This window comes from Streptosporangium sp. NPDC004379 (assembly GCF_042873875.1).
Taxonomy (GTDB): domain Bacteria; phylum Actinomycetota; class Actinomycetes; order Streptosporangiales; family Streptosporangiaceae; genus Streptosporangium.
The window spans coordinates 166449-218174 of the sequence record NZ_JBIAMC010000014.1; the positions used below are offsets into that span (position 1 = coordinate 166449).

At 72.6% G+C, this 51726-nt stretch carries 39 protein-coding genes and 1 pseudogene; 26 read left to right on the top strand and 14 right to left on the bottom strand.

Annotated elements, in window-relative coordinates; genetic code table 11:
• Positions 1-203 precede the first annotated feature (203 nt).
• Positions 204-1985 (bottom strand): family 43 glycosylhydrolase, encoded by a 1782-nt coding sequence (locus ACFYSC_RS27560; RefSeq protein ID WP_389967499.1) that lies wholly within the window; start codon positions 1983-1985, stop codon positions 204-206.
• 765 nt (positions 1986-2750) lie between these two features.
• On the opposite strand from ACFYSC_RS27560, the gene ACFYSC_RS27565 reads away from it, so the two are divergent.
• Both ACFYSC_RS27565 and ACFYSC_RS27570 read left to right on the top strand, forming a co-directional pair.
• Entirely contained in the window at positions 2751-4724 is a 1974-nt protein-coding gene (locus tag ACFYSC_RS27565) for an alpha-L-fucosidase (RefSeq protein WP_389967501.1), read from the top strand.
• A gap of 68 nt (positions 4725-4792) precedes the next feature.
• Positions 4793-7117, top strand: coding sequence for a beta-L-arabinofuranosidase domain-containing protein (locus ACFYSC_RS27570; protein ID WP_389967502.1), 2325 nt, complete (start codon positions 4793-4795; stop codon positions 7115-7117).
• 166 nt (positions 7118-7283) lie between these two features.
• Here ACFYSC_RS27570 and ACFYSC_RS27575 read toward each other — a convergent pair whose 3' ends face one another.
• Positions 7284-8873, bottom strand: a complete 1590-nt coding sequence (locus tag ACFYSC_RS27575) for a cellulose binding domain-containing protein (RefSeq protein ID WP_389967562.1) — start codon at positions 8871-8873, stop codon at positions 7284-7286.
• 123 nt (positions 8874-8996) lie between these two features.
• Positions 8997-10292: a cellulose binding domain-containing protein gene (locus ACFYSC_RS27580; protein WP_389967504.1), complete on the bottom strand. Its 1296-nt coding sequence runs from the start codon at positions 10290-10292 to the stop codon at positions 8997-8999.
• Between the two features lie 928 nt (positions 10293-11220).
• Between ACFYSC_RS27580 and ACFYSC_RS27585 the strand changes: the two genes are divergently transcribed.
• From ACFYSC_RS27585 to ACFYSC_RS27625, 9 genes are all read left to right on the top strand, one after another.
• The gene (locus tag ACFYSC_RS27585) at positions 11221-12294 is read left to right on the top strand and encodes a sugar ABC transporter substrate-binding protein (protein WP_389967506.1); all 1074 of its coding nucleotides are present in this window, start codon (positions 11221-11223) and stop codon (positions 12292-12294) included.
• Positions 12295-12380: 86 nt separating this feature from the next.
• The gene (locus ACFYSC_RS27590) at positions 12381-13871 is read left to right on the top strand and encodes a sugar ABC transporter ATP-binding protein (protein ID WP_389967508.1); all 1491 of its coding nucleotides are present in this window, start codon (positions 12381-12383) and stop codon (positions 13869-13871) included.
• Positions 13864-14913: an ABC transporter permease gene (locus tag ACFYSC_RS27595; protein WP_389967510.1), complete on the top strand. Its 1050-nt coding sequence runs from the start codon at positions 13864-13866 to the stop codon at positions 14911-14913. The genes ACFYSC_RS27590 and ACFYSC_RS27595 overlap by 8 nt, the downstream gene beginning before the upstream one ends.
• A 548-nt stretch (positions 14914-15461) precedes the next feature.
• The gene (locus tag ACFYSC_RS27600; RefSeq protein ID WP_389967512.1) at positions 15462-17177 is read left to right on the top strand and encodes a flavin-containing monooxygenase; all 1716 of its coding nucleotides are present in this window, start codon (positions 15462-15464) and stop codon (positions 17175-17177) included.
• 181 nt (positions 17178-17358) lie between these two features.
• Entirely contained in the window at positions 17359-18399 is a 1041-nt protein-coding gene (locus ACFYSC_RS27605; RefSeq protein WP_389967564.1) for a zinc-binding dehydrogenase, read from the top strand.
• Between the two features lie 257 nt (positions 18400-18656).
• Positions 18657-19610 (top strand): NADP-dependent oxidoreductase, encoded by a 954-nt coding sequence (locus ACFYSC_RS27610; protein ID WP_362946759.1) that lies wholly within the window; start codon positions 18657-18659, stop codon positions 19608-19610.
• Positions 19611-20324: 714 nt separating this feature from the next.
• Positions 20325-22238, top strand: coding sequence for a hypothetical protein (locus ACFYSC_RS27615; protein ID WP_389967514.1), 1914 nt, complete (start codon positions 20325-20327; stop codon positions 22236-22238).
• 110 nt (positions 22239-22348) lie between these two features.
• The gene (locus ACFYSC_RS27620) at positions 22349-22870 is read left to right on the top strand and encodes a hypothetical protein (protein WP_389967516.1); all 522 of its coding nucleotides are present in this window, start codon (positions 22349-22351) and stop codon (positions 22868-22870) included.
• 7 nt (positions 22871-22877) lie between these two features.
• Positions 22878-23180 carry a hypothetical protein gene (locus tag ACFYSC_RS27625; RefSeq protein ID WP_389967518.1) on the top strand — a complete coding sequence of 101 codons (303 nt, stop codon included), beginning with the start codon at positions 22878-22880 and terminating at the stop codon, positions 23178-23180.
• Positions 23181-23222: 42 nt separating this feature from the next.
• On the opposite strand, the gene ACFYSC_RS27630 is transcribed toward ACFYSC_RS27625, so the two are convergent.
• Positions 23223-24281, bottom strand: a complete 1059-nt coding sequence (locus ACFYSC_RS27630; protein ID WP_389967520.1) for a ferritin family protein — start codon at positions 24279-24281, stop codon at positions 23223-23225.
• 250 nt (positions 24282-24531) lie between these two features.
• On the opposite strand from ACFYSC_RS27630, the gene ACFYSC_RS27635 reads away from it, so the two are divergent.
• Both ACFYSC_RS27635 and ACFYSC_RS27640 read left to right on the top strand, forming a co-directional pair.
• Positions 24532-25047, top strand: a complete 516-nt coding sequence (locus tag ACFYSC_RS27635; RefSeq protein WP_389967522.1) for a MaoC family dehydratase — start codon at positions 24532-24534, stop codon at positions 25045-25047.
• A gap of 20 nt (positions 25048-25067) precedes the next feature.
• On the top strand, positions 25068-26231 hold the full coding sequence (locus tag ACFYSC_RS27640; RefSeq protein ID WP_389967524.1) for an acyl-CoA dehydrogenase family protein: 1164 nt from the start codon (positions 25068-25070) through the stop codon (positions 26229-26231).
• A gap of 179 nt (positions 26232-26410) precedes the next feature.
• Here ACFYSC_RS27640 and ACFYSC_RS27645 read toward each other — a convergent pair whose 3' ends face one another.
• A complete protein-coding gene (locus ACFYSC_RS27645; protein ID WP_362938347.1) occupies positions 26411-27562 on the bottom strand; it encodes a polysaccharide pyruvyl transferase family protein in 1152 nt (383 codons plus the stop codon).
• A 135-nt stretch (positions 27563-27697) separates the two neighbouring features.
• Here ACFYSC_RS27645 and ACFYSC_RS27650 point away from each other — a divergent pair, with 135 nt between their 5' ends.
• From ACFYSC_RS27650 to ACFYSC_RS27660, 3 genes are all read left to right on the top strand, one after another.
• Positions 27698-28630 (top strand): Ppx/GppA phosphatase family protein, encoded by a 933-nt coding sequence (locus ACFYSC_RS27650; protein WP_362938344.1) that lies wholly within the window; start codon positions 27698-27700, stop codon positions 28628-28630.
• A gap of 103 nt (positions 28631-28733) precedes the next feature.
• Positions 28734-29492, top strand: coding sequence for a DUF1206 domain-containing protein (locus ACFYSC_RS27655; protein WP_362938341.1), 759 nt, complete (start codon positions 28734-28736; stop codon positions 29490-29492).
• Between the two features lie 231 nt (positions 29493-29723).
• Positions 29724-30167: an ATP-binding protein gene (locus ACFYSC_RS27660; protein WP_389967527.1), complete on the top strand. Its 444-nt coding sequence runs from the start codon at positions 29724-29726 to the stop codon at positions 30165-30167.
• Between the two features lie 143 nt (positions 30168-30310).
• Here the strand turns inward: ACFYSC_RS27660 and ACFYSC_RS27665 are convergent, their stop codons facing one another.
• The 4 genes from ACFYSC_RS27665 to ACFYSC_RS27680 all read right to left on the bottom strand — a co-directional run bounded on the left by ACFYSC_RS27665 (position 30311) and on the right by ACFYSC_RS27680 (position 35964).
• Entirely contained in the window at positions 30311-31300 is a 990-nt protein-coding gene (locus ACFYSC_RS27665) for a response regulator transcription factor (RefSeq protein WP_389967529.1), read from the bottom strand.
• A 128-nt stretch (positions 31301-31428) separates the two neighbouring features.
• Positions 31429-32697, bottom strand: a complete 1269-nt coding sequence (locus tag ACFYSC_RS27670; RefSeq protein ID WP_362938332.1) for a M20/M25/M40 family metallo-hydrolase — start codon at positions 32695-32697, stop codon at positions 31429-31431.
• A gap of 25 nt (positions 32698-32722) precedes the next feature.
• Positions 32723-34708 (bottom strand): prolyl oligopeptidase family serine peptidase, encoded by a 1986-nt coding sequence (locus tag ACFYSC_RS27675; protein WP_389967531.1) that lies wholly within the window; start codon positions 34706-34708, stop codon positions 32723-32725.
• 2 nt (positions 34709-34710) lie between these two features.
• Positions 34711-35964: a C39 family peptidase gene (locus ACFYSC_RS27680; protein ID WP_389967566.1), complete on the bottom strand. Its 1254-nt coding sequence runs from the start codon at positions 35962-35964 to the stop codon at positions 34711-34713.
• Between the two features lie 335 nt (positions 35965-36299).
• Between ACFYSC_RS27680 and ACFYSC_RS27685 the strand changes: the two genes are divergently transcribed.
• The 10 genes from ACFYSC_RS27685 (at position 36300) to ACFYSC_RS27730 (ending at position 46214) form a co-directional block, all read left to right on the top strand.
• A complete protein-coding gene (locus ACFYSC_RS27685; RefSeq protein ID WP_389967533.1) occupies positions 36300-37319 on the top strand; it encodes a substrate-binding domain-containing protein in 1020 nt (339 codons plus the stop codon).
• A gap of 34 nt (positions 37320-37353) precedes the next feature.
• Positions 37354-38892 (top strand): sugar ABC transporter ATP-binding protein, encoded by a 1539-nt coding sequence (locus ACFYSC_RS27690; RefSeq protein WP_389967535.1) that lies wholly within the window; start codon positions 37354-37356, stop codon positions 38890-38892.
• Entirely contained in the window at positions 38889-39914 is a 1026-nt protein-coding gene (locus ACFYSC_RS27695) for an ABC transporter permease (protein WP_389967537.1), read from the top strand. Before ACFYSC_RS27690 ends, ACFYSC_RS27695 begins: the two co-directional genes overlap by 4 nt.
• 98 nt (positions 39915-40012) lie before the next feature.
• Positions 40013-40777 (top strand): SDR family NAD(P)-dependent oxidoreductase, encoded by a 765-nt coding sequence (locus ACFYSC_RS27700; protein WP_389967539.1) that lies wholly within the window; start codon positions 40013-40015, stop codon positions 40775-40777.
• A gap of 11 nt (positions 40778-40788) precedes the next feature.
• Positions 40789-41934, top strand: a complete 1146-nt coding sequence (gene dgoD, locus ACFYSC_RS27705) for a galactonate dehydratase (protein WP_389967540.1) — start codon at positions 40789-40791, stop codon at positions 41932-41934.
• Positions 41928-42734 carry a hypothetical protein gene (locus tag ACFYSC_RS27710; RefSeq protein ID WP_389967542.1) on the top strand — a complete coding sequence of 269 codons (807 nt, stop codon included), beginning with the start codon at positions 41928-41930 and terminating at the stop codon, positions 42732-42734. Before dgoD ends, ACFYSC_RS27710 begins: the two co-directional genes overlap by 7 nt.
• A 33-nt stretch (positions 42735-42767) precedes the next feature.
• Positions 42768-43598 (top strand): FadR/GntR family transcriptional regulator, encoded by an 831-nt coding sequence (locus ACFYSC_RS27715; RefSeq protein WP_389967543.1) that lies wholly within the window; start codon positions 42768-42770, stop codon positions 43596-43598.
• Complete coding sequence (locus ACFYSC_RS27720) at positions 43595-44473, top strand: SMP-30/gluconolactonase/LRE family protein (RefSeq protein ID WP_389967545.1); 879 nt, start codon at positions 43595-43597, stop codon at positions 44471-44473. Before ACFYSC_RS27715 ends, ACFYSC_RS27720 begins: the two co-directional genes overlap by 4 nt.
• 109 nt (positions 44474-44582) lie before the next feature.
• A complete protein-coding gene (locus ACFYSC_RS27725; RefSeq protein ID WP_389967547.1) occupies positions 44583-45539 on the top strand; it encodes a sugar kinase in 957 nt (318 codons plus the stop codon).
• A gap of 36 nt (positions 45540-45575) precedes the next feature.
• Positions 45576-46214 carry a bifunctional 4-hydroxy-2-oxoglutarate aldolase/2-dehydro-3-deoxy-phosphogluconate aldolase gene (locus ACFYSC_RS27730; protein WP_389967549.1) on the top strand — a complete coding sequence of 213 codons (639 nt, stop codon included), beginning with the start codon at positions 45576-45578 and terminating at the stop codon, positions 46212-46214.
• 145 nt (positions 46215-46359) lie between these two features.
• On the opposite strand, the gene ACFYSC_RS27735 is transcribed toward ACFYSC_RS27730, so the two are convergent.
• The 5 genes and pseudogenes from ACFYSC_RS27735 to ACFYSC_RS27755 form a co-directional block, all read right to left on the bottom strand.
• The gene (locus ACFYSC_RS27735) at positions 46360-47562 is read right to left on the bottom strand and encodes a M20 family metallopeptidase (RefSeq protein ID WP_389967551.1); all 1203 of its coding nucleotides are present in this window, start codon (positions 47560-47562) and stop codon (positions 46360-46362) included.
• A gap of 275 nt (positions 47563-47837) precedes the next feature.
• Positions 47838-49934, bottom strand: coding sequence for a WD40 repeat domain-containing serine/threonine protein kinase (locus tag ACFYSC_RS27740; RefSeq protein WP_389967553.1), 2097 nt, complete (start codon positions 49932-49934; stop codon positions 47838-47840).
• Positions 49935-50062: 128 nt separating this feature from the next.
• Entirely contained in the window at positions 50063-50470 is a 408-nt protein-coding gene (locus tag ACFYSC_RS27745) for a RidA family protein (RefSeq protein WP_389967555.1), read from the bottom strand.
• 52 nt (positions 50471-50522) lie between these two features.
• Entirely contained in the window at positions 50523-51083 is a 561-nt protein-coding gene (locus tag ACFYSC_RS27750) for an AAA family ATPase (RefSeq protein ID WP_389967557.1), read from the bottom strand.
• A gap of 228 nt (positions 51084-51311) precedes the next feature.
• A pseudogene (locus ACFYSC_RS27755) lies at positions 51312-51726 on the bottom strand (hypothetical protein); the annotation flags it as partial.

The window sequence follows — 51726 nt, forward strand, 5'->3', positions numbered from 1 at the left end:
AGCCGCGGCCCCCCCCCCCGGGGGGGGGGGGGGGGGGGGGGGGGGGGGGGGGGGGGGGGCCGCGGGGGGGGGGGGGGCGCGGCCCCCCCCCCCCCCCCCCCCCGCCGCCGTCCTCGGGAGGCGGCGCACGCCTTCCGGAGGCTTCAGGAGGCGGCGCACTCCTTCGGGGGGCGGCGCACGCCTTCAGGGGTCGGTGCGCGTTCTCAGGAGGCGGTGCACGTGAGGGACGGCGCCGACGGCGTGCCGTCGGCGAGGAAGCCGAACGTCGTCGAGGCGGACGGCTGGAGCGAGCCGTTGTACGGGGCGTTGCCCACCGACACGGCCGAACCGGAGGTGCTCAGCGTGCCGCCCCAGACCTGGCTGACGGCCTGGCCGGCGCCCAGGTTCCACCTGACGGTCCAGCCGCCGATCGCCGAGGCGCCGGCCGTCACCGTGACCTCGCCCTGGTAGCCGCCGGACCACGAGTTGGTGGTGCGGTAGGTCGCGACGCAGGCGCCGCCGGGGGTGGGCGTGACCGTCGGGGTGACCGTCGGCGTCGGGGTGGCCGTGGGCGTGACCGTCGGGGTGGGGGTGGGCTCCGCCGTCGGCCCGCCGCCGAAGCCGAACTGCCACCAGTCCACGTTGAACAGGTAGCCGCTCCCGCCGGTGTACCTGAAGTACAGGTCGTGGGTGCCCGTCGCGCCGTTCACCCCGCAGGACACGGTCGTCCATGCCTGCCAGCCGCCGGTACCCGGGACGGTGCACGTACCGGCCAGGGTGCCGTTGACGCCGTCCAGGCGGAGCTCGATCCTCCCGCCACCGGACCCCGAGGCGACGCGCGTGGTGAAGGTCTTCGCTCCGGTCCCGAAGGCGACGCCCTTGACCTTGACGTAGTCGCCGTTCTCGATGAACCCGATGTTCATCCCGCCTCCGTCGGCGGGTTCCGTCTCCACGCCGGACTCCCAGGCGATCGTCTCGGCCTCCTGCCGGACGTAGGGGTTCAGCGTGCCCACCTGGGGCGCCCCGGTCGTGGTCATGTTGATCGTCGGGATCGTGCCGTCGGCGTTGTAGGCGAACCTCTCCACGGCGACCGAGCGGGTGTAGCCGCCGCCGCCCGGCAGTGCGCCGTTGTGGTAGAAGAAGTACGAGTTCCCGGCGAAGTCGATGATGCCGGGATGGTTGGTGAAGCTGCCGCCCTGGGTGGGCATGATCGTGCCGCGGTAGGTCCACGGCCCGGTGGCGCTCGGGGCCGTCGAGTAGGCGATGAACTCGGAGCAGCACTTGGCGGCGAACACGTTGTAGTACAGGCCGCCCCGCTTGTAGACCCAGGGTCCCTCTTCGTACAGGGTCGGGCGGTTCGCGTCACCGGTGCGCGTGCCGAAGCCCGCGGTGGTCAGGGCGACCTTCGTCGGGCTGCCGGAGTACGAGGTCATGTCGGCGTTCAGCTTCACGTACCACAGGTTGGGGTTGCCCCAGTAGAGGTAGGCCTGGCCGTTGTCGTCGACGAAGACGGTGGGGTCGATCTCGCCGTTCTCCACCAGCGGGCGTCCGATGGCGTCCTTGAAGGGCCCGGTGGGGCTGTCGGACACCGCCACGCCGATGGCCATCCTGCCGGTCGCCCGGTTCTTGGTGGGCACGTACCAGTAGAACCTGCCGTTCCGGTGGATCGCCTGGCCCGCCCACGCGTCCGCGCTCGCCCAGCTGAAGGTCGCCAGGCTCAGCGGGGAGCCGTGGTCGGTCCAGTTGACCATGTCCGCCGAGGACCAGACCCGCCACTCCTTCATCGTGAAGTATGTCGAGCCGTCCTCGTCGTGGCCGGTGTAGAGGTAGACCCGGCCGTTGTGCACCAGCGGGGCCGGGTCGGCGGTGTAGATGGTCTGGACGATCGGGTTGTCCGCCCTGGCCGCGGCGGCCGGAAGCAGCATCATGACGGAGAGCAGGCTCATGATCCAGGCGAGTCCGCGCCTGGACGGGATCCCGCTCGGACCCGGACGTGCGATTCGCATGGATCTCCTCTTCGGGGGGTGGCCGCTCACGGGGACCGGTCCGTCCTACGGGGGCGGCTTATGTTAGCGCTAACATAATTGTCGGGGTCAGCCCTTCTTCGATTGCCGTCGGATGGTGGCGGTGGTGTCGCGGAGCAAATATGACACCGCGGGGCCTGTCAAGCGCCGTCCCCGCCCCTCGACGCGCCGCCGGCCGTGGCCCGGGTCTCCTGGCTGGGCACAAGCCGAGCCGGGACGCTCCCGCGGGGAGTGAAACTTTCACAGGCGGGCGACCCGCACGGTGAGGGCGGAGCCGGGAGAAGGCCCGCCCGCCGGACCGGCCCGGAAGCGCCCCTCCCGGCGAGGTCGTGCCCCGAGTCCGAAAAGAAGTCTTGACAAGTTCGGTAATGATTTCGAAACTGACTCTCCAGTCGGCCTCCTGCCGGGTCGGTGGTGGAACGGCAGGAGCGCTTCGGCGCGCGGCTCCCTTCCGGCCGGATCGGTGTGATCCGGCCGCTTCCCGACCCGTGACGATCCCGCGCGCCGCGGACCGCCGGTGATGATCCCGTACGCCGTGGACCGCCGGGCCCACGCCGGGACCACGGACGGAGCGCACCTCGCGCCCGCCCCGGGACGGCGGAGACGCCCGCTCGCCGGACCAGGACGACCTGTCGCCTCACCCGTCACGACCCGCGCCGGTGGACGCGGGTCAGGCGTGCCGCCGGGTCCGTTCCGCGCGCTCCAAGTGACCGAGAAGAACGTCCCCCTTACGAAAGGGCTCTTCCGATGTCCTCGTTCCGGTTCAGCCGCCGCCGACTACTCGCCACGGCCGCGCTCACCACGGCCGCCGGCCTGCTGAAGGCGGGCCCCGCCTGGGCCACCGAAGGCCCCCAGAGCTACACCCCGAGCTGGTCGTCGGTCGACCAGCACCCGCCGGCCGCCGAGTGGTTCCAGGACGCGAAGTTCGGCGTCTACTTCCACTGGGGCGTCTTCAGCGTCCCGGCGTTCGCGAACGAGTGGTACCCGCGCAACATGTACAACAACGGCTCGGGCGAGAACAACCACCACAGGAGCGTCTACGGCGACCCCTCGGCCTGGCCGTACCACAACTTCATCAACGGCGCGCGTGACAGGGCCGGCAACTGGGTGCAGTTCGCACCGAAGCTGAAGTCGGCCGGCGGCGCCTTCGACCCGGACGAGTGGGCGCAGCTGTTCGCCGACGCCGGCGCCCGGTTCGCCGGACCGGTGGCCGAGCACCACGACGGCTACTCGATGTGGAACAGCAGGGTGAACGAGTGGAACTCGGTCGCCACCGGTCCCAGACTCGACCTGCTGCGCCTGCACGCCGACGCCATCCGCGCCAAAGGCCTCAAACTCCTGGTGGCCATGCACCACGCCTACAACTTCACCGGCTTCTACCAGTGGGCGCCCGCGCAGTCCACGGCCTCACTGAAGAAGCTCTACGGCCAGCTGTCCTTCGCCGAGGAACAGCAGCTGTGGTACGACAAACTCAAAGAGGTCATCGACGGCTACCGGCCCGACATCATCTGGCAGGACTTCAACCTCAGCCGGCTGGACGAGTCGCGGCGGCTGAACTTCCTGGCGTACTACTACAACCAGGCCGTCGCCTGGAACGAGGACGTCGTCGCCACCTACAAGGACGGGTTCAACACCAGGGGCGAGGTCTTCGACTACGAGCGCGGCGGCCCCGCCGCCATCCAGACCCCCTACTGGCTCACCGACGACAGCATCTCCAGCTCCAGCTGGTGCTACACCGACGGCATCGGCTACTACTCGCTCAACGCGATGCTGCACTCGCTGATCGACCGGGTCAGCAAGAACGGCACCATGCTGCTGAACATCGCCCCGACGGCCGACGGCACCATCCCCTCGGGGCAGCGGTCGATCCTGCTGGGCATCGGGGACTACCTCCGGCGTTTCGGCGAGTCCGTCTACTCGACCCGGGCCTGGACCGTCCACGGCGAGGGGCCCACCCAGATGGGCGGCGGCTCCTTCACCACGCCGCGGGCGGGGACCGCCACCGACATCCGCTTCACCCGCAGCAAGGACGACACGGTGCTGTACGCCACCGTGCTGGGCTGGCCGGGCGGCACGCTGCACATCACGACCCTGGGCTCGAACCGGATCAACCTCGGCAACCTGGTCTCGGTGCGGCTCCTGGGCTCCTCGGCCGGCCAGTACGTCGACCTGCCCGGCCGCACCCAGGACGGCTCCGGCCTGCACGTCTCGATGCCCTCGTCCACCGCCCCGTTCAGCGCGCCGGCGTACGTGGTCAAGCTGACCTTCAACGGCCGGATCCCCGCCCTGGGATCCGGTCCCGCGCCGACCGGCTGGGTGCGGATCGCCAACGTCGCCACCGGTCTGGTGCTGGACGGCGGCGGCAGCGTGGCGTCGGGGGCGAACCTCAAGCAGTGGAACTGGGACGGCAGCACGAATCTGCAGTGGCAGCTCATCGACCTGGGCGGCGGCTGGTTCCGGATCGTCAACCGTACCAACGGCCTGGTGGCCGACAGCTGGGGCAATGCGGCCAACGGCGCGGTGTGCCGGCAGGGCACCTGGAACGGCGGCGACAACCAGCAGTGGAAGCTCACCGGCCTGGGCAACGGCCGCTACCAGATCGTCAACCGCGGCACCGGCACCGCCCTGGACGGCATGGGCAACACCACCGCCGGATCCACCGCAGGGATGTGGACCCCCAACGGCAGCACCAACAACCAGTGGACCATCACCGCGAGCTGACCGTAACCACCGCGCGGCCGCCTCCGGCCCGTGCGCCCGTCCGACCCCCCACTCTCCAGGAGGCTCACGTGTCATCCACCCCCCTCAGCCGCCGCCGGCTGCTCCAGGCCGCAGGCGTCGCCGTCGTCGCCTCCACCGCCGGCCAGATCGGCGGCACCGGCACGGCCCGCGCCGCGGTCGCCCCGGCGCGGCCCGACATCGGCGTGTCGGCGTACCCGTTCGACTTCGGGCAGGTACGGCTGACGGCCGGCCGCCTGATGGACAACCAGAACCGGACGCTGTCGTACCTGCGGTTCGTCGACGTCGAACGGCTGCTGTACAACTTCCGCGCCAACCACCGGCTGTCCACCGAGGGCGCCGCCGCCAACGGCGGCTGGGACGCTCCCTCGTTCCCGTTCCGCACCCACGCGCAGGGGCACTTCCTCACCGCGTGGGCCCAGGCCTACGCCGTGCTCGGCGACACCGTCTGCCGGGACAAGGCCACCCGCATGGTGGCCGAGATGGCCAGGTGCCAGGCGAACAACGGCGCCGCCGGGTTCAACACCGGGTACCTGTCCGGCTTCCCCGAGTCGGACTTCACCGCCCTCGAGGCCCGCACGCTGAACAACGGCAACGTGCCGTACTACTGCATCCACAAGACCATGACCGGTCTGCTCGACGTGTGGCGCCTCATCGGCAGCACCCAGGCGCGCGACGTGCTGCTGGCGCTCGCCGGCTGGGTCGACTGGCGGACGGGCAGGCTGAGCGGCAGCCAGATGCAGGCCATGCTGGGCACCGAGTTCGGCGGCATGAACGCGGTGCTGACGGACCTGTACCAGCAGACCGGCGACACCCGCTGGATGATCACCGCCCAGCGGTTCGACCACGCCGCCGTGTTCAACCCCCTGGCGTCGAACCAGGACCAGCTGAACGGCCTGCACGCCAACACCCAGGTGCCCAAGTGGATCGGCGCGGCCCGCGAGTACAAGGCCACCGGCACGACCCGCTACCGGGACATCGCCGTCAACGCCTGGAACATCACCGTCGGCGCGCACACCTACGCGATCGGCGGCAACAGCCAGGCGGAGCACTTCCGCGCCCCCAACGCGATCGCCGGTTACCTCGCCAACGACACCTGCGAGCACTGCAACAGCGTCAACATGCTCAACCTGACCCGCGAACTGTGGCTGCTGAACCCCGACCGGGCCGCGTACTTCGACTTCTACGAGCAGACGCTGCTCAACCACGTCGTCGGCGCGCAGAACCCGGCCGACGGCCACGGTCACGTCACCTACTTCACCCCGCTCAAACCGGGCGGCCGCCGCGGGGTGGGCCCGGCGTGGGGCGGCGGCACCTACAGCACCGACTACAACTCGTTCTGGTGCTGCCAGGGGACGGGGGTGGAGGTCAACACGCGGCTGATGGACTCCATCTACTTCCGCAACGGCACCACGCTGACGGTGAACCTGTTCGTGCCGTCGACGCTGGACTGGACCCAGCGCGGCATCACGGTCACCCAGACGACGTCCTTCCCGGTGAGCGACACCACCACCCTCCAGGTCACCGGCGACGCCGGCGGGTCGTGGACGATGCGGGTCCGCATCCCCTCCTGGACCACCGGCGCCACGATCAGCGTCAACGGCGCCCAGCAGAACGTGGACACCACCCCCGGGACGTACGCCGTCCTCACCCGTTCCTGGAGCTCCGGCGACACCGTCACCGTGCGCCTGCCCATGCGGGTGGTCACGAAGCCCGCCAACGACAACCCCGGCATCCAGGCGATCGCCTACGGCCCGGTCGTCCTGTCCGGGAACTACGGCAACACCGCGCTGTCGGCGCCGCCGGCCCTGAACACCGCGTCCGTCACCAGGACCGGTTCCACGACCCTGGCCTTCACCGCGACCGCCGACTCGGCGACGGTCAACCTCGGCCCCTTCTACGACGCCCACGGGTACAACTACGCCGTCTACTGGAACACCGGCGGTGGCGGCCCCACGCCGACCGGCTGGGTGCGGATCGCCAACGTCGCCACCGGTCTGGTGCTGGACGGCGGTGGCAGCGTGGCGTCGGGGGCGAACCTCAAGCAGTGGAACTGGGACGGCAGCACGAATCTGCAGTGGCAGCTGGTGGATCTGGGCGGCGGCTGGTTCCGGATCGTCAACCGTACCAACGGCCTGGTGGCCGACAGCTGGGGCAATGCGGCCAACGGCGCGGTGTGCCGGCAGGGCACCTGGAACGGCGGCGACAACCAGCAGTGGAAGCTCACCAATGTGGGCAACGGCCGCTACCAGATCGTCAACCGCGGCACCGGCACCGCCCTGGACGGCATGGGCAACACCACCGCCGGATCCACCGCAGGGATGTGGACCCCCAACGGCAGCACCAACAACCAGTGGACCATCACCGCGAGCTGACCGCGACCGCCGCGTGACGCGGGCGCCGGAGCGCACGCCCCTCCGGTGCCCGCGTCACACCACCGCCCCGAGAAGGCCGGGCCCTGGGACCAGGACCCGGCCTTCTCGTTCGTTCCCGTCCGCGCCGGCTCACCGGCAGCCGGAGGTCACCCGCCGTCGCCTCCGGTCACGGGCTCGTGCAGGTCACACCGGTCGGGGCGGCAGAGCCATTGCCGTTGGCGGTGAAGCCGAACGTCGCCGACCCGTTGCCGGGAACGGTGCCGTTGTAGGGGGCGTTCCTGACGGTCACCGTGCCTCCGGTGCCGGTGTTCACACCGTTCCACAGGCTCGTGATCGTCTGGCCGCCGGCCAGGGTCATCTTCACGGTCCAGCCGTTGAGCGGGGACGACCCGGGGTTGCCGACGGTCACCTCGCCCTGGAAGCCGGAGCCCCATTCGTTGGTCAGCCGGTACGCCGCCGTGCATCCGCCCGGCGGAGGGGTCACCGTCGGCGTGGCGGTCGGGGTCACCGTGGGCGTCGCCGTCGGGGTGGCCGTCGGGCCCGCGCCGCCGCTGACCCGGTACACGACGGTGCCGTGCGCCGGCACACTGGCCGAAATGGAGCCGGTGCTGGTGCTGACGGCGTTCGTCCACGCGTCGCGCAGGGTGAACGACCCGCCCTGCAGGCCGATCGCGGACGCGGTGGTGCCGACCGTGGTGGTGCTTCCGCCCTGGTTGAACAGGGCGACCGCGACGTCGCCGTCGGCGAGCCTCTTGGCCAGCACCCGCCGGGTCCCGTCGTTGCTGATCTGGCGGGCCTGCAGGCCGAGCGGGTCCTGGTTGATGGCGATCAGGTTCTGGTTCTTCAGGATGGCCGTCGTCGCCGAGTCCATGGAGCGCAGGTCGTTACCGGCGATCAGGGGCGAGGCCATGATCGCCCAGAGGGCGAAGTGGCTGCGCATCTCGGTGTCGTTCATGCCACCCCGGCCGACCTCCATCATGTCCGGGTCGTTGAACGCCCCCGGCCGGGCGTACGACGCGAGCGGGACGGTGACGTTGACGATGTTCTGGATGCCCATCGGGTACCCGTTGGTCTGGCCGGTGTCCCACTTGTTGGTGATGTCCTCGGTGGTCCGCCACATGTTGGCGACATCGCCCCAGTCGCGCTGCGGCCCCGTCTTGGCGTGGATGCTGTTGGGGTTGATGCTGTAGACGATCTGCCGCCCGGTCGCCGCCAGCGCGTCGCGCATCTTCGCGAACGTCCGGACCTGGTCGTCGATGGTGCCGTTGGGGGAGCACCAGTCGTACTTCAGGTAGTCCACGCCCCAGGCGGCGAACTGCCTGGCGTCCTGGACCTCGTGGCCCTGGCTGCCGGTCGCACCCGGATAGCCGCCGAAGTACTGCGCGCAGGTCTTGTCCACCGGCACCTGGTAGATGCCGAACTTCAGCCCCTTGGCGTGCAGGTAGTCACCGAGGGCCTTCATCCCGCTGGGGAACCGCGACGGGCTGCCCCGCAGGTTCCCCGCCGAGTCGCGGGCGGGGTCGAACCAGCAGTCGTCGACCACGACGTACTGGTAGCCCAGGTCGCGCAGACCGGAGCTGACGATCGAGTCGGCCATCTGCTTGATCAGTGTCTCGTTGATGTTGCAGCCGAACGTGTTCCAGCTGTTCCAGCCCATGGGCGGCGTGCGGGCCACGCCGTTCTCCAGGGCGTCGGCCTGGCCCTGCAGGGCGACCAGGCCGCCCGCGAGAACGCCGGCGGCGAGTATGGCTCCCACCTTGCGCAAGGATCCTCCCTGAGGTGAGCGGCGGGCGTCCGGTGAAAGCGGCCGGACCGCCGCTTCGGATGGAGGGCGGCCGGCGCCGGTGAGTGGCGCCGGCCGCCGCGTGCGGACGACGGGTCAGGGGCTGGTGCAGGTGGCGGTCGGGGTGGCCGCGGTGCCGTTGGCGGTGAAGCCGAAGGTGGTGGAGGCCCCGGCGGCGACGGAACCGTTGTAGGGGGCGTTGCGGACGGTCACCGCGGAGCCGGACACGGTCTGCGTGCCGCTCCACAGGCTGCTGATCGTCTGCCCGCCCGGCCAGGTCCACTGCACGGTCCAGCCGTCGATCGGCGCGCTGCCCGCGCGGACGGTCACCGTCGACTGGAACCCGCCGGGCCAGCTGTTGGTCGTCTCGATCGTCGCCGAGCACGCGCCCCCGATCGGGGAGGTGGTCGGGGACGGGGAGGTGGTCGGGGTGACGCTCGGCGAGGGCGACGAGGTCGGCGGCGTGGTGCTGTCGAACTGGGTGAAGAACTTCCACACCTCCGCGGGGACCCAGGTCCGGGAGCCGCTGTCGCCGGGGGCCCCGTCCTGCGGCGCGGCGATGTGGCCCTCGTCGAACGCGGCCCACACCACCGGGTACCCGGCCCGGCACCCCGAGTAGGTGGTGACCCGGTGCGTCAGGCTGCCCTGCGCCGGCTCGGGCGGGTTCTGGGCGGTGCAGCCGTTGTTCCTGACGAACCTGTCACGCATGGACCGTCCGCCGGAGATGTTGAGCACGCTGTCCCGCAGACCGTGGATCCCCATGTACGCGATGGGCTGGGAGCCGTCGCTGCAGCCGCTGAGCACCCCGCCGGACTGCACCGCGACCGCGCGGAAGACGTTCGCCCTGGCGCAGGCGATCGCGTACGACATGGCGCCGCCGTAGCTGAAGCCGGTGGCGAACAGCTGCGAGGTGTCGACGCAGAGCGAGCCCTCGACCTGCCGGACGATGTCGTCGATGAGGGTCAGGTCCTCGCCGTTCGAGTTGCCCCAGCCGTTGTTGAGGCCCTGGGGCGCGACGAAGATCGCGCTGTTGTTCGCCAGGCGCTGGAGCCCGTAGTAGGACCAGACGTCCCGCTGCACGGTCTGGCCCGTGGCGACGTCGGTGGCGGTGCCACCCAGCCAGTGGAGCCCGAAGATCAGCCGGTAGGGGTGGTTGCCGTCGTAGTTGTCGGGGACCCGCAGGATGTAGCTGCGGCTCTTGCCGCCGCTCTGGATCGTGCGCGTGCCGCTCGTCAGCCCGGGGGCCTTGCCGCACCCGGCGGTCGCCGCGAGGGTTCCGGCCGCGCGCGTGGGCGTACCACCGATGGCGGCGCTCAGCGCCGGGCCGCTCGCGACGAGGACGGCGAGCGCCGCGATCGCCAGGGCGACGAAGAGGGATCTGCGTTTCGACATCACGTGACTCTCTCTGCCGGCCGGACGCCGGCGTGCGTGGACGGGGGCGGTCACATAGGGAGGCGCCGGCCGGCCGGGGAGGCGGGCGACGCGGCGCGGAGTGCTGCGGACGTGTTCATTCACGCTCCAGGGGGCGCGGCCGCGGCCGCGCACGGTGGTGACGCCGGCCGTGGAGAACCTGGATCGGCCGGCACTGTCATCGGCGTTCGTGAGAATGCGCGGAAGCCGGACCCGGCGAACCCGCGGCCCGGTCCGTACCGGTGCGACGTGGACGGCGTCGTGACCGGGAACCCCTGCCGATCACCACCGACTCCGGCAAGGGGGCCATTGCGGACTCAGTGTGGAAATCTCCACGAAACCTGTCAAGGCCGCTTCGGAAGCGTTTCGACGGAGCGGACGGGCCGAGCCCCCGGCCCGCGTCGCCGGGCCGCTCGGGTGACGAGGGCTTCCATCCCTCCCCGGCGGGTGCTCCACGGGGGCGGTCACCCGCCGGAGATCCGATCGTTGCGAAGTGATTTCGTGAAAATTTCATCCACCGCACCTCGCGCATGATCGAGTTCCGCCTGGTGGGAGCGGACGGGGCGCGTGCGGCGGGCCGGGACGCCGCCGGGAGGGGGATTCGGGGGCCCTTGACGGGACCGCCTCACGTCGTGTTTGCTCCCCGGCATCACCACCACACACTCCGACGAAGGAGAACCGGTCTTGCGAATGATTTGTTAACGCTAACAGTGATGTGAGCACCGTACCGGAGCCGGGCGGGACCACCACCCGCGGTGCGATCCGGTTCCGGCCGTCGGGTTCCGGCCGTCGGGTTCCGGCCGTCACCGGACGGAGACACCCCGTTTTCCTTGACACGCCTGCCATTCGCGACGCCCACCCGTGGCGCTCCGTGGACCGCGATCGCGGTGACCCACGCATAGGGGAGAAGATGAAACCTGGACGGCTCATACCGGCGGCGGCTCTGGTGATCACGGGGTTCCTGGCCGCGGCGTGCGGGGGGAACGACGGTTCCGGCGCCGCCGCGGGAGGGGGCGCTCCGGCGAAGCCGGTCGTCGGCGTCGACTATCCGCGCTCCGACACCGACTTCTGGAACTCCTACATCAGCTACGTGCCGAAGTCCGGTGGTGAGCTGGGAATGGAGCTGAAGACCACCAACTCCCAGAACGACATCGCCAAGCTGACCTCCAACGTGCAGAGCCTCATCGGCCAGGGCGTGAAGGCCGTGGTGATGGCGCCGCAGGACACCGCGGCGGTCGCCCCCACCCTCCAGCAGCTGGAGGGCAAGAAGATCCCCGCCGTGCTGGTGGACACCCGGCCCGACACCGGGAACGCCTACATGGTGGTGCGCGCCGACAACCGCGCCTACGGGGAGAAGGCCTGCCGCTTCCTGGGCGAGAAGCTCGGCGGCAAGGGGAAGGTCGTGATGCTGCAGGGCGACCTGGCCTCCATCAACGGCCGGGACCGCACCGAGGCGTTCAACGACTGCATGAAGCAGAACTACCCCGGCATCACGGTCTTCGGTGAGGCCGCGAACTGGGACGGCGCCGTCGCCTCGCAGAAGCTGCAGACGCGCCTGACCGCCAACCCGGACGTCAAGGGCGTCTACATGCAGTCGAGCTTCGCGCTGGCCGGGACCCTCCAGGTGCTCAAGCAGCGCGGGCTGCTGGTCGCGCCCACCGATCCCAAGCACGTCTTCGTGGTCTCCAACGACGGCATCCCGCAGGAGCTGAAGGAGATCGCCGCCGGCAACATCGACGCCACCGTGTCGCAGCCGGCCGACCTGTACGCCAAGTGGGCGCTGTCGTACGCCAAGGCCGCCGCCGAGGGCAAGACCTTCCAGCCGGGCAAGACCGACCACGACAGCACCATCATCCAGGTCCGGCCCGGCCTTCTGGAGGACCAGCTGTCCGCGCCGCTCGTCACCGCCGACGGCGCCGCCTACGGGGAGATCACCAGCCTGAAGCACGACGACACGTCGCTGTGGGGCAACAACCTCGGCTGAAAGGCGGCCCCATGTCGGAATCCACGGGAGGGACCGTGAGCCGCCCCTCCGCCCGCGGTCACGGGCCGTCCGGTTCGGATTCGCCGGTGGCCGAGGCGGAGGGCGTCACCAAGAGGTACGGCGAGACGGTGGCGCTGAACGGCGCCCACATCACGATCATGCCGGGCCAGGCCCACGCCCTGGTCGGCCGGAACGGCGCGGGTAAGTCCACGCTGGTGTCCATCCTGACGGGCCTGCAGGCGCCGGATGAGGGACGGGTGCGGTTCGCGGGGGCGGCCGCGCCGCGCCTGACCGACCGGGACGCCTGGCGGCGGCGGGTCGCCTGCGTCTACCAGAAGTCCACCATCATCCCCGAGCTGACCGTGGCCGAGAACCTGTACCTCAACCGGCACGAGCGCACCGGGCTCGGCCTGATCGGCTGGAAGAGTCTGTGGCGCAAGGCCGCCGATCTGCTGCAGGCATGGTCGGTGGAGGTGGACGTACGCCGCCCGGCCGGGGAACTGGGGGTCGAGCAGCGCCAGTTCGTGGAGATCGCCCGTGCGCTGTCGTTCGGAGCCCGGTTCATCATCCTGGACGAGCCCACCGCCCAGCTCGACGGCGCCGCGATCTCCCGGCTGTTCACCCGGATGCGCGCGATGCGCGAGCAGGGCGTCACCTTCCTGTTCATCAGCCACCACCTGCAGGAGATCTACGAGATCTGCGACACCGTCACCGTGTTCCGCGACGCCCGGCACATCCTCACCGCTCCCGTCGCGGACCTGCCCCGGGCGGAGTTGGTCGCGGCGATGACCGGGGAGGCCGCAGGGCTGCGCGAGCGCGAGGCCCGCCCGCCGGTCTCCGCCGGTGAGCCGGTCGTCCTCGACGTGCAGGATCTCACCTCGGGCGGGACCTATGAGCAGGTGAGTCTCCAGGTGCGCGCCGGGGAGATCGTGGGCCTGGCCGGCGCCGAGGGCAGCGGCAAGACCGAGGTCGCCGAGACCGTCGTGGGCCTGCGCGCCCCGGACTCGGGGACCATCGAGGTGGCCGGGCGGCGTCCGCGCGCCGCGAGCGTGCCCGCCTCCCTGGCCGCCGGCGTGGGCTTCGTACCCCGTGACCGTCACCATCAGGGCCTCGTCCCGCAGATGTCGATCGCCGACAACGCCACCCTGACCGTTCCCGAGCGGCTCGGACCGGCGGGCCTGATCAGCGGCCGGCGCCGGGATGAGCTGGCCCGCGACCTGATCGGCAACCTGGCGATCAAGACGCCCGGCCCCGCCCTGCCCGTTTCGGGACTGTCCGGCGGCAACCAGCAGAAGGTCGTGATGGCCCGCGCCCTGGCCGGCGATCCCCGCCTGCTGGTACTGATCACCCCCACCGCCGGGGTCGATGTGCGCTCCAAGGAGTTCCTGCTCGGCAAGGTCGAAGAAGTCGCCGCTCAGGGGACGGGCGTCGTGATCGCCTCCGACGAACTGGACGATCTGCGGCTGTGCGACCGGGTGCTGGTGATGTTCCACGGCCGCATCGTGGCCGAACTGGCCGCCGGCTGGCACGACCACGAGATGGTCGCCGCCATGGAAGGAGTCGACCTCGATGCCTGAGACCACCACCGTCCCAACCGGATCCACCGGGTCCGCACCGGATGCCCCGGCCGCCGCGGTGTCCGGCCGCCGGCGCCCCGGCCCCGCGCTGGCACGGTTGCGGGACTTCGCGCTGGTGCCCGCGATCATCGGGATCGCCGTCGTCGGCCAGATCGTCAGCCCGATCTTCCTGCAGGCCGACAACATCATCAACATCCTGCAGACCATGTCGGAGATCTCCCTGCTCGTCCTGGCCCAGACACTCGTGCTGGTGGCCGGGAAGATGGACCTGTCACTGGAGTCGACCTTCGGCCTGGCGCCCGGCGTGGCCGCCTGGCTGACCGTCGCCGCCGGCGCGGGCCACGGCCTCGGGCTGCTGGACGGCGGCTGGGCTATCCCGGTCACCCTCGCGGCGGGCGTGCTGATCGGCGTGGTGAACGCGCTGTTCATCGTCCGCTTCGGCCTCAACGGCTTCGTCGTCACCCTGGGCATGCTCATCGTGCTGCGCGGCCTTTTGACCGGCATCTCCGGCGGGCAGACCTTCTTCAACCTCCCGGCGTCGATGACCTACCTCGGCTCGGCCCTGTGGCTCGGCGTGCCGGCGTCCATCTGGATCTGCCTGCTGCTGTTCGCCGCCGGGGTCGTGCTGCTGGGCTTCACCCGGTTCGGGCGGGCGTTGTACGCCATCGGCGGCAACCTCGACGCCGCCAGGGCCGCGGGGATCCGCACCACCCGGGTTCTGTGGATCACGCTGATCGGAGCGAGCGCGCTGGCCGCGCTCGGCGGTCTGCTGCTGTCGGGCCGTCTTGCCTCGGTCGCCGCCTCCCAGGGGGATGGCGCGATCTTCACGGTGTTCGCCGCCGCCGTCATCGGCGGCGTCAGTCTCAACGGCGGCAAGGGCACGATGTTCGGCGCGTTCACCGGCATCCTTCTGCTCTACATGATCCAGAACGTCCTGACCCTCGCGGGCGTCCCGGCCCAGTGGATCCAGGCGCTCAACGGAGCGATCATCCTCACCGCCCTCGTCCTCTCCCGCCTCACCGGTGGCAGATCCCAGGAGTGATCTCCCGCCTCACCGGCGGCGGATCCCAGGGGTGAACCGCAGTGAGAGGAGGCGCGGCCCTCGAACGGGGTCGCACCTTCTCCCGTTGCATTCGCTCCGCCACATCACCGTATGTCCCGACAGGAAAGGACCGGACCGGCAGATGCCCGCCAACGCCGACGGAGGTGGGAACACCACCCTCGAACAGGACTGGACCACCGTCGAGAGCACGACCGGACGCCTCGGGACCCCAGTGGGAGGGTGAGCGCAGGGCCGCCGGCCGCACGGTGCCGCAGGAAGGCCGAACCGCGCCGGCCGTACGGCGATGGCCGGACCCGGGACGGCGCGGGAAAGGACGGGCCGAAAGCGTGTTGCGTCTCCGCCGGCCGGCCGCCACCTTTCAGATATCCCACGAAGAGGACTACGTCGGTGACTACCTGGACTGAGGTTCTCCCACCCCGGGCGGGCGGCGGTCACCGCGTGGCCGTCGCCCGCCGGATGGCGGGCTGAGGGATTTTGATAAGACTGGGGGATAAGTCCGTTGTGGTCTGTCCCCTGGGAGGGCACCGGTGAGCGACACGGTCCCCGAGCGAACCCCCGAACACATCGACGTCCTCATCGTGGGGGCTGGCCTGTCCGGAATCGGCGCCGCCGCCCACCTCCGGCGCGAACACCCACGGAAATCCCTCGCGATCCTGGAGTCGAGGGGTGCCATCGGGGGGACGTGGGACCTGTTCCGCTACCCGGGGATCCGCTCGGACTCCGACATGCTCACCCTCGGATACTCCTTCCGGCCCTGGACCGACGCCAGGTCCATCGCCGACGGCCCGTCGATCCGCTCCTACGTCGCCGACACCGCCCGCGAGTACGGCCTGGGCCGGCACATCCGCTTCCACCTGCGCGTCACGCGCGCGTCCTGGTCGTCGGAGACGGCACGCTGGACGGTCACCGCGGTGCGCACCGGGCCCGGCGAACACGGCCCCGGGCACGAAACCGGGCACGGGGCCGAGGACGGTTCCGGGCACGGAGCCGGGGCCGGGCACGGGGTCGGGACCGGGGCCGGGCACGGGAAGGGTTCCGAAGAGGGCATCGAAGAGGGGGCCGAGGAGGCTTCCGGAGGCGACGCCGGGCGCGGCCCCGAGGACGGTCCCGGCGGTCCGGGTGATTCCGGGAATTCCGGGGAGACGGTGACGTTCACCTGTTCGTTCCTGATGGCCTGCACCGGCTACTACCGCTACGACGAGGGATACCGCCCCGCCCTCCCCGGAGAGCACGACTTCCGGGGGCCGATCGTGCACCCGCAGCACTGGCCGGACGACCTCGACCACACCGGCCGGCGCGTCGTCGTCATCGGCAGCGGCGCGACCGCGGTGACCCTGGTGCCCGCGCTGGCGGAGAAGGCGGAGCACGTCACGATGCTGCAGCGCTCGCCGACCTACGTCGCGGCCGTGCCGTCCCGTGACCGGTTGGCCGACCGGATCCGCTGCCACCTGCCGGCCCGTACGGCCTACCGGATCGTGCGCTGGAAGAACGTGCTGTTCTCCATGGCCGTCTACCGGCTCAGCCGCCGCCGGCCGAAGCTGGTGAAGGCCCTCCTGCGCCGGGGCGCGGCGGCCGCGCTGCCCGCCGGCTTCGACGTCGACACGCACTTCGCGCCGTCCTACGACCCGTGGGACCAGCGGCTGTGCGCCGTACCCGACGGCGACCTGTTCCGCGCGGTCCGGGAGGGCCGGGCCGACGTCGTCACCGACCACATCGAGCGTCTCACCCCCGGCGGCGTCACGCTCCGCTCCGGCCGGCGCCTTCCCGCCGACATCGTCGTGACCGCGACCGGGCTCAACCTGCTGGCGATCGGCGGCATGCGCCTGAGCGTCGACGGCCGGGACGTCGAACTGCCGCGGACCCTCGCCTACAAGGGCATGATGCTGTCGGGTGTGCCGAACTTCTCCCTCACCGTCGGCTACACCAACGCCTCCTGGACGCTCAAGGCCGACCTGGTCTCCCGCTACGTGTGCCGGTTGCTCAGGCACATGGACGCGCACGGGTATCGGGCCGTCACCCCGGTCGCCCCCGACCTGGAGGATCGGGACGCCCTCGCACCGCTGATCGACCTGAAATCCGGGTACGTGCTGCGAAGCGCCGGTCTGCTGCCCAGGCAGGGCCCCGAGGCGCCGTGGCGGCTGTACCAGAACTACCTCCGCGACGTGCGCCTGATGCGGAGCGGTCCGGTCACCGACGGCGTCCGCTTCACCGGCGCCGTCCGCCGTCCCCGCGACCTGTCGTGACCATCATCCGCCGTGACCACCCGCCGTGACCACCCGCCGTGACCACCCGCCGTGACCACCCGCCGTGACCACCCGCCGTGACCACCCGCCGTGACCACCCGCCGTGACCACCTGCCGTGATCGTCGCCCATCGCTTCACAGCCTCATCGCCGAGAAACCGAGGTTCACCACTGTGCGTACCATGCTCGCCGGACGGCTCCACCTGGACACCGACCCCCGGACGTTCGCGGTGGAGGAGGTCCCCGTTCCCGTCCCCGGCCCGGGGGAGGTGCTCATCGAGGTCAGGGCGGCCGGGGTCTGCCTGTCCGACGTCCACCTGATCGACGGCAGCCTCAGGCCCCTGCGCCTCTCCGACGCGGTCACCCTCGGCCACGAGGTCGCCGGGGTCGTCCACGGTCTCGGCCCGGACGTCGCCGGGGACTGGGCCCCCGGCGCGCGCGTCGCCCTGCAGGCCGGGCAGTCCTGCGGCCGGTGCGCCGACTGCGTGCGCCGGCGCCCGTGCCGACTGCCGCTCACCCGGGGCGTGGACTACGACGGGGGCTGGGCCCAGTACACGCTCGCCCGAGAGGACACGCTCGTCGCGATCCCCGACGCGCTGCCGTTCGACCAGGCGGCCATCATCCCCGACGCGGTCTCCACCCCCTACGCCGCCGTCGTGCAGACCGGGCAGGTCCGCCCGGCCCAGGCCGTCGGCGTCTGGGGCGCGGGCGGCCTGGGCGCGCACGGCGTCCGGATCGCCCGGCTGGCCGGGGCGGCGCCCGTCATCGCCGTCGATCCGCTGCCCGGCGCCCGTGAGCGCGCACTCGCCTTCGGCGCCGACCTGGCCCTCGATCCCGCCGACCCCGGCTTCGCCGCCGCGGTGAGGGAGGCCACCGGCGGGCGCGGCCTGGAGGCGGCGTTCGACTTCGCCGGCGTCCCGGCGGTCCGGGAGCAGGCCGCCAAGGTCCTGGGCCCCGGCGGCGTCCTCGTCCTGGCCGGGCTCACCCCGCAGCCGCTCACCGTCACCGACGGCACGCGGTTCAGCTACCGCCAGAACCAGATCCGCGGCCACTACGGCTCCTCTCCCGAGCACGTCGAGCAGCTCGTACGGCTGGCCGCCACCGGTCGCCTCGATCTGGCGCCCTCCGTCACCGCCCACATCCCGCTGGCCGACGCCGCCGACGCCGTCGCCCGGCTGGAGAACAAGACGGGCGACCCGATCCGCCTCGTCCTCGTGCCGTAGGACACGGCGGCCGGCCGTACGTTCCTGGGCGCCGACAGGGAAGGGAGAGGAGCGGCTGGCCGTACGTTCCGGGCGCCGGCGGGGAACGAACGGCGGGCCGGAGGTGGAATCCGCGTGATCGTCATTGGCGGGACCGTACGGCGCGGTCGTGTGTGGAGCCTCACAGTTTGTGATCGACTGCCTGGGTATCCTGCGCTCATCGGTGAGGCGCCGCGGGACGAACCGCGTCGGCGGCGGCCTCCCAGGGAGGGGGAGCGATGTCCGGGGGCGGAGACACGAGCGCCGGCGACACCATGCGGGCGATGGCGTACGACGCCTACGGCGACACCGGGGTCCTGGCTCCGGCGCGCCTGCCGCGTCCCAAGGTCGGGCCCGGCGAGGTCCTGGTACGGGTGCGTTGCGCCGCGGTCAACCCGGTCGACTGGAAGCTCATGTCCGGCGGTCTCGACGCCCTGATGGACACCGTCTTCCCCGTCGTCCCGGGATGGGACGTCGCGGGCGTCGTCGAGCAGGTGGGCATCGACACCCCCGAGTTCGCGGTGGGCGACGAGGTCATCGCCTACGCCCGCAAGGACTACGTCCACGGCGGCACCTTCGCCGAGCTGGTCACCGTGCCTGTGCGCGCGCTCGCGCGCAAGCCCGCCTCGCTGACGTGGGAGGAGGCCGCCGGGCTGCCGCTCGCCGGTCTCACCGCCTACCAGCTGCTGACCCGGCTCGGCACCGGCGAGGGCGACACCGTGCTGATCCACAACGCGGCGGGAGGCGTCGGCACGCTGGGCGTGCAGATCGCGGCCGCCCTGGGCGCCCGCGTGATCGGCACGGCCTCCCCGGCGAACCACGACCGGCTGCGCGCCCTGGGCGCCGAGCCGGTGGCGTACGGCGAGGGCCTGGCGGAACGGGTCCGCTCCCTCGCCCCGGAGGGCGTCGACGTGGTCGCGGACTTCGTGGGCGGCGTCCTGGACGACACCCTGGCGGTGCTCGCCGACGGCGGGCGGCACGCCTCGATCGCGGACGACTCCGTCGTCGCCGCCGGCGGGCAGTGGATGTGGGTGCGCCCCAGCGGTCCCGACCTGACCACCCTCGGGGAACTCGCCGACGCGGGAAGGCTCACCGTTCCGGTGGCGCGCACGTTCGCCCTGGAGGAACTGGGCGAGGCGTTCGAGCTGAGCCGATCCGGCCACGTCCACGGCAAGCTCGTCGTGCGGATCTGACGGGAGTCAGGATCTGACGGGAGTCATGGGAGCGCGGCGGCGGAGCGGGTGGGCGTGCCGAGGGAGCAGGCGAGCGTGACGGGGGAGCGGGCGGCGTGACGGGGGAGCGGGCGAGCGCGCCGGGGGAGAGGTCCGCCGCCTCTCCGACCGGTTGATCGCCGTCCGCCCCTTTCCTCTGGTCCGCTGGAACGCGAACAGGATGCCGGGCACCGTACGACCCGATTTTCTGGACGGTCCTATCCCTAGGGAACGTCGCGGTGGCAAATGACCCGTATTACCGAGGCCGGAAACCAGCGAACCTCTCCCGGAGGGAGGAAGGGGGAGAAAACTCCGGACCATAATGCTCTCCGGAACGGTTTCACCACTCCGTGGACCACCGAAATCCACCGGTGATCTTTACGGGCCGATAGATTGAAATTAATCTTGTCGCCGGAGTTGCCGCTTTCCACGGACCGAGCCGGAGCCCAGGCCCCCATGACCCACCCATCGCCCAGCCCGTCCCCGTCGGCCGCCCCCGCTCCGGCGTCCGGTTCCCCCTCCGTGCCCAGGCTCTCATCGGTGCCGAGTCCCTCACCGCAACCCGGCCCGCCGGCTGTGCCGCAGCCGTCTCCGACCGCCTCCGGGACGGGCGGGAGCCGGACCCCGGCCCATCCCCAGCCCACCCAGCCCCCGCCCTCGGTGGACGGCGAGTACTCCGGGATCGACCCCGCAGCGATGGACGGCTTCGAGCGGGGTCTCGGCCGCGCGGAGAACGCGCTCGGCCGGAACGAACCGCGCATCCGCCGCGCCCTGGAACGCCTCGACCTGGACACCTCGGGACTGGGCGCCCTGCGCGAGGTGCGGAGCTGGATCGAGGGCAGCCGGCCCGACCTGCGGCGCCGAAGCGAGACGATCCGCAAGGAGCAGACCGGTTGGGGGGCCTCCTCCGGCGGCGTCCCGGACGGCCCCGTCGCCTTCGACGAGGCCCTGTACGGCAAGGCCGCCCGTGACCCGGACGTCTACGCCGCTACCACCAGGCTGGCCGAGGCCGCGAAGAGCGGCGAGATCGACGGGAAGACCCTGGCGGAGATGGAGAAGCGGACCGGGGACGCGACGTTCGCCACGGCGCTGATGAACGCACTGGGCGCGACCCGCTTCCGCAAGCTGATGACGGACACCGTGGGACCGGGGCGGGAGAACGACAAGCAGGCGAAACGGCTGCAGACGGCTCTCGGCAGGACGCTCGGCACGGCCGGCTCGAAGCTCGGCGGGGCATGGTACGACGAGCTCACCTCCGACCTCGACCCGGCGGGGAAGACCGGCTACACCGGCTGGAAGCGGGGCTACGCGACCGTGCTGGCGCTCAAGCACGGCACCTTCAGCAGTGCCTTCCTGCTGACGATCGCGAAGAAGATCGACGCATGCGACCGGCAGGCGCCCCTGCACCCGAACGTCATGGCGGACCTCATGAGGGCGCTCGGCCGTGACCCGGCGGCGGCCCAGGACTTCTTCGTGAGCGACCCCTCCGTGCTGAAGCACTACCTGACCGAGCGGCCCTTGGGCGACGGCGGCGAGGCGCTGGGCAAGGCGCTGGAAGCGGCCACGCTCACCTTCCGCGACCACGACGGCTCGCCGGACAAGCCCTCACGCGGCTACCTGTCGGCCAAGCTGGCCTCGGAGTTCGTCCATCTGGAGGCGGGGCGGATCATCGAGGGTGACGATTCGCTCGTGAAACCGGTGAGCACGGGGCGGATTTTGGCGGGGTACATCGGCGACATCGACCATTCGGCCAGGAAAGGCGGGGACACCGTTGTGCCGGGAGTCCGGGGAGCCGACTATCTCCATATGCCGGGAAAGGATCCTTGGAGCGCTCAGTTCGATAAGGAAGAGTTGCACCGGGTAATGAAAGAGGCGTTCGTGGATCCGGATGCCTTCGCCCCCGTTCTGGCCGCCCAAACCGCGTTCACCGGTCTGCTTCTAGATCATGGCGCTGCGGACATCTCCAAGGGGCGCGGCAATGGGGCGCTTCTGGCCAACGCCAAACGGATCGGAGCGGGATTCGGGATGATCACTGATGCGGCGGGCCTGGCCAAAATCGTGGAAGGCAAGGAGTTGGACGAGGCACAGGCTCGCAATATGAAGGTGCTTACAGCGGTGGTCAACACCGGGTTGGCCATCCCGCAGAAGGCCGCGTGGCCGATCGGCGCCGGGGTCATCGGAGCGTGGACAGGCTTGCTCGAAGACAGCATCAGGGGAGACGCAGAGGACAAAGCCCGTGGTAATGCTGACGCCGCTGTCGACCGGACCAGGGTTCTCCTCCATGACCTCACGGCCCAGGCGATGCTCAAACACGGTCTTTTCGGCTCAGCCGACCCTCCGGACGAAACTCACCCGTGGGCTTCCCTAGAAGACATGAGAAAGGGTGAAGACCCTCGGAAGAATCCCAATAATTTCCTTGAGGGTGACGGTCGAACACTCATGTCCATGGACAAGTTGGTCGACAAAAAAGCCGCCGGTGGGCCTGATGACCGACGTCTCGAAGCCTACGAGCGATGGCTTTACGACGGGTTGTCGGGTAAGCCGTGGCGGGAAGTCGAAGACCCCTTGGATCAAGGGTTCACCAATGGCTTCGCCCGGTATGGAGTATGATGCGAAAGCCGTCCGCCGCCGTGATGGCGCTGTCATGTCTCCTGGTTCTGGTCGCGGCATGCCAGGCCAGGCCAGACGATTCTAGTCAGGTGAACCGTACTCCTCTGCCTGTGGCGGACACCCCGCCGTACATATGTGATCACATCCCGCTCAAGGCGGTGGAGTTGATGACCGGGGTGCAGAACCCGTTGGTCCGTGGTTATTTCGATCTGGCGGCCGCAGAGGGTCTCGGCATCGGCAGTTGTGCGGTTTACCAGCGAAGCGGCGAACGCCTGAAGGTGCTACTGATAGATCTCACACCGGGGGGATATCCGGAGGAGGTCGAAGAACAACTCGATGACGGTGCAGCAGCGTTGCCGGAGATCGTTCCCGGTTCCATCGGTTACTATTTCAAGTCTTCGCACAGCACGAGCAACGCCGCATACGCCATGCTCGTCCGCGGAAAAGCCGAGATCAGTATCCAGCTGGACATAGGAGTCAAGGGGCGGGACAACGCCGCCGATGTGCTCGCGCTCATGAAGCTCATCGCGCCGAAGCTCATCACCGACGCCAGCGCCCCCTCCGCGAAGCCAGTGTCCACCGCGTCCCCCTCTCCGGAGGGCAAGGACTCCGCCTCCCCGAAGGGGGACTGACCGGATCATGGCCGAGATGGTGCCCAACCCGCTCCACGAGGCGCTGGGGGAGACTCTGCGGACGGTCGAGCCGCTGGTCCAGGAGATCGAGAACAGTCTCGACGCGCCCTGCCGGGAGTTCCATTCCGGCAAGGTGTGGACCGGGCCGGTCGCCAAGCGGTTCGACGCCGAGCTCGCCTCTCATCACGCCCGCGTCCGTGGTTCGGTGGACAGGGTCCTCGCCGACCTCCGCCAGGCTCTGGCCCGCACACCGCGTCAGGTGACCGAGGAGGAGGCTCAGGCGATCAGGAGCAGGTACGGCCTGCCCTGAGACCCCCTCTAAAAGCTGTGGGACCCGCTCTGAGGACCGGCGTCACCCGCCGGGCGGGCAGCTCGCGCCGAGCCTGGACAGGGCGTCCTTGAACTCCCGGGCGTGTTTCAGCTCGTCGCGGGCGATCTCGGAGAACCGTTCCGCCGCCGCCCGGTCTCCGGCCGCGGTGGCCTTCCGGGCGTAGCCGGGGTACATGCCGGTTCCCTCCTGGGTCTCCCCGGCGGCCGATTCGCACAGGTTGGCCGCGGTGGAGCGGACCAGCCCGGCGAGCTTCGCCTCCTCGGCGAAGTGTTCGGTGAGCTCGATCTGTGCGATGTGCTCGAACAGCATGGCCAGCCTGGGATGGCCGTTCGCCCGGGCGTGCTCGGCGTACAGGCCGTATCTGGCGTGGGCGAGCGCCTCGCCGCGCATCGCGGTCCGCAGGTTCTCCAGCGTCCGCGCCGACACCTGGGGCGGTCCCTCGGGGATGCTCACCGGCCGGGCGACCGGGCCGGCGGGGACGGACACCCCGGACGACGGGTTCGAGAGGGCCCGCAGTGCCCGGGTGAACCGGGAGCGGTGGCCGGCTTCGTCCCCGGCGATCTCGGAGAAGAGCTTCGCCGCGTTCGGGTCGCCGGCGGCCCGGGCCTGGGCGGCGAACCCGGGGTACATCGTCCTCGCCTCGTAGGTCTCCCCAGAGATGGCGGTGCGCAGGTTGGCGGCGTCGTCGCCGACGAGCCCGGCGAGCTTGGCCTGCTCGGCGAGGTGCTCGCGCAGTTCGACGCGGGCGATGCGCTCGTACAGCTCCTGGACGTCCGGCAGGTCCTCCCGGCCGGCCTGCGCGGCGTAGGCGCGGTACTTCGCGTAGGCGAACGCCTCACCCTGTATCGCGTTCATCAGGTCGTCCCGGGTCGAAGCCGAGACGCCGCCCGCTCCGGGATCGCCGCCGCCCCCGGGGCCGCCGCCCGCTCCGGGGTCGCCGTCTCCGAGACCGCCGCCCGCCGCGCCGGTGACCGGCCCGGACGGCAGCGCCGCCGCGCCGGCGACGGGCCCGGCCAGCAGTGCCGTCGCGCCGAGGGCGGCGGCCCCCGCCGTCCGCCATGCCCGAACCCGCTCTCCCATGTGACATCCTCCGTCGAGTCTCCGGTGCGGGACACGGCCGCGTCGCCTCCCGCCGGGCGGCCGGGTGGTCCGGTCGCGCGCCGTCACCATATTTGACTACCCTTCGTCATGGAATAATCACCATGAGTGGGAGAAGGGTCTTCGGGATGGGTTCCTTCCTCCCGGAAGGGCGGCGCGGGAGCGTTGACCGCCGGAACGGGCGATCATTAGTGTGATGGCCTGACGCCCGCCGAGCCTCGGGGAGCCGCCCGTGACCCTGCACGAGGCCCGCATCGGCCGCTACTACGAGGACTTCGTGGTCGGGGACGTCTACCAGCACCCGCTCGGCCGCACGATCAGCGAGGCCGACAACACGTGGTTCAGCCTCCTGACGATGAACACCAACCAGAACCACTTCAACGCCCACTTCGCCGAGCGCGCCCCCTACGGCAGGATCATCGCCAACTCCGGGTTCACCGTGGCCGTCGTGCTCGGCCTGTCGGTCATCGACGTGAGCCAGACCGCGATCATGAACCTCGGGTGGGAGGAGATCAGGCTCAGCCACCCGGTCTTCGTCGGCGACACGGTCTACGCCGAGTCGGTCGTCCTGGACAAGCGCGAGTCGGCCTCCCGTCCCTACGCCGGCATCGTCACCTGCCGCACCCGAGGGCTCAACCAGGACGGTGACGAGATCATGTCGTGGCGGCGGACCGTCATGGTCTACAAACGCGACGCGCCGCACGACAAGGGCTACTTCCCGCGGGCCAAGAACGGGCCGCTGGCCTAGGTCCCCTCCCGAGGAGCGACATGGACTTCGAACTGACCGAGGAGCAGCGGGCGTTCCGCGAGACGCTGCGCGCGTTCGTGGACAGGGAGATCGTGCCGGTCGCCGCGGAATGGGAGCGCTCGGGCCGCCATCCCGCCGAGATCGTCGAGACGATGAAGCGGATGGGCCTGTTCGGACTGTCGGTCCCCGAGGAGTACGGCGGGCTGGCGGCGGACATGGTCTCCTTCGCCCTGGTCTTCGAGGAGATCTCCCGCGGCTGGATGGGGGTGGCGGGCACGATCGGCTCGCACTCCCTGGCCTGCTCGATGATCGCCCGGTACGGCACCGCCGAGCAGAAGGCGGCCTACCTGCCGGACCTGGCCACCGGCGCCCGCCGTACCGGGATCGCGCTGACCGAGCCGGGCGCCGGAACCGATCTTCAGGGCATCACCACGACCGCCCGCCGCGAGGGGGACCACTACGTGGTGCGCGGCGTCAAGACGTGGATCACCAACGCCCGCCACGCCGACCCGCTGCCGGTGCTGGTGAAGACGTCCCGGACCGAGCCGGCGCACCGGGGCATGTCGGTGCTGCTGGTGGACGCCTCCGCCGAGGGCTTCACCGTGGGCCGGGACCTCCCCAAGCTCGGCTACAAGGGCACAGAGTCGTGCGAGGTCGTGCTGGACGACGTGCGGGTCCCGGCCGCGAACCTCCTGGGCGGCGTCGAGGGGCGCGGCATGCAGCAGGTCCTGTCGGGGCTGGAGCTCGGCCGGATCAACATCGCGGCCCGCGCGGTCGGCGTCGCCCAGGCGGCCTACGACGCCGCGCTGGACTACTCCCGGCAGCGCGCCGCCTTCGGGCGGCCGATCGCCGACTTCCAGGCGATCCAGCTCAAACTGGCCGACATGGCGACCGAGATCCAGGCCGCCCGGCTGCTCACCTACTGGGCCGCCACCCGGGCCGACGCGGGGGAGCGGGCCGACATGGAGGCGGGCATGGCCAAGTACTTCGCCTCCGAGGTCGCGATCAGGGCGTCGCTGGAGTCGATGCGGGTCCACGGCGGGTACGGCTACTCGCCGGAGTTCACGGTCGAGCGGCTCTACCGCGACGCGCCGATGATGGCGATCGGGGAGGGCACCAACGACGTCCAGCGCATGGTCATCGCCCGCGCGCTGATCTCCGGAAAGGGCCGGCTGGGCTGGTAGGGCCGGTACGGCGGGGCCACCCGGGACAGGTACGGCGGAGCCACCCGGGACAGGTACGGCGGAGCCATCCCGCTCCCACGTCGCTCGCCGGGCTCCGGCCGATCACCCCGCTTCCGCGTCGTCCGCCGGGCTCCGGCCGGATCACCCCGCTCCGGGCGGGATGCGGCGTGAGGCGCCGGCTAGGCCGTCCGGCTCCAGACGGCGGCGTGCGGGGTGAGGCGGTCGAGCTGTTCCAGGAAGTACTCGGCCGTCGTGGCGGCCATGGCGCGCAGGGCCGGGATGCGGGCCTTGATCCGCTCGGTGTGCGCGGGCCGCTCGTCCCACACCCGGTCGACCTCTGCCAGCAGCGGGCCGGCGGCCTCCCTGACCACGCCCCGCAGGGCCGGCGCGCCGATCCGCTGGGCGAAGTCGAAGACCTTCCCCGCGTACGGCAGTGGCAGCAGCGGGACGCCGCGCATCGCGGCGAAGATCAGGAAGTGCAGCCGCATGCCGACGGCGAGGTCCAGGTGCCGGGTCAGGCCGAGGATCTGCCGGGGCCGGTAGTCGCCGTGCAGCACCCGGCAGCGGCCGGCGGCGTTCATGTGGGACACCACGGCGTGGGAGTGCCGGATGTCGTCGCGTTCCATCGGCACGAAGACGACGTCGGCGTCGAGCCGGTTGACCAGGAAGTCCCCGAGGTGCGCGAGCAGTTCGTGGTATCCCTGCACGTCGAGGTGCTCGGCGGCGCAGCCGGGTTCGCGCACGTTCATGCCGACGAGCCGCGTGCCCTCCCTGATGCCCTCGGCGCGCAGCATGTCCCGGCCGAACGGCTCGGGTTCGAGCAGCAGGGCGGGGTCGGCGGTGACGATGATCGGGGACATCACACCGGCCTCCTCCAGCGCCAGCCGGGACTCCTCGTCGCGGACGGTGACGGCGACGGCGGAGGTCAGGGTCTCCCGCGTCATCGTGCAGTCGGTGCGGGTGGTGAGCGGTCCGGCTCCCAGGGCGTAGGTGAAGACGGGGACGTCCCGTTCCAGGGCGAGCTGGGCCACCCGCAGGTAGCGGCGGGCCTCGGTGTCGTAGAGGATGCCGCCGCCGCCGAGGACCAGCATGTCCAGGCGGGCGATGACCTGGGAGACGGGTTCGCGGCTCATCCCCTCCCATCCGGTCACCTCGACGCCGGGGTAGTGGGCGTGCGTGTAGCCGGGGCAGCGGGAGAAGACCAGGGGGGTCACGTCGGGACGCTCCCGCCGGATGCCGTCGAGGATGCTGGTCAGGATGGCCTCGTCCCCGAGGTTGCGGCCGCCGTACGAGCCGAGGATGCCCACGGTCGGCCCCCGAGCATCGTTCATATTTATCCCTTCTTTCATCATTTAGGGATTTATGTCCTTTTTCAACGTGAGTACCCCGTGCGGAGGACCGTTACGCCCTGCCGGGGGAGACTCCGTACGGCCCGGCGAGGGGACGAACAGTAGTAATTTCATCCCATGCGACTGGGCGTTCTCGACATCGGTTCCAACACGGTGCACCTGCTGGTGATGGACGCCCATCGGGGCGCCAGGCCGCTGCCCGCCTACTCCCACAAGGAGGAGCTGCGGCTCGCCGAGCACATGGAGGACGGCGAGCGGCTGTCGGAGGCCGGGGCCGAGCGGCTGCTCAAGTGCGTCGAGCACGCCGTGCGGATCGCCGAGGACAAGGGCGTCGAGGACCTCATGGCCTTCGCGACCTCCGCCGTCCGGGAGGCCGCCAACGGCGAGGAGGTCCTCGGGCGGGTCAGGGCCGCCACCGGGGTGGGTCTCGAGGTGCTGTCCGGCCAGGACGAGGCGAGGCTGACGTTCCTCGCGGTGCGGCGCTGGTTCGGCTGGTCCTCCGGCCGGCTGCTGGTGCTGGACATCGGCGGCGGGTCGCTGGAGATCGCCTCGGGGATCGACGAGCAGCCGGACGTCGCGGTCTCGCTGCCGCTGGGCGCCGGGCGGCTCACCCGCGGCCGGTTCACCGCCGACCCGCCCCCGCCCGCCGAGGCGCGGGAGCTGCGCCGGCACGTGCGGGCGGAGATCGCCCGGGTCGTGGCCGCTGCCACCCGGTACGGCCGGCCCGACCACGCGGTGGCCACCTCCAAGACCTTCCGCCAGCTCGCGAGGATCGCCGGGGCCGCGCCCTCCACCGAGGGGCTCGGCGTCCGCCGGGTGCTCAGGCACGCCGACCTGGTGGAATGGGTGGGACGGCTGGTCGCGATGAGCGCGCGCGAGCGGGCGGCGCTGCCCGGGGTGTCCGAGGGGCGGGCGCCCCAGCTCCCGGCCGGGGCGATCGTCGCCGACGCGGCGATGGACCTCCTGGGCGTCGGCGAACTGGAGGTATGCCCGTGGGCGCTGCGCGAGGGCGTCATCCTCCGGCGGCTGGACGCGATGCCGGAAAGCTGAGGGTGAAGTTTACTCTCCCTTTGACCGGTAAGAGCGAATGAGTATGAACAGCGCTCAGGCAGAGGTGGAAGGCGCCGCGCACAGGGCGGCGAACAGTCGGACGTTGGAGAGGCTGACCCGGCTCGGACTGGCCTGTCGTGGCGTCCTCTACGGACTGATCGGTTTCCTGGCCCTGCAGATCGCCTTCGAGGGCGGCAGCGGGGGCAAGGAGGCCGACAAGACCGGCGCGATCGAGACGGTGGCCGAGCAGCCCTTCGGCACGGTGCTGCTCTGGCTGATGGTCGCCGGCTTCGTCGCGCTGACCCTCTGGCAGCTGTCGGAGGCCGTCATCGGCCGCGGCGAGACCAAGGACCGCGTCGAGTCGGTCGCGCGCACGGTGGTCTACGGGCTCATCGTGGCGGCACTGGTCAGCACGCTGCTGAAGGGAGACCCGGGAAGCTCGACCGACAAGAGCTCCCACGACCTGACCGCCAAGGCGATGGACCTGCCCGGCGGGCAGTTCCTGGTCGGCCTGGCGGGGCTCGGGCTGATCGCCCTCGGCGCGTACTGGGCGTACCGGGGATGGAAGAAGAAGTTCCTCAAGAACATGCGCACCGGTGAGATGCCGCCGAAGGTGCGGAACCTGGCCGAGAAGCTCGGCATGGCCGGCTACATCGCCCGGGGTGTGATCGCCGCGGTCGCCGGCGTCTTCGTCATCCAGGCCGCGGTCACCTACGACCCGGACAAGGCCAAGGGGATGGACTCGACGCTGCGCGCCCTGGCCGACGCCCCCGCGGGCCCGTGGCTGCTCGCCCTCATCGCGATCGGCCTGCTCCTCTTCGCGGTCTACTGCTTCTTCGAGGCGCGCTGGCACCGGGTGTAGCGCGGCGGACGCCGGGCGGGGAGCGCGCCACCGGCGTTTTCCCCGGAAGGCCGCATCCGTCTGGGACGGATGCGGCCTTCTGGTGTCCGGGAGGCGGCCATGCAGGCGGCGGCCCTCCTGGCAAGCCCGACCTGACTGTCCGGTGGGCCATCGGATTCCTACTTTTGTGAGACATCTCCCTCTTGGAGCGTCGCGTCCTCTCAGTGCGCGGACCACCTCGGAGGGGGCCAGATGGACGTCTCATCGGAGTACGACGGCGGCGAATGGGTTCTCCGCCTGGCGGGTTCTCCCGACCAGGTGGTGCGGGCACGCCGCCTGGTGTCGGTCACGCTCGGGCGCGACCACCCGCTCCACGACGACTGCGTGCTGCTGACCAGCGAGCTCGCCACCAACGCGATCGTCCACTCCCGGTCGGGGGGCGGCGGGGCGTTCACCGTCACCGTCGCCTGCTCCGCCTCGGGGGTGCGGGTCTGCGTCCAGGACGAGGGGTCGGCGGCGGCGCCGTGCGTGTGCCGCGCCCCGGCCGACGCCACCGGCGGCCGCGGCCTGCCGCTGGTGGAGGCACTGGCGCACCGCTGGGGCCTGGTCAGGGAGGCCGGGTCCAACCGGGTCTGGTTCGAGCTCGTGCTGGAGTCGGCCGCGGTGCCCGAGCCCCGGCTGGCCGGCGTCCGCTGACCTCGACGGCCGCCCGGCGAAGGCGCGGCCGGCGGCCCGGATCTCACACGGGCGCTCCGCCCCCGGCCCGGCCTCACCCGGGCATCCCGCCCCCGGCCTTCACGCGGACGGCCGTTCCGCACCCCGCGCGGCCACCCCGGCCGTCACACGGACAGCCGGCACAGCCCCTCGGCCAGGGCCCTGGTGGTCAGCCGGGTCCGGCTCTCGCAGCCCAGCTTGGCGAAGATGTGCTCCAGGTGGGTGGTGACGGTGCGGACGCTCAGCACCAGCGCCGCCGCGATCTGCGGGTTGGAGTCGCCGAGGGCGACCCGGGTGATCACCTCGACCTCCCGCGCGGTCAGCTCGTACGGCGGCGCGCACGGCCGCTCGGCGATCACCGCCCCCTGGAGGGCGCCGTGCGGCCCGACCCCGGCGCGCATCAGCCGTACCTCGTGCCAGCATCCGGTGGCGTCGAGCCAGAGGCCCCGCCGGTTGAGCTCACGCGAGTCGATGAACTCCCGGGCGAGCCCGGCCATGGCGGGCTCGGCGGCGACGGCCGCCGAGTGCGGGGCGCCGGCGACGTCCCGGCGGTCGCCGTTGCGGTCGAACGCCGCCGCGCGGAAGCCCGGCGGCACGCCGACCGGGTTGACCACGCAGCGGCTCAGGTCGGTGACGTGGGCCAGGACGGGGGAGACGGCGCCGATCAGCGTGCCGGTCCCGGAGGGGAAGGCGGCGGGGTCGCGGGCGTTCAGGTGGAGCAGGCCGGTGTACCGGCCGTCTCCGCCGCCCTCCGCCAGGAACAGGGGCGCGGTCAGCCCTGAGCGCCAGCCGTACGGTTCCAGGTGGCGGCGGAAGTAGCGCTCGGTGCCGGGGGCGCCCATCGGCAGCGGCGTCCGCAGGTCCATGGCCCGGCGGTAGGGGGCGAGACGGGCGTACTCCTCCGCGGCGTCGTCGTCCGTCCGGGGGTGGCCGCCTGCGACCAGGCTGCGGTGCCGGCCGGTCACGGGGTCGTAGGCGACGAACTCGTAGGCGTCCAGGGGGACGACCTCGCGCAGGGCGCGCATCGCGCCGGCCGCGCCACCGCGCCCGGCGATCTGGAAGCCCACTTCGGTGAACGCGTGGAGGTGGCGCGGGCTCAGGGTGATCTGATCCATGTCTCCTCCACGCACAGACTGCCGCAAACCAACCTAAATAGGAAGTACGTAAGTTATCTGATGCGTCTTCTGAGCCGTTCCGGCCGCGCACCGGGGCCCGGAGGCGCTCCCGGTGCGCGGCCGGACGGTCAGGCGGCCAGCAGGCGGTCCAGGACGCGGACGCCGAACTCCAGGCCCTCGACGGGGACGCGCTCGTCCACGCCGTGGAACATGCCGTAGTAGTCGAGGTCGGGGGAGAGCATCAGGGGAGCGAAGCCGTACCCCCTGATGCCGATGTCGGCGAAGGACTTGGCGTCCGTGCCGCCCGACATCACGTACGGCACCGGCCGCGCCGCCGGGTCCTCGGCGACGAGCGCCTCGCAGAGCCGGTCGAAGAACGGCGAGTCCACCGGCGCGGAGGGGGCGTCCTCGAAGCTGACGAACTCGCGGGTGACCTTCGGGCCGAGCAGCCGGTCGATCGTCTCCAGGAACTCCTCCCGGTATCCGGGCAGGAAGCGGCCGTCCACGTGCGCGCTCGCGGTGCCGGGGATCACGTTGACCTTGTAACCGGCCTCCAGCATGGTCGGGTTCGCCGAGTTGCGGATCTGCGCCGCGAACAGCGCGCCGACCGAGCCCAGCCGGTCGGCCTCCTCCTCCAGCCGGTCGAGGTCGATCGGCTCGCCCAGGATGTCGCCCAGCTCGGTGAGCAGCGCCGCCACCCCCGGGGTGAGCCGCACCGGCCAGCGGTGGGCGGCGATCCTGGACAGCGCGTGGCACAACTCGGCCACGGCGTTGTCCTTGGGCGGCTTGGAACCGTGGCCGGCGACGCCGGTCGCGGTGAGCCTCATCCACGCGGTGCCGCGCTCGCCCACCGCGACCGGGTAGATCCGCGCCCCGGAGGGGGCCTGGACGCTGTAGCCGCCGGACTCGCTGATCGCCTCGGTGCAGCCCTCGAACAGCTCCCGGTGCCGGGTGGCCGCGTAGCGCGCGCCGTACTCGCCGGTGGCCTCCTCGTCGGCCAGGAAGGCGAGCACGAGGTCCCGCTTCGGCCGCACGCCGCGCCGGGCCCAGTCGCGGACCAGGGCGAGCGTCATGGAGACCGTGCCCTTCATGTCCACCGCGCCCCGCCCCCAGACGCAGCCGTCGGCGACCTCTCCGGAGAAGGGGTGGACCCGCCAGTCGGCCGGTTCGGCCGGGACCACGTCCAGGTGGCCGTGGATCAGCAGGGCCTCGGGCGAGTCGCCCGGGATGCGGGCGACCACGCTGGTACGGCGCTCGGCCGACTCGAACACCACCGGCTCGACGCCGGCGTCGGTCAGCAGCTCGGCGACGTGCTCGGCCGCCGGGCGCTCGCCCGAGCCGGGGTTGGTGGTGTCGAACCTGATCAGGTCCGAGCAGATCTGGGCGACCTCGTTCATCGAAAAAAACTCCCCCGAAAGTGGATTATTGGTGCATACCCTTAAGTGCCAGGGGCGGCACCTCGGGTGTCGGGAAGCCGAAGATCAGGCCGTAGAAGGCCAGCTCCGCCTCCAGGGCGGCGACGATCGTCTCCTCGCGGCGCCAGCCGTGCTGCTCGCCGGGGAAGGTGATGTACGCCCACGGCGTGCCCGCGCGGTCCAGCGCCGCGACGAACCGCTCGGCCTGGACCGGGTCGACGATCGCGTCCTCCAGGCCGTGCATGAGCAGCGCCGGGCCGGAGGCGCGGTCCGCGTGCAGCGTGGGGGAGCGGTCCAGGTAGCGCTGCCGGGTCTCGGGCAGCGGGCCGATCAGCCCGTCCAGGTAGCGCGACTCGAAGTCGTGGGTCTCGGCCGCCCAGCCCTCCGGGTCGGTGATCGCGTAGTGGGCCACCGCGCCCCGGAACACCGTGCTGTGCACCAGCGCGGCCGTCGACGTCCAGCCGCCCGCGCTGCCGCCCCGGATCGCGACCCTGTCCGGGTCGGCCTTCCCCGCGGCGACCAGGCCGCGCGCCACGGTCTCGCAGTCGCGCACGTCCACCACGCCCCACCCGCCGCGCAGCCGCTCGCGGTAGGCGCGGCCGTACCCGGTGGAGCCGCCGTAGTTCACGTCGGCCACGCCGATGCCCCGGCTGGTGAAGTAGGCGATCTCCAGGTCCAGGACCATGGTGCTCGCGCTGGTCGGGCCGCCGTGCACGAAGACCACGTAGGGGGCGGGCCCGGTGACGCCGCGCGGCGGGTACACGTGCGCGTGCACGCCGTCGAACGTCACCGCCTCCGGCTCCGGCAGCACCTCGCGCGGCGGCAGCTCCTTGCGCGCCGACAGCACCTCGTGCCCGCCGGTCCGCAGGTCCACCCGGAAGACCTCGAACGGCGTGTACGGCGAGGCCGCCACGCCCGCCACCACGTCGCCCGAGGCCGAGACGGTGGGGTTCCAGTAGGTCGGCGGCGCCTCGACGTCCTCGATCCGCCCCGTCTCCGGGTCCAGCACGCCGAGGCGGCGGCGGGCCGGGGTGCCGTGCAGCAGGACGATCCGGTCGCCCGCGAGCGCGAAGCAGGTGTTGCCCAGCCGCCACGGCGCGTCGCCGCACTCCTCTTCGAGCGGGGCGAGGTTGCGCGGCTCCCCGCCGTCCAGCGGCACCAGGTGCAGGTTCCACCAGCCGTCGCGGTCGGTCAGCGCGTACAGGGCGCCGTCGTCGCGCCACTCGGCCTGGACCACCGACTCCTCGAGCCCGCCCGTCACGACCCGGTACGGCCCGGCCGTACCGGCGGCGCCCAGCGGGGCCACGCACAGCTCGGTGTCGTCCCACGGCATGTTCGGGTGGTCCCAGCCGATCCAGGCGACGTGCGTGCCGCCGGGGGACAGGCGCGGGTTCGCCAGGAAGTGCTGGGCGGAGGCGATCACCCGCACCGGGCCGCCGTCCAGCGGGACCGCCACCAGGTCGCGGCGGGGCCCGGCCGCGGCCCCCTCCGCGGGACCGGGCACGGGGTCCGCACCGGAATCGGTGCCGGTGCCGGTGCTCGTGCCTTTGTCGGTCCCGGGTCCGGCGGACGGCCCGGCGGGGTGCGTCTCGCGCACGGCCCACACCTCGGCGCGCCCCGGCGGCAGGTACAGGTCGCCGTAGCGGGCGCCGTCGCCGGGGGTCAGCGGCACCGGGGCGGCGGCGTCCGGCGCGGTTCGCCCGCCGTACCGGTAGATCCGCTGGTCGGACCAATCGGTGAACACCACGCCACCGTCCGGCAGCGGCCGCCAGGAGCGCCCGCCGTACTCGATGAGGCGGTTGCGGGAGTTCCAGCCCTGGGGGATCGCGTCGCGCGGCACGCCGTCCGGGCCGCGCCGGACCACGCACCTGCGCCCGCCCTCGTGCGGACGCGGCTCGTCCCACCACACCTCCTCCCCGGAGATCTCGACCCAGAGGGGACGGTCGTCCACCCGGGCCACGTCGACGGGGCGGATGGGAGAGTCGTTCAGCATGATCACCAATTGCCGTCGGAAGGGGGCAGGGAGAAGCCGGGCGGGTGGATCACGTGCGCGATCCCCCCGCTGCCGGACGAGCGGAGCCAGACGTCGCCGAACGCGGCCCGCGGGTAGACCCGGCGCACCTCGTGGTCGCCGGGGGCGGCGGGGTCGTTGACGATCACGTCGCCGTCCGCGGTGAATCCGGCGACGACCATGATGTGGCCGCCGGTGGAGTAGCCGGAGCCGGGCAGCTCGTGCTCCCGGAACGACTGCGAGGTGATGACCGGGATCCCCGCGCGGACCAGGCGTTCCAGCTCGGCGAGTGAGCGCAGCCGGGTGACGAACCCGGTGAGGCCGTAGCGGCCGGCGTAGGCGACGCCGAACGGCCAGTTGCCGGTGCCCTGGTAGCCGTGGTCGTACATGCCGCGGGCGGCGTGGTCCACGGCCGGGCACGGGTCGTCCGGCGGGACCCAGTCCAGATCGGCGGCGGCGGGCCCGCGGCCCCAGTAGGCGAGCACCATGCTCGTCGAGGCGGGGGCGCACCAGTTGGCCCCGCCGCCGTCCCACTGCGGGAAGTGCCCGGCGTGGACCTTCTGCGACCGGCACGGCACGTCCAGCTCGACGTGCCCGGCCGGCACGGTCCCGGCGTCCGCGGTCCGGGCGTCCGCGGTCCGGGCGTCCGCGGCTCCGGCCGCGGTGGGGGCCCGATGACCGGCGCCGGCGCGGGGGGCCGCGTGGACGGCACCCAAGGGAGCGGCGTGGACGGCGTCCGAGGAGTCAGTGTGGACGGCGTCCGGAGGAGCGGCGTCCGCCGGGGCCGAGGCCATCACCGCGGTCCCGTGGACCCGCGCGCCCGAGCCGTACAGGGTGAACCTGAGCCTGTAGGCCGTCACCGGGCGGGCCGCCACGTAGGTGTCCACGGCGACGTCGCCGTGCTCGTCGCCCTGTCCGGGCAGGGAGGTGCGGTGGATGTCGCCGTCCTCCTCGGCCCAGCGGCCCATCACGTACCAGCGGGTCAGGTCGCCCGACGCGGTGCGGGCCCGCAGCTCGACCTGGATCCACGACCCCGGCGGGGCGCTCGCCGTCCACGACGGCACCAGCTCGGCGGCGGGGAAGCCGATCGGCGTCTCCTCGCCGGTCCAGCGGGCGTACTTCCAGGTCGTGACGGCGTCGCCGAACGGGTCGCGGTGGTCGGCCAGGCCGATCTCCTGGGGCTCCACGTCCGCCCGCCGGTGCAGGGCGACGCGGCGCGCGCCGGCGGAGGAGGACATGGTCACGCCGCCCAGTGTTGCCGCTGGGGCGGGTGCGGCGCATCGGATGGTTTACGTATCGCGGGCGCGCTTCCGGTCCGCGCGTCACGGAGCCGTGTGACGCGGGCGCGCTCCCGATCCGCACGCCGGCGGCACGTCCCCCGGGTTCATATGCCGCCGGCGTTCCCCCGTCCGGCGGGTGCGCTCCGGGTCCGCACGTCGCGGATCCGGGCTCGGGCCCGTCACCGGATCCCTCCTCACCGCTTTACAAGCTCTCCTGTGCTGTGTATTAAATACTATTTAATGTTCGCCACCCGCCGAGGACGGGTGGACATCGGTGGAAGGAACCGCGCCCCATGACCCATGTGCGGATGCGCCTGATCGGCATCACCTTCGGTCTCCTGGCCCTCGCCGCGGGCACCGTCTCCTGCTCCTCCGGGCAGGAGACGGCCTCCGGCGAGACCACGGTCAAGAAGGACGGGACCGTGAAGATCGCCTATATCCAGAAGCAGGGAGACCAGCAGTACTTCGTCGACCAGGCGAACGGCGCCAAGGAGGCCGCCAAGGGGCTCGGCGCCCAGGTCACCGTGTTCGACGTCGGCGAGGACGCCGACAAGGCGATCAGCGCGATCGACACCGCGATCGCCCAGAAGTTCGACGCCATCGCCGTCGTCGTCCCCGACCAGCAGATCGGCCCCCAGGTCATCGACCGGGCCCGCGCCGCCGGGATCCCGCTGCTGGCCTCCGACGACGTCATCAAGGACGGCTCCGGCAAGGAGGCCCCGTTCGTCGGATTCGACGGCACGATGATGGGCGAGCAGGTCGGCAAGAAGGCCGCCGAGCTGTTCAAGGAGTCCGGCTGGAAGCCGGAGGAGACCGCGGTGCTCAGCGTCACCAAGCTGGACCTGTCGGTCTGCCAGGACCGGGTCGGCGGCGCCTGGGACGCCTTCCAGAAGGAGGGCGTCACCGGCGTGAAGAAGATCGACCTCGGCGCCGACAACACCGTGACCGGGGCCCAGGACAAGGCCGCGGCCACCGTCACCGCCAACGCCTCCGTCAAGCACTGGGTGGTCTGGGGCTGCAACGACGAGAGCGAGACCGGAGCGGTGACCGCGCTGGCCAACGCCGGGTTCGGCGCGAAGGACGTCATCGGCGTCGGCCTGGGCGCCTATCTGACCTGCAAGGACTGGAAGGCCGGCAAGGAGAGCGGCAACCGCGCGGCGCTGTTCATCAGCGGCACCGAGGTCGGCAGGTCCGCCGCCGGGGCGCTGGTGAAGAAGGTCCGCGGCGAGGCCGAGCTTCCCCCCAGGACCATCGCCAAGACGGAGATGGTCGACGCGGGCACCTGGCAGCAGGCCGGCGTGGTCTGCACCTGACCGGCACGACGCGGTACGACGTGGGAAGACGGCCATGACATCGACCATGAAACCGGCCACGGGCGGCCCGGCCCTCCGCGTGGAGGGCCTGGGCAAGCGGTTCGGCGCCGTGCGGGCGCTGGACGACGTGACGCTCGACGTCCGGCCCGGCGAGGTGCTCGCCCTGATGGGCGAGAACGGCGCGGGCAAGTCGACGCTACTGAAGATCATCACCGGTGACCACCGGCCGGACGACGGCCGGCTGCTCCTCGGCGGGAAGGAGGTCTCCTTCGGCTCCCCGGCCGACGCGCGCCGCGCCGGGGTGCGGGTCATCGCCCAGGAACCCGAGATCATCCCGCACGTCTCGGTCGCCGAGAACGTCCACGTCGGCGCCCTGACGGCCAAGGGCCGCCTGTTCAGCCACCGGGCGCTGGCCGAGCGGACCCGTGCCGACCTGGAGCGGCTCGGCTTCGCCGGGGCGATCGACCCCGGCTGCCCGGGGGAGCGGCTGTCGCCGGCCCAGCGTCAGCTCGTGGAGATCCTGCGCGCCCTCACCGGCGAGGTGCGGGTCCTGGCCTTCGACGAGCCGACCTCCTCGCTCTCCGACCACGAGGTGTCGGCGCTGTTCGCGCTGATCCGCAGGCTGCGGGACCAGGGCGTCGCGATCGTCTACGTCTCGCACCGCATGCAGGAGATCCTCAGGCTGGCCGACCGCGTCGCCGTGCTGCGGGACGGCCGCCTGGCCGGCGTGCGCCCCGCGGCGGAGACCGGCGAGGACGAGCTCGTCCGGATGATGGTCGGCCGCGATCTGTCCGCCATGTTCCAGCGGGAGCGCAACCGGCCCGGCGAGCCCGTGCTCACCCTGAACGGCGTCACGACCGACGACGTCACCGACGTCTCCTTCGAGGTGCGCGCCGGGGAGGTCGTCGGGCTCGCCGGCCTGGTCGGCGCCGGGCGCAGCGAGCTGGCCCGCGCCGTCGTCGGCGACCTGCCGATCCGCTCCGGCGAGGTGCTGCTGGAGGGCCGCCGGCTGCGGCCGCGCTCCCCGTCCGACACGGTGCGCGCCGGGATCGGGCTGGCCCCCGAGGAACGCAAGGCCCAGGCGCTGCTGCTGCACCGCTCCGTCCGCGACAACGTCTCACTGGCCGTGCTGGACCGGCTGAGCCGGTTCCGCCTGGTACGGCGGGCCGCCGAGCGGGCGCTGGTGCGCGAGTACGCCGACCGGCTGCGCGTCAAGGCGCCGTCCGTGGAGACGGAGGTGCGCCGCCTGTCCGGCGGCAACCAGCAGAAGGTCGTCCTGGCGCGCTGGCTGGCGAGGAGGCCCAAGGTGCTCATCCTCGACGAGCCGACCCGCGGCGTCGACGTCGGCGCCAAGGCGGAGATCTACTCCATCATCGACCGGCTGGCGGCGGACGGCGTCGCCGTGCTCGTCATCAGTTCGGAACTACCCGAGGTGCTCGGCCTGGCCGACCGGATCGTCGTCATGCAGAACGGCCGCGTCACCGGAGAGCTGGACCGGCGCCAGGCCGGTGAGGAGCAGGTGCTCGCCCTCGCCATGGCCGACCAGATCACCAGTGAGGGAGCGGGGCAGTGAGTCAGACCCGGGTGGAGGCGCCCATCGCGGCGCCGGAACGGCGTTCGGCGGTGCGCCGGGTGCTCGACGGCGCGGGCGTGCAGAACATCAGCCTTCTCATCGCGCTCGTGCTGCTCGTCGCGCTGATCGGCGCCCGCGAGCCGGTGTTCTTCGGCACCGCCAACCTCAAGACGATCGGCACCGCCGTGGCGATCTCCGGTCTGCTGGCCATCGGCCAGACCATGGTGATCATCCTCGGCGCCCTGGACATCTCCGTCGGTTCCGTCGCGGGCCTGGCGTCCGTCGCCTCAGCGATGATCTTCACAGCGACCACCGGGAGCGCCCCGCTCGGCATCCTGGGCGCCCTCGTGATCGGCGCGCTGTGCGGGCTGGTCAACGGGTGCGTCATCGTCTACGGCCGGGTCAACCCGGTGATCGCCACGCTGGCCACCCTGGCCGCGTTCAAGGGCGTGGCGCAGCTCGTCTCCAACGGCCGCGCGCAGGGCTACACCGGGAGCGACCCGGTCTTCGTCTTCCTCGCCCGGGGAGCCGTCGCCGGGATCCCGACGCTCATCTGGGTGCTGATCATCGTGGCGCTGGCCGTACACGTGCTGCTGAAGTACACCGACATCGGCCGCAACATCTACGCGATCGGCGGCAACGACATCGCGGCCCGGCTGGCCGGGATCAACATCAACCGCTACATCCTGGGCGTCTACCTGGCGACCGGCGTCATCGCCGCCCTGGGCGGCGTGCTGATCACCGCCAGGACCGGCTCGGGCCAGCCGATCTCCGGCTCCGAGGGACTGGAGCTGGAGGCGATCACCGCCGCGGCGCTCGGCGGCTGCGCCATGCGCGGCGGCAAGGGCGCGGTCAGCGGCACCCTGCTGGCCGTGGTGCTGCTCGGCGTGCTCACCAACGGCATGACGCTGCTGGGCATCAACCCCTTCTGGCAGAACGTCGCCAAGGGCCTCCTGCTGGTCGTGGCCGTGGTCATCCAGCAGATCCGCAGCGGCGAGCGCCGCGTGGGACTCCCGGCGTGAGCGGCCCGGCCCCCGGGGCGGGCGGCCCGGTCCCCGGGACGAACGGCCCGGCCTCCGGCGTGGACGGTCCTGCCTCCAGGACGGACGGGACCTCCGGCGTGGACGGTCCTGCCTCCGGCGCGGGCGGGCGTTTCGAGGGCAAGGCCGCCGTCGTCACCGGCGGCGCCCGCGGCATCGGCGCCGCCGTCGTGCGGCGCCTGGCCGCCGAGGGCGCCTCGGTGGTCGTCGCCGACGTCGACGACGAGGCCGGCGGGCGGCTCGCCGCCGCGACGCCGCGGACCCGCCACGCCCGCTGCGACGTCTCCTCACCCGAGGACTGGCGGGCGCTGCGCGAACTGGTCCTGGACCTCCACGGCCGCCTGGACGTGCTGGTCGGCAACGCCTACACGCTGCGCGCGGGAGCCGCCCACGAGGTGGGCCTGGCGGACTGGAACGCCCAGCTCGCCGTCAACCTCACCGGCCTCTACCTCGGCGTCGCCGCCTTCGCCGGGGAGCTGCGCCGCTCGCGCGGCGCGGTCGTCGCCGTCTCCAGCGTGCACGCCAACTTCGGCCTGCCCGGCCGTCCCGCCTACGCCGCCTCCAAGGGCGGCCTGCTGTCCCTGTCCCGCCAGCTCGCGGTGGAGTACGGGCCCGAGGTCCGGGTCAACGCCGTACTGCCGGGCCCCGTCCTCACCGCCGCCTGGGACGGCGTCGACGAGGCCGGCCGGGAGCGCAGCGCCCGCGCCACGGCCGCCGGACGGCTCGGCGCGCCCGAGGAGGTGGCGGCCGCGGTGGCGTTCCTCGCCAGTGACGAGGCCTCCTACGTCACCGGCGCCTCGCTGACCGTCGACGGCGGCTGGAGCGTCGTCAAGGACTCGGACTGATCGAAGGACCCATGCGCATCACCTCACTCAAGACCTACCCGGTCGCCCCCCGCTGGCTGTTCCTGCGGATCGACACCGACGAGGGGATCACCGGCTGGGGGGAGCCGGTGGTCGAGGGCCGGGCCGCCACGGTGGCGGCGGCCGTGGAGGAGCTGTCCGACTACCTCGTGGGCGCCGACCCGCTGCGCATCGAGGACCACTGGCAGGTCCTGACCAGGGGCGGCTTCTACCGGGGCGGCCCGGTGCTGTCCAGCGCCGTCGCCGGGATCGACCAGGCACTGTGGGACATCGCGGGCAAGGCGTACGGGGTCCCGGTGCACCGCCTGCTGGGCGGCCCGGTCCGTGACCGGATCCGCGTCTACAGCTGGATCGGCGGCGACACCCCCTCCGACGTCGCCGAGGCGGCGCTCGCCCAGGTCGAGGCGGGCTTCACCGCGGTCAAGATGAACGCCTCCGGGGCGCTGCGGCTCCTGGACACGCCCGCCGAGACCAAGGAGATCGCCGCCCGGCTCGCCGCGGTGCGCGAGGCGGTGGGCGACGGGGTCGACGTCGCGCTCGACTTCCACGGCCGCATGACGCTGCCCATGGCGCGCCGGGTCCTGCCGCTGCTGGAGCCGTACCTGCCCTTCTTCGTCGAGGAGCCGGTGGTGCCCGAGCTGACCCGCGAGCTGGCGGCGGTGACCGCCTCGACGAGCATCCCCATCGCCACCGGAGAGCGGCTGTACTCCCGCTGGGACTTCCGCCCCGCCCTGGAGGCGGGCATCGCGGTGGCGCAGCCCGACATCTCCCACGCCGGGGGGATCTCCGAGACCCGGCGGATCGCCGCGCTGGCCGAGGTGCACGACGTGTCCCTCGCGCCGCACTGCCCGCTCGGGCCGATCGCCCTGGCGGCCAGCCTCCAGGTCGGCTTCGCCACCCCCAACCTGCTCATCCAGGAACAGAGCCTCGGCATCCACTACAACGAGCACGCCGACCTGCTGGATTACCTGGTGGACCCCACCGTCTTCGCCTACGCCGACGGCCACGTGCCGCTGATGGACGCCCCCGGGCTCGGCATCGAGGTGGACGCCGCCGAGGTGGAGCGCGCGGCGGCCCGCGGCCACCGCTGGCGCTCACCCGTCTGGCGGCGCGACGACGGGAGCCTGACCGAATGGTGAGCGTGCTCGGGGACCCCGGCGGGTTCCGCGTCGCGGTCGACGTCCGGCGCGGCGGCCGGTGGGACTCGCTCACCGGCCCCGGCGGGCGCGAGTGGCTGTGGTCCCGGCCCGACCCGCGGCGCGCCGGGGTGACGCCCGGTGCGGCCTTCGTCGACGTGGGCGGGGTCGAGGAGTGCTTCCCCACCGTCGTCGGCGAGCCCGACCACGGCGAGGTCTGGGCGCTGCCGTGGACCGGCGACGCCGCCGAGGCCGCCGTGGAGACCGGCGACTACCGCCTCTCGCGCCGGATCACCGCCGGGGAGCGGATCACGGTGGACTACGAGCTGCGCGCGGAGCCGGGATACCCGTTCGTCTGGGCCTTCCACGCGCTGCTGGTCCCCGAGCCGGGCCTCCGGGTCGAGGTCCCGCACGGTCACCCCGCCCGGGTGTGGCCGTACGGCGGGCCCGGCCCCCTGACCGGGCACTGGCCGCGCCCCGCCGGGACCGGCCGGTTCGACGTGCTCGGCCCCGACGACGGCGGCGCGGCGTTCTGCCTGCTGCCGGGGCTGGCGTCGCTGCGCGTCACCACGGGGGAGGCGGCGCTGCGGTTCGGCCTGGAGAGCGAGCACGGCCCCGTGGGGTTCGGCGTCTGGCGGAACCTCGGCGGATACGCCTGGGACGGCGGCCCGCCCTACCGCAGCTTCGGGGTGGAGCCTATGCTCGGCGCCGTGCATGATCGCTCACAGGCGGCGGACGGCGAGACGGCGGCCGTGCCCGCCTCCGGGAGGACGACCTGGCGGGTGGTCGTCGAACATGGCTGATCACCACCTGCGGACGACAGGAGAGCGGGAGGCATGAGGAGATATCCGGACCGGGGGATGCACGGCCGGGTCGTGGACGGCGTCGGGCTGCGCGTCGTCAGGGGCGAGCTCGTCCCCGGGGACACCCTCGACATGGACGCCCTCGCCGTCGAGTTCGACGTCAGCAGGACCGCGATCCGCGAGGCGCTCAAGGTGCTGGCGGGCAAGGGGCTGATCGACGCCCGGCCCAAGCGGGGAACGTTCGTGCGCGAGCGGCGGGCCTGGAACCTCATCGACCCGGACGTGCTCCGCTGGCAGTTCGAGGCGTTCACCGACCCGTCGATGCTGGAGAAGCTCGCCGAGATCAGGGCCATGGTCGAGCCGTCGGCGGCGGCCCTCGCCGCCCGCCGCCGCACCGGGGAGGATCTGGCGGAGATGGAGGCGGCGCTGGCCGACATGGAACGGGCCGACCCCGCCGACGAGTCCATCGTCGACGCCGACCTGCGGTTCCACCGGGCGCTCATCGCCGCGACCCACAACGAGCTGGTGGAGCAGCTCGCCGTGGTCATCGAGATCGGCCTGCAGGCCCGCGACCGCTACGTCCACGGCCACCGCGTGTCGATCAAGCGCGGCTACGAGTGGCACCGCGACGTCGCCGAGGCCGTACGCGACCAGGACGCCGAGGGCGCGCGGAACCGCATGCTGGCGCTGCTCGACGAGGCCACCCGCGACGTCCGGCGGCTGGGCGGCGGGCGGGCCGCCGCGGAGGCCGCCGAAGCCTCCGGCGGAGAGGCCGCCGACGTCTCCGCCGGGGGACCGGCCACGGGAAGCGCCGCCGGGGGAAGCGCCGCCGGGGGAAGCGCCGCCGCGGGAGGCGTGAGATGACGGCCGAGCGGGTCGGCGCGGATCTGGCCTGGCCGGAGGGTCCGTCGGTACTGGACGGCGGCGCGGTCGCGTTCGTCGAGACCTACCGGGGCCTGGTCAGCCTGTACACGCCGGGCGAGGGCGTGCGGCCGTACGCCCGCGTCGGCGGCGGCCCCAACGCGACCGCGCGCGGCGCCGGCGGCAGGCTGTTCGTCACCCAGAACGGCGGCGTCGTCGGGCCGTGGCGGTCCGAGGACCCCCGCGTCCCCGGCGTCCAGGTCGTCGACGCCGCGGGCCGCGTCGAGATGTTCGCCGCCGAGGCCGGCGGCCGGCCCATGCGCGCTCCCAACGACCTGGCCTTCGCCGCCGACGGCCTCCTCTACGTCACCGACCCCGGCCGCTTCGACCCGGTGGAGCGCCCCGACCCCGGATACGTGTACGCCGTCTCCGCCGGCGGCACGGCCGAGGTGGTCGCCGACCTCGGGCCGGTGTACCCCAACGGGATCATCGCCCACCCCGGCGGCGACGGGGTGATCTGGACCGAGTCGTACACCCGCCGGGTGGTCCACCGTACGGCCGGCGGCGCGATCCGGGTCCTGCACGTCTTCGACGACGAACGCGCGCTCGTGGACGGCCTGTGCGCCGCGGCGGACGGGCGGCTGTTCGTCACCGGGGTCGGCTCCGGGGCGGTGCACGTCCTCGACGCCGGAGGGCGCGAGGCGGCCCGGCTGACCGGTCCCGCGACGCCCACCAACTGCGCCTTCGACGGCGACGCGCTCTACGTGACCGACGGGGGCCGGCTCGGCGACAGCGTCACCGCGCACTCCGGCGGGGCGCTGTGGCGGCTGCGCGTCCCCGGGGCCGAGGGCGCCCCGCTGGAACACGGTTTCCGATGAAGGACGCCGCCGTACGGCCATCGTGGGTCTCCGGTGCGGGAGGAGCCGGGACGGCGGCGATCATCGCGGCAACAGTGGTCGATTAAATAATATTTAATGAGGTGGGATTGTGGCCGAGGTCGTGACGTACGGGGAGTGCATGCTCCTGATGGTGGCCGAGCCCGGAGTGCCGCTGGCCCGCGCCCGCAGCTTCCGCCGCTCGGTGGCCGGAGCCGAGGGCAACGTGGCGATCGGACTGGCACGGCTCGGCCACGCCGTACGGTGGCTGGGCCGGGTCGGCGCGGACCCGGCGGGCGAGGCGGTCCTCGCCGACCTGCGCGCTGAGGGCGTCGACCTGTCGCACGCGCAGACCGACGAGCGGCACCCGACCGGGGTGCTCATCCGCGACAGCCACCCCGCCCGGGCGATCGACGTGCAGTACCACCGGGCCGGATCGGCGGCCTGCCACGCCTCCGGCGACTGGCCCGGCCCCGCGGCGCTGGACGGCGCCCGGCTGCTCCACCTGACCGGCATCACGCCGATGCTGTCGGAGGAAACCCGCCGGGCGACCGGACGGCTGCTGGAGCTGGCCCGTGAGCGGGACGTCTCGGTGTCCTTCGACCCCAACGTCCGCCGCAAGCTCGGCGACGCCGGGCGGTGGCGGGAGGTCGTGGAGCCGCTGCTGTCCCGCGCGGACATCCTGCTGGCCGGCGCGGAAGAGCTGGAGCTCCTGACCGGCCGGCGCGCCGCCGACGCCGTCGCCCGACTCCGGGCGGACGGCGTCGGCACCGTGGTGGTCAAGAACCCCGACCGGTCGGCGACGGCCGTGACCGCCGAGGGCTCCTGGAACCGGCCCGCCTTCGAGGTGCCCGTGGTGGACCCGGTGGGGGCGGGGGACGCGTTCGCGGCCGGGTTCCTGTCCGCCACGCTGCGCGGGCTCGGCCCGGAGCGGGCGCTGGCGGAGGGCGCCACGGTCGCCGCCCTGACGATCCAGTCGGTCACCGACGTCGAGGGCCTGCCGTCGGCGTCCCAGCGCGACCGCGCGCTGGCCGCGTTCGTCGACGGCGGCGAGACCGTGCACCGCTGAACGGCCGGAACGGAACGAGACGAGGAGAAGACAAAGATGTACCGCTGGGAGATCACCCGCCGGGCCGTCGCGCAACGGGTGTTCGGCATCGTCAGGTCCGCGGGCGCGGCCGAGGCGACCGACGTGGCGCGCGGCATGCTGGACGCCGGCCTGCGCACCCTGGAGGTGGCGCTGACCACGCCGGACGCGCTGCGCGCGATCCGCGAGACGGTCGCGCAGGCCCCGCCGGACGCGCTGGTCGGCGCCGGCACGGTCCTCGACGAGGCCGCCGCGCGCGCCGCCGTCGAGGCCGGGGCCCGCTTCCTGGTCTCGCCGAGCCTGCACCCCGAGGTGATCCGCACCGGCCACCGGTACGGCGTGCCCGTCATCCCGGGCGCGGCGTCCCCGACCGAGATCGTCCGGGCCCTGGAGCTGGGCGCCGACGCGGTCAAGCTCTTCCCCGCCTCCGCGTTCGGACCGGGCTGGCTGCGCGACGTGCGGGCGGCCCTGCCCCAGGCGCCGCTGGTGCCCACCGGCGGCGTCACCGCGGACACCGCGCCGGAGTGGATCGCCGCCGGGGCCGTCGCCTGCGGGATGGGGTCCGCGCTGACCGCCGGCGGGCCCGGCGAGACCCGCGAGCGGGTACGGAACCTGCTCGCCGCGCTCCGTGAGGCCGCCGGCCCCGCCGCGGGGTGACGGCCGGACGCCGGAACCCGCCGGGCGAGTACGGCGAACCGGCCGCGTGGACCCGGCCGGTCGCGTGCATCCGGCGGGCGGGCCCGCCTGAGCCGCCACCCGGGTGGGACGGCCGGCGGCGGGCGGCCCACCGGCGACGGGACCGTCAGGCGGGTGCGGCGGCCGAGAGCCGCCGCTCGGCCAGCCCGGCGTAGACCGCGGCCCCGTCCGCCAGCACGCCGTCGTCGTAGAACGCCTCGGGCGAGTGGTTGTAGGGCATCCCGCCCGGATCGGCGTCCCTGGGGCAGGCACCCAGGAAGACGAACGCCGACGGCACCCGCTGCCCGACGAAGGAGAAGTCCTCCGACCCGGTCAGCGGCCGCGGCATGGGACGGTGGCGGTGCTCGCCGAGGAGCTCACGGACCGTCTCCTCCACGTGCCGGGCCTCGGCCGGGTCGTTCACGGTGACCGGGTAGTTCACCACGTACTCGATGTCCGCCTCCAGGCCGTGGGCCGCCGCGATGCCGCGCACCAGCGCCGGCACCGCCTCCCGCACCCGCGCGTGCGCCTCGGCCGAGAACGACCGCAGTGTCACCTCGAACCGGGCCTCGTCGGGGATGACGTTGTCGACGGTGCCCGCGTGGAAGCTGCCCACCGTGACCACCACCGGGTCGAAGACGTCGAAGCCCCGCGTCACCATCGTCTGCAGCGCGGTCACCATCTCGCACGCCGCCGGGATCGGGTCCTTGGCCCGGTGCGGCGCTGAGCTGTGCCCGCCCCGGCCGCGCACCGTGACCCCCAGCTTGTCCGCCGCCGCCATGGCCGTCCCGGCCCTGGAGACGAACAGCCCGTGCGGGATCTCCGCACTGATCACGTGCATGCCGTACGCGGCGACGGGCGGCTCGCCCGTCAGCCCGAGCACCCCCTCGTCGAGCATGATCCTCGCCCCGCCGTGCCCCTCCTCGCCCGGCTGGAACATGAACACCACCGATCCGGCCAGCCGGTCCCGGCGCGCCGACAGCAGGTGCGCCGCCCCGGCCAGCATCGCGGTGTGCAGGTCGTGCCCGCAGGCGTGCATCGCCCCCTCGACGGCCGAGCCGTACGGCAGGCCGGTGCGCTCGGTCACCGGCAGGCCGTCCATGTCGCCCCGCAGCAGCACCGTCGGCCCCGGCAGCGCTCCGCGCAGCACGGCGGTCACCGAGCTCAGCGCCCGGCCCGTGCCGACCTCCAGCGGCAGTCCGTCGAGGAAGCGCAGCACCTTCTCCTGGGTGCGCGGCAGGTCGAGGCCGATCTCCGGCTCGCGGTGCAGGTCATGACGGAGCCGTACGAGCTCCTCGTGCAGGTCGTGCAGGTCGGCGCGCTGGGACACGGGCGTTCTCCTTCGAATGGCCGGTCTGGGGCCGTCACGGGGCGGGATCTCGATGATGCACCGCCCACCGCCCCGTTCCAAGAGCGGTCCCCACGGCCTGCGTGATGAGCGCTACGGTGGAGGCCCCGGGCCATCTCCTCGGCCTCCCGCATCGCCCTCGCCCTCATGAAACGACCGCCGGCCGGTGGACCCGGGCTCGCGCGGGGCCGGAACCGGGACCGCGGCCTCCGGAGCGCCGTCCGCTCCGCCGATCCGCCGGCTCGCTGGTCAGGCGGTCAGCCGGCTCGCCACAGCCGTGCCGTACGGTCGCCGCCGCCGGAGGCCAGCAGCCGGCCGTCCGGGCTGAACACCACCCGGGACACGTAGTTGCGGTGGCCGGTGAGCACGGCGACGGCCTTCCGGCTCGCCACGTCCCACAACCGCACCGTCTCGTCGTCGCCGCCTCCGGCCAGGAGGCTCCCGTCCGGGCCGAACGCCAGGGTGGAGACGCCCCGGGTGCGTTCGGCCAGGCCCGTGGCGGTCTTCCGGCTCTTCACATCCCACAGCCGGACCGTCTCCTCGCCGCCGATGGCGGCCAGGAGCCTCCCGTCGGGACTGAACGCCACCGCGCTCACGAAGTCGGCGTGCGGCAGCGTGGCGATGATCCGGCGGGTGGTCACGTCCCACAGCTGCACGGCACGGTCACCGCCTCCGGCCAGGATCCTCCCGCCGGGGGCGAACGCGAGCGCCGCGCCGGGGCCCATACCGCCGAGGGAGGCGACGGGCGCGCGGCTCTTCGCGTCCCAGAGCCGTACCGGCACGTCGTCGCCGCCCGCGGCCAGCAGCCTGCCGTCGGGACTGAACGCCACCGCGGAGACGGGGCCGACATGGGTGAGCGCCGACGTGCTCCTGAGACCCGCCACGTCCCACAGCCGTACCGTGCCGTCGCCGCCGCCGGTGGCCAGCGTCCGCCCGTCTGGGCTGAAGGCCACGGCGTAGACGTGGTCGGCGTGACCGGTCAGCACGGCGGCCGGGCGCCACGCCCCGGACCCCGGCGGGGCGGTGCCGCCGGGGTCCGGGGTGACCGCCGGGGTCGCGGCCGGGCCCGGGGTCCCGGAGCCGGACGGGCCGGGGGAGCTGCCGGTGCGGCCCGCCGGATCCGGGGTTCCGGCGCCGGACCGGTCCGCGGCGGCTCCGGTTCCGGGGGAGGCTCCGGTCTCCGGAACGGCTCCGGTCTCCGGGCCGAGGAGGAGCACCGCGCCCGGGACGGCGGCGGTCAGGACGCCGAGCCCGCCCAGCAGCAGGATCCGGCGCCGGGACGGGGAGGCCCCGGACGTCCGCGCCGGGTCCGGGGTCGTGGTCGTCTTCGGCCGCACCGGATCCGGCGTGGCGGCTCCCGCGTGGGTTTTCGCCCTGGCCGCCGCCTTCTCCAACGGCGCCGGAACCGGGGCCTCCTCCAATCGTGCGGGAGCCGCCGGCGGAGCCGTGTCCGCCGGAGCCGGAGCCGGAGCCGGAGCCGGAGTCGAGGCCGGGGTCGGGGTCGGGGCCGGAGGCGGTGTCGCGGCGACGGACGCGGCGTCCATGATCGAGGCCAGCGCCCGCGCCGCCTGCCGGGCGTCCGGGCGCCGCGCGGGGTCCCGGCACAGCAGACTCGTCAGGACCGGAGCCAGCAGCGGCCCGGCGTGCTCGGGTGGGGCGGGCTCGGCGGTGATCAGGGCCGCCAGCACCGCCAGCACGGTCGCCCCGGTGTACGGCGGGCGGCCCTCGGACGCGGCGTACAGCGTCGCCCCCAGCGACCACAGATCGGCCGCCGCGGTGACCGGCAGGTCACCGGCCTGCTCGGGGGCCATGAACGCCGGAGTGCCCAGCACCGCGCCGGAGGTGGTCAGGGCGGTCTCTTCGGCCAGGTGCGCGATGCCGAAGTCGGTGATCACCACCCGGTCCCCGGCGAGCAGCACGTTGGCGGGTTTCAGGTCGCGGTGCACGATCCCGGCCGCGTGAGCCTCCGCCAGCGCCTCGGCCATCGCCAGGCCGATCCGCGCCGTCCGGACGGGGTCCAGCCGGCCCAGCCGCCTGATCTCCGCCGACAGCGAGGGGCCGTCGAGGAACTCCATCACGATCATCGGGCCACCGTCGCCGGTGACGACGTCGTGCACGGTGACGATCCCGGGATGACTCAGCCGGGCCGCCGCCCGCGCCTCGCGCAGCGCCCGCCGTTCCAGCGTCCGCCGCCGGGCCGCGTCCTCGTGCGGCGGGAGGATCAGCTCCTTGACCGCGACCTCACGGTCCAGCAGCTCGTCGTGGCCCCGCCACACCCGGCCCATGCCCCCGGCGCCGACCGCCTCGACCAGCCGGTAACGCCCCCCGATCATCCGCCCGCCCGCCTCGGTCATGATCCAGCACGCTAGTCCGCCCGGCCCGCGAACGACACCCCCGATCCGGGCGCGGACGGAGCGGGGCTCAGGTCACGTCCGGGGGCCATGCCGTATGCGGTGTCCGGTGGTCAGGCTTCGTCCGGTGGTCAGGCCGGGGAGGCGTCCCGCGTCCGGGGGCGGCGCGCGTCGACCTCGATCTCGATCCTCATCCGGGGATCGGCCAGGCCGCACACGAGCATCGTCGCGGCCGGGCGGACCCCACCGAAGTGACGCCGCAGCGTCGGCCAGCAGGGCTCGAAGTCCTCGCGGTCAGGCAGCAGGTACCGCACCCGCACGACGTCGGCGAACGAGCAGCCCGCCTCGGCCAGAGCCGCGCCGATGTTGCGCAGGCACTGCTCGGCCTGCTCGACCACGTCGTCGGAGATCGTCATGGTCGCGTAGTCGAACCCGGTGGTGCCCGACACGTGGACCAGATCCCCGTCCACCACCGCCCGGGCGTAACCGATCTCCTCCTCGAAGGTGGAGCCGCTGAGAATCGCACGTCGTTCCGTCACGGGGAGACCGTACCGTCTGGATCCGGGGCCGGAGGCACGCGGAGACCCCGTCTCACGAGGTGGCGCGTTCCGTGGCGAAGGCGGTGATGTCGGGCAGGGGCGGGTCGTAGTCGCCGGTGGTGTCCACGGTCAGCGTCGGCAGGTCCATGCTGATCCAGCCGAAGGCGGCCAGGTCGTGCTCGCCCGCCGCGATCGCCTTCAGCAGGTCGTGGTCGGCATGGGCGGCCCGGTGGGCGTCGTGGGCGGCGCGCCGGGCGATGCGCTCGCCCGCGAGCGCGGCGTCGACGACGCAGCGGATGACGCGGATCCGCGCGAGACCGGTGAGCGGCTGAAGGTTCGGCCGCCACACCCGGTCCTGGAACGCGGCCTCGGCGACCACGCTGACCCCGGCCCGTGTGAGCAGGCCGAGGACGTCGAAGAACACCCTCAGGACCGGCAGGTTGAGCGCCGCGCTCGCCCCGGGGTCGCGGCCGCCGGCGGCGTCGGTCATGCCCTGCTTGATCTCGTCACGGATGATCGCCGGATGGCCGAGCTCCCGGGCGAGCCGGTGGGCCAGGGTCGTCTTGCCTGAGCCCGGAGGCCCGCTCACCACGGTCAGCGTCGGCAGCGTCATGGTGCATTCTGGCACGCCGTACTGTTTTCCCGGCCGAGCGCGGAAACACCGCCGGTACGGTGACCGTACCGGCGGCGCGCGACGGCTCAGCCCATGAGCTTCCCGGCATCTCCGCCGGAGAGGAGTTCCGATGCCACCGGAGCCGGAGCCGGAGCCGGAGCCGGAGCCGGAGCCGCAGCCGGCGCGCCGGCCGATGGAAGCCGGCCCCTACTCGCGGGCGGGTTTTCGTCAGTGGTTCTCTTCGCTCGTCTCGTGGAACAGGTCGTGGGTGGTCCGGGCGGTCGCCGCGCGGGTCGCCCAGATCTCCAGGAGGTCGAGGTCGGTGCAGGAGGCGATCCGGGTGCGGACGTCGTCGGGGACGTCGAGGCCGCGGGCGTTCAGCACCAGCAGGACCAGCCTGGCGGCCTCCTCGGCCTTGCCTTCTGTTCTGCCTTCCGCTTTGCCTTTCGCTTCGCCGTCCGCCATGCCGCGGCCGTAGTGCTCGCGGGCGAAGGGGCTGTAGACGGGCCAGGTGGCAGACTTCATGATCTCCTCCAGGAGGCGCCGCACCTCGGGCGCGGACATGTCGTAAGCGTATTCATAGTACTGCGGAGCGTGTTCGGCGGGGAGTTCGGCGAGTCCGGTGGCGAAGGCCTCGACGACT

Excerpts from the sequence above, each read along its gene's own strand:
- ACFYSC_RS27560 (WP_389967499.1), bottom strand. The coding sequence starts at position 1,985 with ATGCGAATCGCACGTCCGGGTCCGAGCGGGATCCCGTCCAGGCGCGGA.
- ACFYSC_RS27565 (WP_389967501.1), top strand. The coding sequence starts at position 2,751 with ATGTCCTCGTTCCGGTTCAGCCGCCGCCGACTACTCGCCACGGCCGCG.
- ACFYSC_RS27580 (WP_389967504.1), bottom strand. The coding sequence starts at position 10,292 with ATGTCGAAACGCAGATCCCTCTTCGTCGCCCTGGCGATCGCGGCGCTC.
- ACFYSC_RS27585 (WP_389967506.1), top strand. The coding sequence starts at position 11,221 with ATGAAACCTGGACGGCTCATACCGGCGGCGGCTCTGGTGATCACGGGG.
- ACFYSC_RS27595 (WP_389967510.1), top strand. The coding sequence starts at position 13,864 with ATGCCTGAGACCACCACCGTCCCAACCGGATCCACCGGGTCCGCACCG.
- ACFYSC_RS27605 (WP_389967564.1), top strand. The coding sequence starts at position 17,359 with ATGCTCGCCGGACGGCTCCACCTGGACACCGACCCCCGGACGTTCGCG.
- ACFYSC_RS27610 (WP_362946759.1), top strand. The coding sequence starts at position 18,657 with ATGTCCGGGGGCGGAGACACGAGCGCCGGCGACACCATGCGGGCGATG.
- ACFYSC_RS27615 (WP_389967514.1), top strand. The coding sequence starts at position 20,325 with ATGGACGGCTTCGAGCGGGGTCTCGGCCGCGCGGAGAACGCGCTCGGC.
- ACFYSC_RS27625 (WP_389967518.1), top strand. The coding sequence starts at position 22,878 with ATGGCCGAGATGGTGCCCAACCCGCTCCACGAGGCGCTGGGGGAGACT.
- ACFYSC_RS27630 (WP_389967520.1), bottom strand. The coding sequence starts at position 24,281 with ATGGGAGAGCGGGTTCGGGCATGGCGGACGGCGGGGGCCGCCGCCCTC.
- ACFYSC_RS27640 (WP_389967524.1), top strand. The coding sequence starts at position 25,068 with ATGGACTTCGAACTGACCGAGGAGCAGCGGGCGTTCCGCGAGACGCTG.
- ACFYSC_RS27645 (WP_362938347.1), bottom strand. The coding sequence starts at position 27,562 with ATGAACGATGCTCGGGGGCCGACCGTGGGCATCCTCGGCTCGTACGGC.
- ACFYSC_RS27650 (WP_362938344.1), top strand. The coding sequence starts at position 27,698 with ATGCGACTGGGCGTTCTCGACATCGGTTCCAACACGGTGCACCTGCTG.
- ACFYSC_RS27660 (WP_389967527.1), top strand. The coding sequence starts at position 29,724 with ATGGACGTCTCATCGGAGTACGACGGCGGCGAATGGGTTCTCCGCCTG.
- ACFYSC_RS27665 (WP_389967529.1), bottom strand. The coding sequence starts at position 31,300 with ATGGATCAGATCACCCTGAGCCCGCGCCACCTCCACGCGTTCACCGAA.
- ACFYSC_RS27670 (WP_362938332.1), bottom strand. The coding sequence starts at position 32,697 with ATGAACGAGGTCGCCCAGATCTGCTCGGACCTGATCAGGTTCGACACC.
- ACFYSC_RS27675 (WP_389967531.1), bottom strand. The coding sequence starts at position 34,708 with ATGCTGAACGACTCTCCCATCCGCCCCGTCGACGTGGCCCGGGTGGAC.
- ACFYSC_RS27680 (WP_389967566.1), bottom strand. The coding sequence starts at position 35,964 with ATGTCCTCCTCCGCCGGCGCGCGCCGCGTCGCCCTGCACCGGCGGGCG.
- ACFYSC_RS27685 (WP_389967533.1), top strand. The coding sequence starts at position 36,300 with ATGACCCATGTGCGGATGCGCCTGATCGGCATCACCTTCGGTCTCCTG.
- ACFYSC_RS27690 (WP_389967535.1), top strand. The coding sequence starts at position 37,354 with ATGACATCGACCATGAAACCGGCCACGGGCGGCCCGGCCCTCCGCGTG.
- dgoD (WP_389967540.1), top strand. The coding sequence starts at position 40,789 with ATGCGCATCACCTCACTCAAGACCTACCCGGTCGCCCCCCGCTGGCTG.
- ACFYSC_RS27710 (WP_389967542.1), top strand. The coding sequence starts at position 41,928 with ATGGTGAGCGTGCTCGGGGACCCCGGCGGGTTCCGCGTCGCGGTCGAC.
- ACFYSC_RS27715 (WP_389967543.1), top strand. The coding sequence starts at position 42,768 with ATGAGGAGATATCCGGACCGGGGGATGCACGGCCGGGTCGTGGACGGC.
- ACFYSC_RS27720 (WP_389967545.1), top strand. The coding sequence starts at position 43,595 with ATGACGGCCGAGCGGGTCGGCGCGGATCTGGCCTGGCCGGAGGGTCCG.
- ACFYSC_RS27730 (WP_389967549.1), top strand. The coding sequence starts at position 45,576 with ATGTACCGCTGGGAGATCACCCGCCGGGCCGTCGCGCAACGGGTGTTC.
- ACFYSC_RS27740 (WP_389967553.1), bottom strand. The coding sequence starts at position 49,934 with ATGACCGAGGCGGGCGGGCGGATGATCGGGGGGCGTTACCGGCTGGTC.
- ACFYSC_RS27750 (WP_389967557.1), bottom strand. The coding sequence starts at position 51,083 with ATGACGCTGCCGACGCTGACCGTGGTGAGCGGGCCTCCGGGCTCAGGC.